Source organism: Nocardioides luteus (assembly GCF_014648595.1).
GTDB classification, from domain to species: Bacteria; Actinomycetota; Actinomycetes; order Propionibacteriales; family Nocardioidaceae; genus Nocardioides; species Nocardioides luteus.
Map to the genome: position 1 here is coordinate 1 of NZ_BMRK01000025.1, position 55,731 is coordinate 55,731.

At 70.4% G+C, this 55,731-nt stretch carries 54 protein-coding genes, 1 other RNA gene and 1 pseudogene (1 of these 56 only partly in view); 31 read left to right on the top strand and 25 right to left on the bottom strand.

The window, feature by feature from the left end; translation table 11 throughout:
* Positions 1-925: 925 nt before the first annotated feature.
* The 7 genes from IEY81_RS21430 to IEY81_RS21460 all read left to right on the top strand — a co-directional run bounded on the left by IEY81_RS21430 (position 926) and on the right by IEY81_RS21460 (position 6,681).
* Entirely contained in the window at positions 926-1,846 is a 921-nt protein-coding gene (locus tag IEY81_RS21430; RefSeq protein WP_189120530.1) for an AEC family transporter, read from the top strand.
* Between the two features lie 99 nt (positions 1,847-1,945).
* Positions 1,946-2,350, top strand: a complete 405-nt coding sequence (locus IEY81_RS21435; RefSeq protein ID WP_189120531.1) for a DUF1707 SHOCT-like domain-containing protein — start codon at positions 1,946-1,948, stop codon at positions 2,348-2,350.
* A gap of 188 nt (positions 2,351-2,538) precedes the next feature.
* Positions 2,539-3,516 carry an ABC transporter substrate-binding protein gene (locus tag IEY81_RS21440; protein ID WP_189120532.1) on the top strand — a complete coding sequence of 326 codons (978 nt, stop codon included), beginning with the start codon at positions 2,539-2,541 and terminating at the stop codon, positions 3,514-3,516.
* Entirely contained in the window at positions 3,513-4,334 is an 822-nt protein-coding gene (locus tag IEY81_RS21445) for an ABC transporter permease (RefSeq protein ID WP_189120533.1), read from the top strand. Before IEY81_RS21440 ends, IEY81_RS21445 begins: the two co-directional genes overlap by 4 nt.
* Positions 4,331-5,107, top strand: coding sequence for an ABC transporter permease (locus tag IEY81_RS21450; RefSeq protein WP_189120534.1), 777 nt, complete (start codon positions 4,331-4,333; stop codon positions 5,105-5,107). The genes IEY81_RS21445 and IEY81_RS21450 overlap by 4 nt, the downstream gene beginning before the upstream one ends.
* 15 nt (positions 5,108-5,122) lie before the next feature.
* Positions 5,123-5,911, top strand: a complete 789-nt coding sequence (locus tag IEY81_RS21455) for an ABC transporter ATP-binding protein (RefSeq protein WP_189120535.1) — start codon at positions 5,123-5,125, stop codon at positions 5,909-5,911.
* Positions 5,908-6,681 carry an NAD(P)-dependent oxidoreductase gene (locus IEY81_RS21460; RefSeq protein ID WP_189120536.1) on the top strand — a complete coding sequence of 258 codons (774 nt, stop codon included), beginning with the start codon at positions 5,908-5,910 and terminating at the stop codon, positions 6,679-6,681. Before IEY81_RS21455 ends, IEY81_RS21460 begins: the two co-directional genes overlap by 4 nt.
* On the opposite strand, the gene IEY81_RS21465 is transcribed toward IEY81_RS21460, so the two are convergent.
* Together IEY81_RS21465 and IEY81_RS21470 are read right to left on the bottom strand one after the other, a co-directional pair.
* Positions 6,678-7,331 (bottom strand): GntR family transcriptional regulator, encoded by a 654-nt coding sequence (locus IEY81_RS21465; RefSeq protein WP_229788066.1) that lies wholly within the window; start codon positions 7,329-7,331, stop codon positions 6,678-6,680. The genes IEY81_RS21460 and IEY81_RS21465 overlap by 4 nt on opposite strands.
* 64 nt (positions 7,332-7,395) lie before the next feature.
* Positions 7,396-9,000 carry a glycoside hydrolase family 13 protein gene (locus IEY81_RS21470; RefSeq protein ID WP_189120537.1) on the bottom strand — a complete coding sequence of 535 codons (1,605 nt, stop codon included), beginning with the start codon at positions 8,998-9,000 and terminating at the stop codon, positions 7,396-7,398.
* A gap of 299 nt (positions 9,001-9,299) precedes the next feature.
* On the opposite strand from IEY81_RS21470, the gene IEY81_RS21475 reads away from it, so the two are divergent.
* Complete coding sequence (locus tag IEY81_RS21475; protein ID WP_008357755.1) at positions 9,300-9,503, top strand: cold-shock protein; 204 nt, start codon at positions 9,300-9,302, stop codon at positions 9,501-9,503.
* Positions 9,504-9,573: 70 nt separating this feature from the next.
* On the opposite strand, the gene IEY81_RS21480 is transcribed toward IEY81_RS21475, so the two are convergent.
* Both IEY81_RS21480 and IEY81_RS21485 read right to left on the bottom strand, forming a co-directional pair.
* On the bottom strand, positions 9,574-10,056 hold the full coding sequence (locus tag IEY81_RS21480) for a YbaK/EbsC family protein (RefSeq protein ID WP_189120538.1): 483 nt from the start codon (positions 10,054-10,056) through the stop codon (positions 9,574-9,576).
* A gap of 10 nt (positions 10,057-10,066) precedes the next feature.
* Positions 10,067-10,765: a spermidine synthase gene (locus IEY81_RS21485; RefSeq protein ID WP_189120539.1), complete on the bottom strand. Its 699-nt coding sequence runs from the start codon at positions 10,763-10,765 to the stop codon at positions 10,067-10,069.
* A 187-nt stretch (positions 10,766-10,952) separates the two neighbouring features.
* Here IEY81_RS21485 and IEY81_RS21490 point away from each other — a divergent pair, with 187 nt between their 5' ends.
* A complete protein-coding gene (locus IEY81_RS21490) occupies positions 10,953-12,182 on the top strand; it encodes an MHYT domain-containing protein (RefSeq protein ID WP_189120540.1) in 1,230 nt (409 codons plus the stop codon).
* 53 nt (positions 12,183-12,235) lie between these two features.
* Here IEY81_RS21490 and IEY81_RS21495 read toward each other — a convergent pair whose 3' ends face one another.
* From IEY81_RS21495 to IEY81_RS21520, 6 genes are all read right to left on the bottom strand, one after another.
* The gene (locus IEY81_RS21495) at positions 12,236-15,208 is read right to left on the bottom strand and encodes a bifunctional [glutamine synthetase] adenylyltransferase/[glutamine synthetase]-adenylyl-L-tyrosine phosphorylase (RefSeq protein ID WP_189120541.1); all 2,973 of its coding nucleotides are present in this window, start codon (positions 15,206-15,208) and stop codon (positions 12,236-12,238) included.
* 30 nt (positions 15,209-15,238) lie between these two features.
* Positions 15,239-16,015, bottom strand: coding sequence for a type 1 glutamine amidotransferase (locus tag IEY81_RS21500; RefSeq protein ID WP_189120542.1), 777 nt, complete (start codon positions 16,013-16,015; stop codon positions 15,239-15,241).
* A gap of 113 nt (positions 16,016-16,128) precedes the next feature.
* The gene (gene glnA / locus IEY81_RS21505) at positions 16,129-17,466 is read right to left on the bottom strand and encodes a type I glutamate--ammonia ligase (RefSeq protein ID WP_189120543.1); all 1,338 of its coding nucleotides are present in this window, start codon (positions 17,464-17,466) and stop codon (positions 16,129-16,131) included.
* 49 nt (positions 17,467-17,515) lie between these two features.
* Entirely contained in the window at positions 17,516-17,707 is a 192-nt protein-coding gene (locus IEY81_RS21510) for a hypothetical protein (RefSeq protein ID WP_189120544.1), read from the bottom strand.
* 21 nt (positions 17,708-17,728) lie between these two features.
* Complete coding sequence (locus IEY81_RS21515) at positions 17,729-18,481, bottom strand: hypothetical protein (protein ID WP_189120545.1); 753 nt, start codon at positions 18,479-18,481, stop codon at positions 17,729-17,731.
* The gene (locus IEY81_RS21520; protein ID WP_189120546.1) at positions 18,478-19,113 is read right to left on the bottom strand and encodes a SatD family protein; all 636 of its coding nucleotides are present in this window, start codon (positions 19,111-19,113) and stop codon (positions 18,478-18,480) included. Before IEY81_RS21520 ends, IEY81_RS21515 begins: the two co-directional genes overlap by 4 nt.
* 152 nt (positions 19,114-19,265) lie before the next feature.
* On the opposite strand from IEY81_RS21520, the gene IEY81_RS21525 reads away from it, so the two are divergent.
* Positions 19,266-21,851 carry an alpha-glucuronidase family glycosyl hydrolase gene (locus IEY81_RS21525; protein WP_189120547.1) on the top strand — a complete coding sequence of 862 codons (2,586 nt, stop codon included), beginning with the start codon at positions 19,266-19,268 and terminating at the stop codon, positions 21,849-21,851.
* Positions 21,852-22,055: 204 nt separating this feature from the next.
* Here IEY81_RS21525 and IEY81_RS21530 read toward each other — a convergent pair whose 3' ends face one another.
* Together IEY81_RS21530 and IEY81_RS21535 are read right to left on the bottom strand one after the other, a co-directional pair.
* Entirely contained in the window at positions 22,056-24,098 is a 2,043-nt protein-coding gene (locus IEY81_RS21530; RefSeq protein ID WP_189120548.1) for an NAD(+) synthase, read from the bottom strand.
* A 49-nt stretch (positions 24,099-24,147) separates the two neighbouring features.
* The gene (locus IEY81_RS21535) at positions 24,148-25,185 is read right to left on the bottom strand and encodes a GNAT family N-acetyltransferase (protein ID WP_189120549.1); all 1,038 of its coding nucleotides are present in this window, start codon (positions 25,183-25,185) and stop codon (positions 24,148-24,150) included.
* Positions 25,186-25,238: 53 nt separating this feature from the next.
* Here IEY81_RS21535 and IEY81_RS21540 point away from each other — a divergent pair, with 53 nt between their 5' ends.
* Together IEY81_RS21540 and panB are read left to right on the top strand one after the other, a co-directional pair.
* On the top strand, positions 25,239-25,775 hold the full coding sequence (locus IEY81_RS21540; protein ID WP_189120550.1) for a GNAT family N-acetyltransferase: 537 nt from the start codon (positions 25,239-25,241) through the stop codon (positions 25,773-25,775).
* Between the two features lie 95 nt (positions 25,776-25,870).
* Positions 25,871-26,743, top strand: a complete 873-nt coding sequence (gene panB / locus IEY81_RS21545) for a 3-methyl-2-oxobutanoate hydroxymethyltransferase (RefSeq protein ID WP_189120551.1) — start codon at positions 25,871-25,873, stop codon at positions 26,741-26,743.
* Between the two features lie 147 nt (positions 26,744-26,890).
* Here panB and IEY81_RS21550 read toward each other — a convergent pair whose 3' ends face one another.
* Complete coding sequence (locus tag IEY81_RS21550) at positions 26,891-27,538, bottom strand: ion channel (RefSeq protein ID WP_189120552.1); 648 nt, start codon at positions 27,536-27,538, stop codon at positions 26,891-26,893.
* Between the two features lie 39 nt (positions 27,539-27,577).
* On the opposite strand from IEY81_RS21550, the gene IEY81_RS21555 reads away from it, so the two are divergent.
* Positions 27,578-28,792 (top strand): PQQ-dependent sugar dehydrogenase, encoded by a 1,215-nt coding sequence (locus IEY81_RS21555; RefSeq protein ID WP_189120553.1) that lies wholly within the window; start codon positions 27,578-27,580, stop codon positions 28,790-28,792.
* A gap of 20 nt (positions 28,793-28,812) precedes the next feature.
* On the opposite strand, the gene IEY81_RS21560 is transcribed toward IEY81_RS21555, so the two are convergent.
* Complete coding sequence (locus IEY81_RS21560) at positions 28,813-29,022, bottom strand: hypothetical protein (RefSeq protein ID WP_189120554.1); 210 nt, start codon at positions 29,020-29,022, stop codon at positions 28,813-28,815.
* Positions 29,023-29,097: 75 nt separating this feature from the next.
* Here IEY81_RS21560 and IEY81_RS21565 point away from each other — a divergent pair, with 75 nt between their 5' ends.
* The 3 genes from IEY81_RS21565 to IEY81_RS21575 are packed head-to-tail and all read left to right on the top strand — an operon-like array spanning position 29,098 to position 32,300.
* Complete coding sequence (locus tag IEY81_RS21565) at positions 29,098-30,612, top strand: circularly permuted type 2 ATP-grasp protein (protein WP_189120555.1); 1,515 nt, start codon at positions 29,098-29,100, stop codon at positions 30,610-30,612.
* A complete protein-coding gene (locus IEY81_RS21570; RefSeq protein ID WP_189120556.1) occupies positions 30,612-31,550 on the top strand; it encodes an alpha-E domain-containing protein in 939 nt (312 codons plus the stop codon). The genes IEY81_RS21565 and IEY81_RS21570 overlap by 1 nt, the downstream gene beginning before the upstream one ends.
* Positions 31,551-31,556: 6 nt before the next feature.
* Positions 31,557-32,300, top strand: a complete 744-nt coding sequence (locus IEY81_RS21575; protein WP_189120557.1) for a transglutaminase family protein — start codon at positions 31,557-31,559, stop codon at positions 32,298-32,300.
* 59 nt (positions 32,301-32,359) lie between these two features.
* On the opposite strand, the gene IEY81_RS21580 is transcribed toward IEY81_RS21575, so the two are convergent.
* Together IEY81_RS21580 and IEY81_RS21585 are read right to left on the bottom strand one after the other, a co-directional pair.
* Positions 32,360-32,680, bottom strand: coding sequence for a 4a-hydroxytetrahydrobiopterin dehydratase (locus tag IEY81_RS21580; RefSeq protein WP_189120558.1), 321 nt, complete (start codon positions 32,678-32,680; stop codon positions 32,360-32,362).
* Between the two features lie 53 nt (positions 32,681-32,733).
* A complete protein-coding gene (locus IEY81_RS21585) occupies positions 32,734-33,159 on the bottom strand; it encodes a tetratricopeptide repeat protein (protein WP_229788067.1) in 426 nt (141 codons plus the stop codon).
* Positions 33,160-33,247: 88 nt separating this feature from the next.
* On the opposite strand from IEY81_RS21585, the gene IEY81_RS21590 reads away from it, so the two are divergent.
* Entirely contained in the window at positions 33,248-33,439 is a 192-nt protein-coding gene (locus IEY81_RS21590; protein ID WP_189120560.1) for a DUF1918 domain-containing protein, read from the top strand.
* A 174-nt stretch (positions 33,440-33,613) separates the two neighbouring features.
* On the opposite strand, the gene IEY81_RS21595 is transcribed toward IEY81_RS21590, so the two are convergent.
* Complete coding sequence (locus IEY81_RS21595) at positions 33,614-34,969, bottom strand: SLC13 family permease (protein WP_189120561.1); 1,356 nt, start codon at positions 34,967-34,969, stop codon at positions 33,614-33,616.
* Between the two features lie 13 nt (positions 34,970-34,982).
* Positions 34,983-35,801, bottom strand: coding sequence for a maleate cis-trans isomerase family protein (locus tag IEY81_RS21600; RefSeq protein ID WP_229788068.1), 819 nt, complete (start codon positions 35,799-35,801; stop codon positions 34,983-34,985).
* A gap of 159 nt (positions 35,802-35,960) precedes the next feature.
* Here IEY81_RS21600 and IEY81_RS21605 point away from each other — a divergent pair, with 159 nt between their 5' ends.
* The 3 genes from IEY81_RS21605 to IEY81_RS21615 all read left to right on the top strand — a co-directional run bounded on the left by IEY81_RS21605 (position 35,961) and on the right by IEY81_RS21615 (position 38,049).
* Positions 35,961-36,752 carry an IclR family transcriptional regulator gene (locus IEY81_RS21605; protein WP_189120562.1) on the top strand — a complete coding sequence of 264 codons (792 nt, stop codon included), beginning with the start codon at positions 35,961-35,963 and terminating at the stop codon, positions 36,750-36,752.
* A 68-nt stretch (positions 36,753-36,820) separates the two neighbouring features.
* An RNA gene (rnpB, locus tag IEY81_RS21610) (RNase P RNA component class A) lies at positions 36,821-37,183 on the top strand.
* 608 nt (positions 37,184-37,791) lie between these two features.
* Positions 37,792-38,049: a hypothetical protein gene (locus tag IEY81_RS21615; protein ID WP_189120563.1), complete on the top strand. Its 258-nt coding sequence runs from the start codon at positions 37,792-37,794 to the stop codon at positions 38,047-38,049.
* Here IEY81_RS21615 and hrpB read toward each other — a convergent pair.
* Complete coding sequence (gene hrpB / locus IEY81_RS21620; protein WP_229788069.1) at positions 38,024-40,516, bottom strand: ATP-dependent helicase HrpB; 2,493 nt, start codon at positions 40,514-40,516, stop codon at positions 38,024-38,026. The two genes, IEY81_RS21615 and hrpB, sit on opposite strands and share 26 nt — an antisense overlap.
* Before the next feature lie 96 nt (positions 40,517-40,612).
* Here hrpB and IEY81_RS21625 point away from each other — a divergent pair, with 96 nt between their 5' ends.
* Complete coding sequence (locus IEY81_RS21625; RefSeq protein WP_189120564.1) at positions 40,613-40,921, top strand: hypothetical protein; 309 nt, start codon at positions 40,613-40,615, stop codon at positions 40,919-40,921.
* A 150-nt stretch (positions 40,922-41,071) separates the two neighbouring features.
* Here IEY81_RS21625 and IEY81_RS21630 read toward each other — a convergent pair whose 3' ends face one another.
* Complete coding sequence (locus IEY81_RS21630; RefSeq protein ID WP_189120565.1) at positions 41,072-41,689, bottom strand: TetR-like C-terminal domain-containing protein; 618 nt, start codon at positions 41,687-41,689, stop codon at positions 41,072-41,074.
* A gap of 58 nt (positions 41,690-41,747) precedes the next feature.
* On the opposite strand from IEY81_RS21630, the gene IEY81_RS21635 reads away from it, so the two are divergent.
* The 3 genes from IEY81_RS21635 to IEY81_RS21645 all read left to right on the top strand — a co-directional run bounded on the left by IEY81_RS21635 (position 41,748) and on the right by IEY81_RS21645 (position 43,473).
* Positions 41,748-42,233, top strand: a complete 486-nt coding sequence (locus IEY81_RS21635; protein ID WP_189120566.1) for an FBP domain-containing protein — start codon at positions 41,748-41,750, stop codon at positions 42,231-42,233.
* Positions 42,234-42,298: 65 nt separating this feature from the next.
* Entirely contained in the window at positions 42,299-43,117 is an 819-nt protein-coding gene (locus IEY81_RS21640; RefSeq protein WP_189120567.1) for a MerR family transcriptional regulator, read from the top strand.
* Positions 43,114-43,473 carry a VOC family protein gene (locus IEY81_RS21645; protein WP_189120568.1) on the top strand — a complete coding sequence of 120 codons (360 nt, stop codon included), beginning with the start codon at positions 43,114-43,116 and terminating at the stop codon, positions 43,471-43,473. The genes IEY81_RS21640 and IEY81_RS21645 overlap by 4 nt, the downstream gene beginning before the upstream one ends.
* 69 nt (positions 43,474-43,542) lie before the next feature.
* Here the strand turns inward: IEY81_RS21645 and IEY81_RS21650 are convergent, their stop codons facing one another.
* A complete protein-coding gene (locus IEY81_RS21650) occupies positions 43,543-44,223 on the bottom strand; it encodes a Crp/Fnr family transcriptional regulator (RefSeq protein ID WP_189120569.1) in 681 nt (226 codons plus the stop codon).
* A 166-nt stretch (positions 44,224-44,389) separates the two neighbouring features.
* Complete coding sequence (locus IEY81_RS21655) at positions 44,390-45,544, bottom strand: SGNH/GDSL hydrolase family protein (protein ID WP_189120583.1); 1,155 nt, start codon at positions 45,542-45,544, stop codon at positions 44,390-44,392.
* A gap of 93 nt (positions 45,545-45,637) precedes the next feature.
* Here IEY81_RS21655 and IEY81_RS21660 point away from each other — a divergent pair.
* Positions 45,638-46,525, top strand: a pseudogene (locus tag IEY81_RS21660) (LLM class flavin-dependent oxidoreductase); the annotation flags it as partial.
* 14 nt (positions 46,526-46,539) lie between these two features.
* On the opposite strand, the gene IEY81_RS21665 reads toward IEY81_RS21660, so the two are convergent.
* A complete protein-coding gene (locus IEY81_RS21665) occupies positions 46,540-47,385 on the bottom strand; it encodes an IclR family transcriptional regulator (RefSeq protein WP_189120570.1) in 846 nt (281 codons plus the stop codon).
* A 128-nt stretch (positions 47,386-47,513) separates the two neighbouring features.
* Between IEY81_RS21665 and IEY81_RS21670 the strand changes: the two genes are divergently transcribed.
* The 5 genes from IEY81_RS21670 to IEY81_RS21690 all read left to right on the top strand — a co-directional run bounded on the left by IEY81_RS21670 (position 47,514) and on the right by IEY81_RS21690 (position 52,110).
* Positions 47,514-48,278, top strand: a complete 765-nt coding sequence (locus IEY81_RS21670; protein ID WP_189120571.1) for a CoA transferase subunit A — start codon at positions 47,514-47,516, stop codon at positions 48,276-48,278.
* 1 nt (position 48,279) lies between these two features.
* Positions 48,280-48,909 carry a 3-oxoacid CoA-transferase subunit B gene (locus IEY81_RS21675; RefSeq protein WP_189120572.1) on the top strand — a complete coding sequence of 210 codons (630 nt, stop codon included), beginning with the start codon at positions 48,280-48,282 and terminating at the stop codon, positions 48,907-48,909.
* A gap of 198 nt (positions 48,910-49,107) precedes the next feature.
* Positions 49,108-49,605, top strand: coding sequence for a cell division protein FtsQ (locus IEY81_RS21680; RefSeq protein ID WP_229788070.1), 498 nt, complete (start codon positions 49,108-49,110; stop codon positions 49,603-49,605).
* Between the two features lie 73 nt (positions 49,606-49,678).
* The gene (locus tag IEY81_RS21685) at positions 49,679-50,386 is read left to right on the top strand and encodes a YcnI family copper-binding membrane protein (protein WP_189120574.1); all 708 of its coding nucleotides are present in this window, start codon (positions 49,679-49,681) and stop codon (positions 50,384-50,386) included.
* A complete protein-coding gene (locus IEY81_RS21690; RefSeq protein ID WP_189120575.1) occupies positions 50,383-52,110 on the top strand; it encodes a copper resistance CopC/CopD family protein in 1,728 nt (575 codons plus the stop codon). The genes IEY81_RS21685 and IEY81_RS21690 overlap by 4 nt, the downstream gene beginning before the upstream one ends.
* A gap of 31 nt (positions 52,111-52,141) precedes the next feature.
* On the opposite strand, the gene IEY81_RS21695 is transcribed toward IEY81_RS21690, so the two are convergent.
* Positions 52,142-52,969 carry a DUF8832 domain-containing protein gene (locus tag IEY81_RS21695; protein ID WP_189120576.1) on the bottom strand — a complete coding sequence of 276 codons (828 nt, stop codon included), beginning with the start codon at positions 52,967-52,969 and terminating at the stop codon, positions 52,142-52,144.
* Between the two features lie 234 nt (positions 52,970-53,203).
* On the opposite strand from IEY81_RS21695, the gene IEY81_RS21700 reads away from it, so the two are divergent.
* A complete protein-coding gene (locus IEY81_RS21700) occupies positions 53,204-54,130 on the top strand; it encodes a TerC family protein (RefSeq protein ID WP_189120577.1) in 927 nt (308 codons plus the stop codon).
* Between the two features lie 160 nt (positions 54,131-54,290).
* Here IEY81_RS21700 and IEY81_RS21705 read toward each other — a convergent pair whose 3' ends face one another.
* Positions 54,291-55,731, bottom strand: partial view of an ABC transporter permease gene (locus IEY81_RS21705; protein WP_189120578.1) — the 3' portion only. 944 nt of this gene lie beyond the right edge of the window; only the last 1,441 of its 2,385 coding nucleotides appear in the window; the start codon falls outside the window, past its right edge; its stop codon occupies positions 54,291-54,293.

Genomic DNA, 55,731 nt, shown 5'->3' on the forward strand with positions numbered 1-55,731 from the left:
ACGAAGAAAGAGTCGTTGGCCTATGTCCGCTCGGAGGGTGGTCTCGACAAGCTCGACCACCGGGGTGTCGGTGTGTCCGCGAGGGGGTCTCGACAAGCTCGACCTCCGGTGTCCGGGGCTCAGGGCGGTCGTCCGAGGCACGGACTGTGTTGGTCTCGACACGCCTCCGCCCAGGGGCTCCGGCGGCTCGACCAGCGGGGGCGAGGGGTTCCCCGCCCGAGCTCGGCGCCGGCTCTCGAAATCACATGAGCCCGCGCCACACCCCTCGCCGCCGCCCCGATATTGGCGGAGATCTTTTCTCGATCGGGTGCCGGGTCAAGGACCGCGAAGCGGCCGGCGAAGCCGGCGCCCGAAGGGTGTCCTTGACGCGGCGCGTGATCGAGAAACACTGAGGGATCGGGCCGGCGGCGAACCTGGGAACGAAAACACAGTCGCTGACCGATGTCCGCTCGGAGGGTGGTCTCGACAGGCTCGACCACCGGTGGGCTGGTGTGTCCGCGAAGGTGGGTCTCGACAAGCTCGACGTCCGGTATCCAGGGCTCGGAGCGATCGTCCGAGGCACTGACCGTGTTGGTCTCGACACGCCTCCGCCCAGGGGCTCCGGCGGCTCGACCAGCGGGGGCGAGCGGTCGCTGCCCCAATCAACGTCGGCTCTTTCGAAGCCTCATGAGTCCGCGCCACACCCCTCGCCGCTGCCCCGATATTGGCGGCGGCGAACCTTGGAACGAAACACAGTCGCTTGGCGATGTCCGCTCGAAGGGTGGTCTCGACAAGCTCGACCACCGGTGGCTCAGGTCTCGACAAGCTCGGCCACGGGACAGCCACGACGCGAGATCGAGCCCGGACACCGCTGAGCGGTACCTAGGATCACAATGATGATCCCGCCCGAAAGCCTCGCCGAGAGCCACACGAAGGCGGAGCTCTAGTGGCGGGGGTCTTCACCGGCTTCGCCACGATCAGCGTCCTCATCGCGCTCGGCGCGCTGCTCGCGCAGCTGCGGATCCTCGACGAGCGGGGGCAGCGGACGCTCTCGACGATCGCCTTCTACGTCGCCAGCCCGGCGCTGCTGATCACGGTCATGGACGACAGCGACCTCGGTTTCGTCCTCTCCGGCAACCTGATCGCGGTCGCTGCCGGCGTGCTCGTCTCCGCGACGCTGGTGGCCACCGTCGCGACGCTGCGCCGCCGGGGTTTGGGCAACACCGTGGTCGCGGTGCTGTGCGGCGCCTATGCCAACGCCGGCAACCTCGGCCTCCCGATCGCGGCGTACGTCCTGGGCGACCCGGTCCTGGTCGCCCCGACGCTGCTCCTGCAGATGCTGGTGCTCCAGCCTGTCGCGCTGGTCCTGCTCGACGCCGACGCGAGCACCACGAGGCTCTCGGTGCTCGAGGTGGTGCGACGGCCGCTGACCAACCCGATCACCGTCGCCTCGTTGATCGGGGTGACGCTCTCGGTGAGCGACTTCGACCTCCCCGAGCCCGTCTCGGCGCCGCTCGAGCTGGTCGCCGGGATGGCGGTGCCGTCGATGCTGATCGCCTACGGCGTCGCGCTGCGCCTCGGCCCCCTGCCCGGGCGCGGCGTGCCGGCAGTCGACCTGGCCTCGGTCGTGGCGACCAAGCAGGTGGTGCAGCCGGTGGCCGCGTACCTGGTCGGGAGGTTCCTGCTCGGTCTCGACGCCGAGGCGCTGCTGGCGGTGACCGTGCTCTCCGCGCTGCCGACCGCGCAGAACGTGTTCGTGGTCGCCCAGCGCTACGACCGTGCCACCCTGCTCGCCCGCGACGTCATCTTCGTGAGCACGCTGGCCACGGTGCCGGCGATCCTGCTCGTAGTCCTGCTGCTGACCTGAGCCGCGACGAAAGTCCCTTGCAGGCGCATCCTCTCCCGCGTACCCTCGCGATATATCGGGACACTACGCCGACAGTCGAAGAGGACAACAGGAGACGACATGAGCAACCTCGACAACCTGCGGGTGAGCGAGGCCGAGAGGGAGGAGGCGTCGGCGAGGCTCGCCGAGCACTACTCGACCGGCCGACTCTCCGACGACGACTACTACGAGCGCCTGGACGCGATCTGGTCCGCCCGGGTTCGGGGCGACCTGGAGATGCTCTTCACCGATCTACCGAGAAGCGCGCCCCAGCCGCCGCAGCTCGTCCACAACCCGCACCGGCGTCGCCCGCGAGCGTTCCCGCTGGTCGCCTGCTTCCTGCTGGTCGCGATCGGGCTGGTCGTGATGGGCGTGCCGTGGTGGATCTTCGCCGCGATCGCGCTCGGCGCGCTCGCCTTCCGCAACAGCCGACACCGGCATCACCACGGCCACCACCACAGCCACCTGCGTCATTCCGCGCACTGAATCGCAGATTCGATGGCCTCCCACCGGGCTCACCACTAGGTTGTGCCGCGGTCGCCGAGCGACCGCCCCACACAACCGACCCCGCCGGTAAAATTGCCGCCAAGATTGTTTACAATCTGTCGTGGCATGGATCACACTGGCGACCTGCCCGCGCCGAGCGGGCGGAACAGCCCCTGAGGAGTCCCCGAATGAACCGCTCCCCTGCCCGCACCGCGCGCCGCGGTCTGGCAACCGCACTCGTGCTCGCCTTGCCGCTCGCGCTCAGCGCCTGCGGTGGCGGTGACACCGACGAAGGTGCCGACGGCACCACCTCGATCACGGTCGGCGTGATCCCGATCGTCGACGTCGCCCCCATCTATCTCGGGGTGGAGAAGGGGTTCTTCAAGGAGGAGGGCCTCGACGTCGAGCTCGAGCTCGCCCAGGGTGGCGCAGCGATCGTCCCCGCTGTCGCCAGCGGCCAGTACCAGTTCGGCTTCTCCAACACGACCTCGCTGCTCCTCGCCCAGACCCAGGACGTACCGGTCAAGGTCGTCACCGCCGGCGTCAACGCCACCGAGGACCCGTCGGCCGACATGTCCGGCGTGCTCGTGAAGGCCGGCAGCGACATCAAGTCGCCCAAGGACCTCGAGGGCAAGAAGGTCGCGGTCAACACCCTGAAGAACATCAACACGACCACCACCAACGAGCTCGTCCGCCAGGACGGCGGCGACCCGACCAAGATCGAGTACGTCGAGCTCGCCTTCCCCGAGATCGGCCCCGCCGTCGAGAAGGGCGACGTCGACGCCGGCCAGGTCGTCGAGCCGTTCCTGACCATCGGCACGCAGGCCGGGATGACCGACCTCGGCTCCAACTTCGTCGCCGCCGACCCGGGCCTGGCGGTCGCGGAGTACTTCACCTCGACGAGCTTCGCCGAGTCCGACGCCGACACCGTCGAGGCGTTCACCACCGCGATGAACGAGTCGCTGGACTACGCCCAGGCGCACCCGGACGAGGTCAAGAAGATCCTGCCGACCTACACCGACATCGACGAATCAGTCGTCGCCGAGCTCAACATGCCGCAGTGGACCTCCGAGATCGACGCCGAGTCGATCGAGAAGCTGGCCGATCTCGCCGACCAGGACAAGCTGTTCGCCAAGGACCCGGACGTGGACGCCCTCCTTCCATGACCGTCGCCACCGTGCCCGTGGCCGGCACCCGCACCGAGCGGGTCGCCGGCCGTGGCCGGGACGCCACCCTCGGCGTCCTCGGCCTGCTCGTCGTGGTCGGCCTGGTCGAGGCGCTGCCGCGCCTCGGGATCGTCAACGACCGCTACCTCCCGCCGGCGAGCGCGATGTTCACCGAGCTCGCCGGCCAGCTCGGCGAGGCCGCGTTCTGGACCGCCCTCGGCGACACCCTGCGCGGCTGGGCGCTCGGCCTGGCCGTCGCGATGGCCGCCGGCATCGTGCTCGGCGTCCTCATCGGCTCGGTCGGCATCCTGCGTGATCTGACCGCGTCCACGATCGAGTTCCTGCGCCCGATCCCCTCGGTCGCCCTGATCCCGCTCGTGGTGCTCCTCTACGGCAGCCGGCCGACCTCGGCCCTGGTCCTGGTCGTGTACGCCGCGTTCTGGCAGATCCTCGTCCAGGTGCTCTACGGGGTCGCCGACGTCGATCCGGTCGTACGCGACACCGCGCGCTCCTACCGCTTCTCCCGCCTGGCGATCATCCGCACGGTCGTCTGGCCCACTGCACTCCCCTACGTGATGACCGGCTTCCGACTGGCGGCGTCGGTGGCGCTGATCCTGGAGATCACCGCCGAGCTGATCATCGGTGTCCCCGGCCTCGGCAAGTCCATCGGCGTCGCGCAGTCCTCCGGCGCGGTCGAGAAGACCTACGCCCTGGTCATCGTCGTCGGCATCATCGGCGTCGCCGTCAACCTCCTCGCCCGCGCCCTCGAGCGGCGCACCCTCCGCTGGCACGTCTCGGTCCGCAGGGAGGCCCGATGAGACTCCTCACGACCCTGGCGTACGCCCTCGCGCTACCGATCGTGCTGGTCGTGGTCTGGTGGTTCGCCTCGGCCGGGTCCGAGAGCGTCTTCTGGCCGCCGCTGTCCAAGATCGTCGGCGTCTTCGGCGAGACCTGGAACGCCGACCGGTGGACCGGCGACGTGCTCCCCAGCCTCGCCCGTCTTGCGGTCGGCTATCTCGTGGCGCTGGTCCTCGGCGTACTCCTCGGGGTGCTCATCGGCCTCCACCGTCCCGTCCGCGCCTTCTGCGAGCCGACGCTGGAGTTCTTCCGGGCGGTGCCGCCGCCGGTGCTGGTGCCGGTGATCGCGCTGTTCCTCGGCTACACCGGCGACACCTCCAAGGTCGTCACGATCGCGGTGGGCTGCGTGTGGCCGATCCTGCTCAACACCGTCGAGGGCGTACGCGGCCTCGACGAGGTCATGCTCGACACCGCCCGCTGCTACCGGCTGAGCGCGTGGACCCGGCTGCGCCAGGTCGTCCTGCGCGGCGCCTCGCCGCAGATCGCCGCCGGAGCCCGCCAGGCGCTCTCGATCGGCGTCATCCTGATGGTGATCAGCGAGCTCTTCGGCGCCAACCGCGGCCTGGGCGCCTCGATCGTGCAGTTCCAGCGCAGCTTCGCGATCCCGCAGATGTGGACCGGGATCATTCTTCTCGGGATCCTCGGCTTCCTGCTCTCGGTCCTGTTCCGTCTCGTCGAGCACTATGCGCTCGCCTGGTACCGCGGCCTGCGCCAGGCCGACCGCGGCGCCTGAACCAAGGAGAAACTCGTGCCCACTGCCCTCGACGTACGCGGCCTGAAGAAGACCTACACCACCGGCGGCACCTCGCTGGAGGCCATCGAGCAGCTCGACTTCTCGATCGGCAAGGGTGAGCTGGTCTGCATCGTCGGCCCCTCCGGCGCCGGCAAGACCACCTTGCTGCGCTGCATCAGCGGCCTGCTCGACGCCACCGCCGGCGTGGTCGAGCTCGACGGCACCGCCGTCACCGAGCCGCCCGCCGGGATGGCGGTGGTCTTCCAGGAGTACGGCCGCTCGCTCTTCCCCTGGCTGACCGTCCGGCAGAACGTCGAGCTGCCGCTGAAGGAGAAGAAGGTGCCGCGAGCACGCCGCACCGAGCTGGTCGACGAGGCGCTCGACGCGGTCGGTCTCTCCGACTCCGCCGCCTCCCACCCCTGGCAGCTCTCCGGCGGCATGCAGCAGCGGGTCGCGATCGCCCGTGCGATCGCCTACGAGCCCTCGGTGCTGCTGATGGACGAGCCGTTCGCCGCCGTCGACGCGCAGACCCGGGCCGACCTCGAGGACCTGGTCCGCGAGCTGTGGAAGCGGCTCGGCGTGACCGTCCTGTTCGTCACCCACGACATCGACGAGGCGGTCTACCTCGGCGAGCGGGTGCTCGTCCTCTCCAACCGGCCGACCGTCATCCTGGAGGACGTGGCCATCGACCTCCCCGACGAACGCGACCAGCTCACCACCCGCTCGGCGCCGCGCTTCGCGGAGCTGCGTGCCCACGTCTACGAGCTGATCCAGAAGGCGAAGAAGGGAGAGCGCCCGGCATGACGGTGATCGCGGTCCTCGGGCTCGGTGAGGCCGGATCGGCGTTCGTCGCCGACCTGCTCACGGCCGGAGTCACGGTGCGCGCCTACGACCCGGCGGTCGGTGCTCCGCCCGGCACCGTCGCGTGTGCCTCGGAGGCCGAGGCGGTCGCGGAGGCCGACCTCGTCCTCAGCGTCAACTCGGCCGACGACTCGGTCGAAGCCGCCCGCAACGCGCTCTCCCGGTTCCCGGCGACCGCCGTCTGGGCCGATGTGAACTCCTCCTCCCCCGAGCGCAAGCGCGAGGTCGCGGCCGCGCTCGACGGCCGTGGCCGCTTCGCCGACGTGGCACTGATGTCGACCGTCCCCGGCCAGGGCATCCGGGTGCCGATGGCGGCTGCCGGCCCGGGTGCCGCCGAGGCAGCGCGCCTGCTGGGAGCGGCCGGGGCGAGCGTCGAGCTGATCGAGGGCGAGGTCGGCGACGCCGCGGCCCGCAAGCTGCTCCGCTCGGTCTTCTACAAGGGCCTCGCCGCAGCCGTCCTGGAGAGCCTGGCCGCCGCCCGCGCCGCCGGTCTGGAGGAGGAGACCCGCGCCGAGATCAGACGCGAGCTCGACCGCGCCTCGGCCGCCACCCTGGACCGGCTGGTCGAGGGCAGCCACCGCCATGCCGTACGCCGCTCGCACGAGATGGCGGCCGCGGCCGAGATGCTCACCGACCTGGGTGTGCCACCGCGGGTGGCCGAGGCGAGCCGGGACTGGCTGACCGACCTCGCCGACCTCGCCGAGCAGGACTAGCGGGACGCAGCGACCTCGCGCACGGCCTCCCGAACACTGGCGAGGTGGTCCCGCACGGCCTTGTCGGCGGCAGCGGGGTCGCGCTGGGCGAGCGCGTCGATGATCGCGAGATGCTGCGGCAGCGAGACCTGGGAGCGGCCGGGCCGGTAGGCGAGCCGGTACTGGTGACGTACGCTCCGGCCCTGCAGGCGGGCGAGCGTCTCGGCTGCCACCTTCTGGCCGGAGATCGCCACGTAGCGCTCGTCGAGCCGGGTGTTGAGCCTCGAGTAGGTGCCGACGTCGCCGGAGGACACCGCGGCCGACATCGCCTCGCCGAGCTCGCGCAGCTCGGCGATCTCCGCGTCGGTGATCCGCTCGGCCGCCTTCGCCGCGCACAACGCCTCCACGGCCGCGCGCACCTCGATGATCTCGAGGGCCTCCTCGACGCTGACCACGCGCACCCGGGCGCCGCGGTTGGCGATCCGCTCGACGAGACCCTCGTGGGTCAGGTCGATCAGCGCGCCACGCACGGCACCGCGGCTGGCGCCCAGCGCCTCGGAGAGCTCGGCCTCGACCAGCCGCTGGCCGGCGACGAGCTCGCCCTCGAGGATGTCGCGACGGATCGCCTCAGCAACGTCGTTCTGGGTCACCTGGGTCGGCGAGACCGGCACGTGTCGTCCTCCTTGGTCGGGTCACCAGGAGCGTACCAAAATTGTTGACAATCTTGTGAGACGATCAGCCCTCGGCAGGCCGGAAGATCCACACCGCCGAGTCGGTGGGCAGATCGCCGACGACCGGGTCGCCGCTGTAGATCACGATCTCGCCCTCGGGCAGCGGCGTCGGCTCCATACCGCAGTTGAGCACCACGATGAGGTCGCCACCGGCCCCGCCACGCCGGAACGAGACGACACCCTCGGGCGCGTCCAGGATCTCGACGTCCTCCTCGGCACCGAGCGCGTAGGTGCGGCGCGCGGCGAGCGCCGCACGGTAGAACTCCAGCGTGGAGTCCTTGACACCGGTCTGGGCCGCGACCGTGAGGTCCACCCACTCGGCCGGCTGCGGGAGCCACGGCTGCACCGGCAGCTCCTGGTCGGGGACCTCGCTGAACCCGAAGGGCGGCTCGAAGCCGTTCCACGGCAGCGGCACCCGGCAGCCGTCGCGACCACCCTCGCCGGTCTCCGACCACGGGTCCTCCTGGTACTCCGGCGGCAGGTAGACCTGCGGCAGGCCGAGCTCCTCACCCTGGTAGAGGTAGGCCGAGCCGGGCAGCGCCAGCATCGTCAGCGTGGCTGCCCGTGCCCGGTGCAGCGCCTGCGACCCGTCGCCGTAGCGGGAGCGGTGGCGTACGACGTCGTGGTTGGAGAGCACCCAGGTCGGCGCCGCGCGCGACGGACCGAGCGCCTTCAGCGTCGACTCGATGACCTCGGTGAACGCCTCGGCCGACCACGGCGCCTGCAGCCAGGAGAAGTTGAAGGCCTGGTTGAACTCGTCGGCGCGTACGTAGCGGCGCAGCTCCGCCGGGCCAGGGGTCCAGGCCTCGGCCACCATCATCCGGTCGCCGTCGAAGGAGTCGATCAGCTTGCGCCAGGCGCGGTAGATCTCGTGGACGCCCGGGTTGTCCCACATCGGCGCGTCGGTGACGCCGCGCTGGTACATCACCGCGGCATCGGAGGTCAGCGCGAGCCCCTCGGGGACGACCTGGTCGCGCAGCTCCTTGAAGAGCCCGTGCGCGATGTCGACCCGGAAGCCGTCGACGCCGTGGTCGAGCCAGAAGGTGAGGATCTCGGTGAACTCGGCGACGACCTCGGGGTTGTGCCAGTTGAGGTCGGGCTGGTCGTCGTCGAAGAGGTGCAGGTACCACTGGCCGTCGTCGATGCGCGTCCATGCCGGACCACCGAAGACCGAGCGCCAGTTGGTCGGCGGCTCCTCGCCCGCCTCGCCGCGGCCGTCCCGGAAGATGTAGCGCTCGCGCGCCGGCGACCCCGGCTCGGAGGCCAGCGCCTCGACGAACCACGGGTGCTCGGAGGAGGTGTGGTTGGGCACCAGGTCGACGATCACCTTGAGGCCGAGCTCGTGAGCGCGGGCGATCATCCGCTCGGCGTCCTCGAGGTTGCCGAACAGCGGGTCGACGTCACGGTAGTCGGCGACGTCGTAGCCGTGGTCGTTCTGCGGCGAGGTGTAGAACGGGCAGATCCAGATGGCGTCGACACCGAGCGCGGCGAGGTAGTCCAGGCGGTCGGTGATCCCCGGCAGGTCGCCGACGCCGTCGCCGTTCGAGTCGGCGAACGAGCGCGGATAGATCTGATACGCGACTGCTTCGCGCCACCACGGCTGGTCCACAAATGCCTCTGCTCTCGTCGGTTGACCACCAGTACCCCGAACTTGACGACGGGACCCACGGCGTTGTCAAAACGGACGGACGGAACGAGGTCAGAAACGCCGAAAACCTGGGGATACCCGAAGTCGGCTCGTGACATGTAGGCTTACCAGCGTTGAAGGAGGCGCTCCACGCGCTTCGCGGTTGCTCTCGGTGACCGTTCGTGCAGCACTTGGTCTTCCGCAGAAGCAGAAATCAGGACTCGTGGATTCAACGCCCAAAGGGCGGCACGGAGTCGCCCTGTTACACAAGGATTAGATTCATGACTCAGGGAACCGTGAAGTGGTTCAACGGCGACAAGGGCTTCGGCTTCATCGCCCAGGACAACGGGGGCGACGACGTCTTCGTGCACTTCTCCGCGATCCAGACCCAGGGCTACAAGACCCTGGACGAGAACCAGCGCGTCGAGTTCGACGTCACCCAGGGCCCCAAGGGCCCGCAGGCCGAGAACGTCCGTCCGGTCTGACTCTGGCTTTCAATGCGGCCCCGCTCCTGCTTCGGCAGGGCGGGGCCGTCCCCCATTTCCCGCCGTCGTCTCAGGCGGTCTCGGGAAGCTTGGTCACGTCGACCCACCCGCGGGCGCCGCTGATGGTCTCCAGGTCACCGAGGGTGAGCGCGATGGTCGTGTTCGCACCACCGGCCGCGGGGTAGACCGTGTCGAAGCGCTTCAGGGAGGCGTCCAGCCAGACCTGCGCCGAGTCGGGGTTGCCGAACGGGCAGACCCCGCCGATCGCGTGACCGCTCATCGGCTCCACGTCCCCGGGCGCGAGCAACCGCGCCTTGGTGCCGAAGCGGGCCTTGAACTTCGGGTTGGCGATCTTGGCGTCACCGGACGCGACGACGAGGATCGCGGCGGTGCGGTCCTCGGTGTAGAGACTGATCGTCTTGGCGATCTCCCCGGGTGAGACGCCCAGGGCGGCTGCGGCCAGCTCGACGGTCGCCTTCGACTCCTCCGTCTCGATGATGTCCCCGCCGCGGCCGAAGCGGTCCAGGTGGGTGCGGGCGAGCTCGATCGACATGCTCGCCACCTTAACGGCGGGCGCCGCCGCCGAAGGAGTCGGCGACGGCGCGACCGGTGAACACGCGATACTCCATCGGGGGCGGCGAACCGAACGGCACCTCCGGCAGGGCGCCGCAGACGACGATCAGATTCCCGGAGCGCCGCCCCTTCAGCGTCGAGGGCTCCACGCCGACCGCGATGTCCCCGAGGTCACGGCTCACGGCGACGAAGTCGCGCACCTGCGGGAACGGCGGCCGGTCGACGAGGTTGGCGACGAAGACGCCCGAGGGAGTCAGCACGCGGCGTACGTCCTCGACGAAGGCGCCGGAGGTGAGCTCGTCGGGGACGCGGCCGCCGGCGAAGGCGTCGAGGATCACCATGTCGGCATAGCCGTCGCGGATGCCCGCGATGCCGCTCCTGCCGTCGACGGGGCGCACCTTGATACCGCTGCGTGGCGGGAGCGGGGCCTCGCTGCGTACCTGCTCGATGATCTCGACGGACGGCTCGAGCACGATCTGGGCCGAGCGAGGCCGGGTCGCGTGGACATAGCGCGGCAGGGTCATCGCGGCGCCACCGACATGCAACACCCGCAGTGGTCCCGGGGGCAGCCTGTCGATAACATCGCCCACACGCCTCATGTAGTCGAAGACGAGGTGCGTCGGGTCATCGAGGTCGACGGCGGACTGCTGCATGTCGTCGAGCTCGAGAACGTAAACATCGGGGGGCATAGCGCGCTCACCCTACCCCTGCATGGAATTAGGGGACCTGTTCCTCTATTGTGACCTGCACTACAGCGGAACCATAGCCCGTCATGGGTACGACCAGGATACCCTGGGGGGCATTTGCGTATGTTCCAGTACTACCTCGTCGATCCCCCACCAACCTCCGACGAGGAGCGAGAGGAAGACAAATCGCGTGACCACCATTGAAGAAGTCACCATCGGGGCGTTCAGCCAGCCCCTGGTCGGGATGTCCTTCATCATCTCCGTCCTCGGCTCCTGGGTCGGCCTGACGTGTGCCAACCGTGCTCGCCGTCTCGGCTCCGGCAGCTCGTCCTGGCTCTGGCTCTTCGGCGCCGCCACCTCCATCGGCGGCGGTGCGATCTGGTCGATGCACTTCATCGGCATGCTCGCCTTCGACAGCCACGTGGCGTACGCCCTCGACGTCGGCACCACCCTGATCTCGCTCGCGGTGGCGATCGTCGCGGCGATGGTCGGCATGCTGATCGCCACGGCCATGCGCGGCAACGCGGGCTACATCGTCGGTGGCCTGGTGACCGGTGCCGGCGTGGGCGCGATGCACTACACGGGCATGTACGCGATGCAGATGAGCGCCAAGATGGTGTGGAAGCCGACCGTGGTGGTCATCTCGATCATCATCGCGCTGGCCGCCTCTGCGCTCGCGCTCTTCTTCGCGTTCAACATCACCACGCGGCTGATGCGCGTGGGGGCCTCGATCATCATGGGCATCGGCGTGTGCGTCATGCACTACACCGGCATGCTCGCCCTCGAGATCCACAGCTCCGCCGAGGACAAGCTCGGCCATGTCAGCGGCGCCGACCCGGTCTACCTGGCGATGCCGATCTTCGCGATCTCCGCAGGCATGCTGATCGTGATCGGGTTCGCCACCATGTTCGCGGGCATCAACGACGACCTCGACGACCCGTGGACCCCCAGCCAGCGCGCGGCCGCGGACTCCGGTGCCCAGGAGCAGATGATGCCCCCGCGCCGCGGCATGCAGGGCCTGGGCCAGCTCGGCGGTGGCCGCCGGGACATCGGCCACCCGCCCATCACCGGCCAGCAGCCCGCCATCGGCGGCCAGCAGGGACCTCTGCAGCCGCTCCCGACGCGCCAGCCGGCCGCCTCCGGCAGCCCGCAGGCGGGTCAGCCCGGCGAGGGCATCGGTGGCATGTTCGCCCAGCGCCCCCAGCGGCCGACCCAGCTGCGCCCGCAGAACGGCCGCTGGACGCCGCGCCCCTACGCCCAGCAGGCCCCCAACGGCGCCCCGGAGCAGCGTCAGGACTTCTTCAACCCGCAGGGTGGGCAGCGCGACGAGGCCGGCCCCGAACAGCCCCAGCAGCCGGGCCAGCCGCCGCGGTCGCCGCGCAACCCCGGCTGGCTGCCGCCGCGCAACAACAACCTGTAGGCATCAACCTGTAGGCAGTGCCGCTGGTCGAGCCCGCGGCTCGACCAGCGGTGTCACTCCCAGAAGACCCGCTCGACGACGCCGTGGGCGAGCCGGGTCATCCGCAGGTAGTCGTTGACCAGCTCGTCGGTCGCACCCGCGGGATAGCCGAGGATCGTCGCCACCGCATGCAGCTCGACCGGCCCCGCCGGGAGCGAGTCGGCCGGGCGGCCGCGGGCGAGGGTCACCGCGTTGCGGACCCGGCTGACCATCCGCCAGGCATCGATGAGCGTCTCGGCGTCGTCCGCGTCGATCAGGGACGCCTCGCGGGCGGCCTCCAGCGCCTCGACGGTGCGCGGCGTACGCAGCCCGGGGACGTCGTGCGCGTGGCGCATCTGCAGCAGCTGGGCGGTCCACTCGATGTCGGCGAGCCCGCCGCGGCCGAGCTTGAGGTGGGTGTTGGGGTCGGCGCCGCGGGGCAGACGCTCGTGGTCGACGCGGCCCTTGATGCGGCGCACCTCGATGACGTCGTCCTCGCTGAGCCCGCCCTCGGGATAGCGCAGCGGGTCGATCATCTCGGTGAACGCCTTGCGCACCTCCGGGTCTCCGACGACCGCGTCGGCGCGCAGCAGGGCTTGCGACTCCCAGATGCCCGACCACTTCGCGTAGTAGGAGGCGTACGCGGGCAGGGTCCGCACCAGAGCGCCCTGGCGCCCCTCCGGGCGCAGGTCGGCGTCGAGCTCGAGCGCCGGGTCGGCGCCCGGCAGGGCGAGGAGCCGGCGCAGCTCGGAGATGACCTTGGACGCGAACTGGGTGGCCTCGTCCGAGTCGGCGCCCTCGACGGGCTGGTGGACGAAGAGCACATCGGCGTCGGAGGCGTAGGAGAGCTCGAATCCGCCGTAGCGGCCCATCGCGATGATGGCGATGCGGGTCGGGGCCTCCTCGATGCCGCGGCTGGAGATCTCCTCGGCGATGACCGTGCGCAGCGACGCCTCGAGGGTGGCGTCGGTCAGGCGGGACAGCGCGGCGCCGATCGTGTCGATGTCGGCCTCCCCCAGGAGCTCCGCGGCCGAGATGCGGAAGAGCTCGCGCCGCCGGATCGCGCGGATGTGGCGGATGGCCTCTTCCACGGTGGTCGTGGTGCGCCGACGCGCGGCGCGGGCGACCATCTCGTCGGTCAGCGCCTTGGCCGACAGCGGGGTCAGGTCCTGCCCCAGCAGACGCAGCGCCTCCGGCTCCCGCTCGAGCAGCGCGGTGGTGTAGCGCGAGGTGGACAGGATGTTGGCGAAGTGCTCGGCGACCGAGCCCTCGTCCCGCAGGGAGCGCAGATACCAGGGCGTGGCGCCCAGGGCGTCGGAGATCCGCCGGAACCCGAAGAGACCGGCGTCGGGGTCGGCGCCGTCGGAGAACCACTGGAGCATCACCGGCAGCAGCGCACGCTGCAGCGCGGCCCGTCGCGAGACGCCGGTGGTGAGCGCCTCCAGGTGACGCAGCGCGGCCTTCGGATCGGCGTACCCGAGCGCGGTCAGGCGCTCCTCGGCGGCCTTCGTGGAGAGGTGGACCTGGCCGGACGGGATCCGGGCGACGGCGTCGAGGAGCGGCCGGTAGAAGAGCTTCTCGTGGAGGCGGCGCACCTCGATCCGCTGGTGGGCCCACTCCTTCTCGAGGCGGGCCACCGGGTCGCGCAGGTAGCCGAGCGAGCGCGCCAGCCAGCGCAGCGACTCCTCGTCGTCGGGGACGACGTGGGTGCGCTGGAGCCGGTGGAGCTGGAGCCGGTGCTCCATCCGCCGCAAAAACGCGTACGCCTCGTGCATCGCCTCGCCGTCCTCGCGGCCGACGTAGCCGGAGCGGGTGAGCGCCGCCAGGGCCGAGAGCGTGGTGGGCTCGCGGATGGTGGTGTCGGCGCGGCCGTGGACCAGCTGCAGCAGCTGCACGGCGAACTCGACGTCGCGCAGCCCGCCCTTGCCGAGCTTGAGCTCGCGGTCGACCTCACGGGACGGGATGTGGGCGATCACGCGGCGCCGCATCGCCTGGGTGTCGGCGACGAAGCCGTCGCGCTCGGCGGCCTTCCACACGAACGGGTTGACCGCGTCGACGTAGGCCTTGCCGAGCTCGATGTCACCCGCCGCGGGCCGGGCCTTGAGCAGCGCCTGGAACTCCCAGGTGCTCGCCCAGCGCTCGTAGTAGCCGACGTGGCCGCTGATGGTGCGAGACAGCGCCCCGGCCTTGCCCTCCGGCCGCAGCGCGGCGTCGACCGGCCAGATGGCCCCCTCGCCGGTGTGGACGGAGCAGACCTGCATCATGTTGCTGGCCAGCTGGGTGGCGATCCGCAGGGCGACGTCGTCGCCGACACCGTCGGCGGCCTCGTGGACGAAGATAACGTCGACGTCGGAGACGTAGTTGAGCTCGTGGCCGCCGCACTTGCCCATCGCGACGACCGCCAGCCGCACCTTCTCCGCCTCCTCCCCCACCCGCGCACGCGCGACCGCGAGCGCGGCGTCGAGGGTGGCGCAGGCGAGGTCGGAGAGCTCGGCGGCGACGTCGTCCACCGGCAGATGGTGAGCGAGGTCGCGGGCCGCGAGGCGGAGCAGCCAGCGTCGGTACTCCACTCGCAGCGCGTCGACCGCGTCCCTGTCCGGGACCGTGGCGACCGGGCAGTCCTCGCCCGGGTCGGCACCGACCGCCTCCAGCAGCGAGGCCCGGAAGACGTACGCAGCGGGCCTGGTCGTGCCGAGCGTCGGGTCGACCAGCTCTCGCCAGTGACCGGGATGGCGGGTCAGGTGGTCGCTCAGCGCGGGGGACGCCCCGAGCACCGAGACCAGGCGCATCGCGGTGCCCTCGTCGCCGGCGAGCTCCTCGATGAAGCCGTCGCCCTGCGACTCGGCGAGCATCACCAGCCCGGACAGTGCGGAGTCGGGGTCGGCGGCCTGGCCGAGGATCGCCAGGAGCTCCTGGGCATCCTCGCCGAGGCCTGCCAGATCTGCCAGGGCCGTGTCCGGATCGTCGAAACCGAGTCGGAGGAGCACGCCCTTGCCTGGCAAAGTCATGCGCCCGATTCTGTCACCAGTGGGGCTGGCTCACGCGCTCCAGGGTCTGGGAGTCGGGATGCTCCCGTCGCGGCTGGCACCCGGAGCGACGGCTGCGGCGCGCTCACGCACCAGGCGCGCGAAGCCGAAGGCCAGCGGCTGCCAGGTCTTGATCAGCTCGTTCTCCGCGAAGGTGGCCGAGGCGGTCACGTCGTCGACGGTGCGGCCGATCTCCTCGAGCTCCTCGACGGAGGTCTCGGCCCAGCCCTTGACCACGGCGGCGTCGACCTCGGGGTGGAACTGGACGCCCCACACCGTCGGCGCGAACCGGGCGGCCTGGACCTGGCCGTCGATCGAGCTGGCCAGCTTGACGGCACCCTCGGGCAGCTCGCCGACGACGTCGCGGTGCCAGTGCATGGCGCGGTCGTCGCCCGCGAGCAGACGCATCAGCGGGTCGAAGAGGACCTCCGGCTCCCAGGTCACCTGGCGCACGCCCACGGCGAGCCCGAAGGGGCTGCGCTCCACGGTGCCGCCGAGGGCCACCGCGGCGAGCTGGTGGCCCAGGCAGATGCCGAGCGTCGGGATGCCGGCCTCGGCGGCCTGGACGATCCGCTCCCGGGCGGTCGGCAGCCAGGGGTGCTCCTCGTCGGAGTCGACGTCCATCGCGCCGCCCAGCACGAGCAGGCCCGAGTAGGACGTGTCGAGCGAGGAGAGCGGTGGGATCGGCTCGGCGTAGCCACGGAAGATGTCCACGCACATGCCCGCCTCAGCCAGCCAATGACCGAACAACGCCAGCGGCACCGACTCCGCGTGCTGGATGACAAGCACTCGGGGCAGACTCAACGACATCACTCCCACTCTCCCGTTAAATCCAGTGTGGCAGCACCGGATCGGAAGTGTGGAATCGGGCTGGAGTTGCCCTGACAACCACTTTTGCGACGTCAGATGACCGGAAGCATCCGCGCCCGCTCGAAGTCGGTCACCTGCTCACGGTAGGCAGCCCACTCCGCACGCTTGTTGCGCAGGAAGAAGTCGAAGACGTGCTCGCCGAGGGTCTCGGCGAGCAGCTCGGAGTCCTCGGCCATCCCGATCGCCTCGTCGAGGTTCTCCGGGAGCGGCTCGATGCCCAGGCTCTTGCGCTCGCGCTCGGTCAGCGCCCACACGTCGTCCTCGGCCTCGCGCGGCAGGTCGTAGCCCTCCTCGATCCCCTTCATGCCGGCTGCAAGGATCACGGCGAAGGCGAGGTAGGGGTTGCAGGCGGCGTCGAGGGTCCTGACCTCGATGCGGGTCGACTGGCCCTTGAGGGGCTTGTACATCGGCACCCGCACGAGCGCGGAGCGGTTGTTGTGGCCCCAGGCGACGTGGGCCGGGGCCTCTCCCCCGCCGATCAGCCGCTTGTAGGAGTTGACCCACTGGTTGGTCACCGCGGTGATCTCGCCGGCGTGGCGCAGGACGCCGCCTATGAAGCTGCGGCCGGTCTTGGAGAGCTGGTATTCGGCACCCGGCTCGTAGAAGGCGTTGGCGTCGCCCTCGAAGAGGCTCACGTGGGTGTGCATGCCGGAGCCGGGGTGCTCGGTGAACGGCTTGGGCATGAAGCTGGCCCAGATGCCCTGGCTCAGCGCCACCTCACGGATGACCGTACGGAACGTCATGATGTTGTCGGCGGTGCTGAGCGCGTCGGCGTAGCGCAGGTCGATCTCGTTCTGGCCGGGACCACCCTCGTGGTGGCTGTATTCCACCGAGATGCCCATCGCCTCGAGCATCGTGATCGCCTCACGCCGGAAGTCGGCGCCCATCGACTGCGCGGTGTGGTCGAAGTAGCCGCTGGAGTCGACCGGGACCGGCTCGCTGCCGTCGACCGGCTTGTCCTTGAAGAGGTAGAACTCGATCTCGGGGTGAGTGTAGAAGGTGAAGCCCTTCTCCGCGGCGTTGGACAGCGTGCGCTTGAGCACGTAGCGCGGGTCGGCGTAGGACGGCGAGCCGTCGGGCATCACGATGTCGCAGAACATCCGGCCCGTGGAGGGGCCGTCGCTGCGCCACGGCAGGATCTGGAAGGTGCTCGGATCCGGGAGCGCCAGCATGTCGGCCTCGGTGACCCGAGCGAACCCCTCGATCGCGCTGCCGTCGAACCCGATGCCCTCGGCGAAGGCGCTCTCGAGCTCGGCCGGCGCCACCGCGACCGACTTCAGATAGCCGAGCACATCGGTGAACCACAGCCGCACGAATCGTACGTCTCGCTCTTCGAGTGCCCGGAGCACGAAGTCCTGTTGCTTGCCCATGCGTGAACACTAACGGGCCGACGTTACGGCCGTGTTCTCCGCGCCGGGATCAGCGGCCGGGACCCCTGAAGATCGAGATCACCAGCGCGACCCCGAGGCCCGCCAGGGCGGCTCCGAGGACCGACCAGGCGGTGCTCGTGCCGCCTCCGCCGAGGTAGCCCATGCCGGTCAGCGCCAGCGCTCCGCCGGCCACGAGGAGCACGGCGGCCACCACGAGCGCGAGTGCCTTTCCCACAGTCATGGGAGGCAACTTAGCCTCCGGCTAGGTGATCACCAGAGCGAGGGTCACCAGCGCGGTCATCCAGGAGACGAAGCTGCCGACCAGGAAGTATTCGGTGACGTCGTTGATGCTCGGCCCGTCGCCGTCGCCGCCACGGAACGACTGCAGCTCCGGCCAGCGGATCAGACCCTTGGCCGCGACCACCAGGCCCGCCGCGGCCAGGCTTCCGGTGAGGCCGAGGCCGAAGATCGTCAGCCGCTCGAGCGGGCCGAGGAGCCGGCCACCCTTGAGCTTGTTGCCCTCGAGCCCGTCCAGCGGGTTGGCGACGTCGGTCGCGTCGAGGACGAGCTGCACCACGACGTTGCCGGTCGAGACCTGCACCAGCAGGCCGCCGAAGGCGAGCAGCACCGCCTCGGGGCGCGCCGCCTCGACCCAGACCCAGGGCGCCTGCTCGGCCCAGGCGGCGACCGGGCCGGCCACCTCGCCGGCCGCCGGGGCCAGCAGGATGCCGAGGAAGACGGCACCGCCGAGCAGGGCGAGCGGGATCCCGGGGTGAGGGTTGACGGCCTCCGGGCGCGCCGGGTGGGCCAGGAAGCCCCACAGCACCACGATCCCGGCGATCACGATCACCGCGGCCAGGTCGCCACCGAACAGGGCCGAGAGCAGCCCGAAGGCGACCACGACCACGGCCCCGATCGCCTCGGGGACCCAGCGGATGGGCTTGCGCGGGTCGAGGACCGCATGGGCGAAGTCGACCGTCCCGACCCCGATCAGCAGCAGCGCGATCCAGCTCATGCCACCTCTCCCAACAGCTCGTCGGCGCGCACGATCGTGGCGATGCCGTCGCGGCGGACGCGCTGGGAGACCGCGGAGGGCGTGATGTCGAGCTCGGCGGCGATGGCCTTCTGAGACATGGCGGAGAGCATGCCAGAAAGCACCGACACCGAGGCGTGGTCCAGGCGGGCGAAGAGCTCGTCGCGGGCGATCAGCGCCGCGTTCACCGCCGCCGGGCCGGGTCCGCCGGCTTCCTCGACGGGCTGATACCACGTCCGTACGCTGCGGGAGGCCGCCTTGCTCTCGGCCTCCTCCGCCGCCTCGATCGCCGCCCGCGCCGCCCACCAGGCCGGGCCGTCCTCGACCCGGGGGTCCTCGCGCAGCACCCGGGTCTCGCCCCAGCTGATGCCGTGACGTACGCCGACGACACGGTCGAGCGCGATCCGCAGCCGGAACGCCGCCTGGATCGCCGCACCCACCGTCTCGAAGGCACCCTGGTACTCGTCGCCGACCGTGATCCGCAGCGGCGTGACCGGCTGCCAGGTGTGGTTGATCTCCTCGATGGCCTCGGTGAACGCGGCGTGGACCTGCGCACGGTCAGGCTTGGCGCGCGAGCCCACGAGGTCGCCGATCACGGTCGCTACAGCGGTCATGTGTGAAGCGTATGCCTTCATTTCTTCGAAGTTAAGCCATCTGCTTTAGATATCGGTTTCGAAAGCCTGAAACTTAACCCTCTCCCGGGCGCCGGACTCGTATGATCTTTGCCACACTCGTCCGACAGGCCCCCAACCTCTACGGAGCGACGATGCACGCACTCCCCCTCCGACCGGCACGTCTGCTGACCCTCCTCACCGTCCTGGCCCTCTCTCTGACCATGCTCGCGGTCGCCTCACCGACCCCTGCCGAGGCCGCAGACCATCCCAGTCCGTATCCCGACGACTACGACGGGTCTCAGATGTGGCTCGGCTACCGGCCCGTCGAGGACGAGCGCCTGCTGGCGGCGTACCGCCGGCTGGCGAGCTCGATCGTCGTCGAGAACGCCACCGCCGACCCGGTCCACCGGCACACCGACGACCTGACGGTCGAGCCGGGCGGGAGCGAGAAGCTGGTCACCTCGAGCCTGGAGGCCGCTCGCGACGAGCTGGCCCGTGGGCTCGGCGCCATGCTCGACACCGACGTCCCCGTCGTCGACGAGGTCTCGCCCGGCGCGGTCGTGGTCGGCACCCCGGACTCCTCAGAAGTCGTACGCAGCGAGGTCCCGTCCCGCGACCTCGACCGTCTGGGCCCCGAGGGCTACCTGATCCGGTCGGTCCGCGGACACACCGTCGTCGCCGGCAACACCGAGGTCGCGGCGCTGTACGGGACCTACGGCTTCCTCCGCCTGCTCCAGACCAGCAAGCCGATCGAGCGGCTGAACGAGGTCGAGGCGCCCAAGGTGCAGGACCGCTGGATCGACAACTGGGACGTCGAGCGGCTCTACGCCGGCAACGCCGACACCGACAAGGGCCCGAACACCGGCGGGCTCGCGGGCGAGGACGGCTCGATCTTCGACTTCGCCGCGACCGGCGAGAGCGCCGACAAGAACCTGCCAGTGATCCTGGACCGCTACATCACCGTGGCGCGGGCGCTGGCCTCGGTCGGGATCAACGGCTTCAACATCAACAACGTCAACGCCAAGAACACCTACATCACCCCGGAGTACATCGAGCAGGAGGCCGCGCTGGCCGACGCGCTGCGCCCCTACGGGATCAAGCTCGCCCTCTCGATCCGCTACGACGCACCGACCGACCAGCGGTTCGCGCCGGACACGCTCACCGCCGAGCAACTCGACCCGACCAAGGCACCGTTCCGCGACTGGTGGACCCGCCGGGCCACCATGATCAAGGAGGCGATCCCGGACTTCGCGGGGTTCACCGTGAAGGCCAACTCCGAGGGCCAGCCCGGCCCGCAGGACTTCGGCTTCGACCACGGCGACGGCGCCAACGGCATGGCGGCCGCGGTCGAACCGCTCGGGATGCAGATCAAGTGGCGTACGTTCGTCTACAACGCCGACGTCGACGAGGACCGGCTCAAGCGCGCCTACCTCGAGTTCGGGCCGATCGACGACGAGGTGCAGCCGGACGGCTCCCGCGGGCGCATCGCCGACAACGTCTTCCTGCAGACCAAGAACGGGCCGCTGGACTTCCAGGCCCGCGAGCCGGTCAACCCGATGTTCGGCCGGATGGAGAACACCAACCAGGCCATCGAGCTGCAGATCACCCAGGAGTACACCGGCCAGTCGACGATGCTCGCCTACCTCGGCCCGATGTGGCAGGAGGTGTTCAACGCCGACACCGGGGCGACCGACGAGTCGGGCAGGCTGCTGCCGAAGCGGAAGGTCGGCCACATCATCGACGGCACCGCCCAGGGCCACGAGCGCACATCGATCGTCGGCGTCGGCAACCTCGGCAACGCCGACAACCTCACCGGCCACCACTTCTCCCAGTCCAACCTGTTCGCCTTCGGCCGGATGGCGTGGGACTGGACCCTGGACTCGCGCAAGATCGCGGACGACTGGACCCGGATGACCTGGAGCGGCGACAGCAGGACCGTCCACGAGATCGTCGCGATGATGATGGGCTCGTGGGAGTCGGTGGTCAGCTATCAGACGCCCCTCGGCATCGGCCACCAGTTCAACGCCGACATCCACTACGAGCCGGGTCCGGAGGAGACGCTGGCCCGCCCGGACTGGAGCCCGACCTACTACAACCAGGCGGACGCCGTCGGGCTCGGCTACGACCGGTCAGCCAGCGGCAGCGGCTTCTCGGCGCAGTACTTCCCGAGCCTGGCCGAGCGCTTCGACGACATCGAGACCACCCCGGAGAACCTGCTGATGTGGTTCCACCACGTCCCGTGGGGCCACGAGATGAACAGCGGCCGGCCGTTCTGGGACGAGCTGGTCTACCGCTATCAGATGGGCGTCCAGTACGTCACCTGGATGCGCCGCACCTGGGACTCGCTCGAGCCGTCTCTCGATGCCCGGCGGTTCGGCGAGGTGAGGGCCAAGCTCGCCCAGCACGAGGCCGACGCCGAGATGTGGCGCGACGAGTGCGTCGCCTACTGGCAGACCTTCTCCGGCCGCGAGATGCCCACCGACGACGGCCCCACCTCCATCGCGGTGGAGATCGCCGGGAAGACCTACGACGGCTTCGACCTGTCGCAGGACGAGTACACCCTCGACGTGCCCGACGAATCCTCGCCGAGGATCACGTCGGTGACCCCGGCCGACCGCCGGGCGACCTACGAAATCGTCGAGCAGGCCGACGCGATCCCCGGTCGGGCGGTCGTCGAGGTCGAGACGAAGAGCTTCTTCGGCCCGCTGCTGAAGAGGTACGTCCTCAACCTTGAGTGAGCCGGAGGTCGAGCTTGTCGAGACCCCCACACCCCGGAGGTCGAGCCTGTCGAGACCCCCACACACGGGAGGTCGAGCTTGTCGAGACCCCTCGCCGAGCAGCGCCGGGACGGTCTCGACAAGCTCGACCACCGGAACACCAGGTCTCGACAAGCTCGACCACCGGAACACCAGGTCTCGACAGGCCCGACCACCGGTGGGTCGCTACTCCACGGGGACGCGTGCCTCGATCTCCGCGAGCCACGCTGCCGGGGAGGCGTCGGAGGGCATCCGCCAGTCGCCGCGGGGCGACATGGTGCCGCCGTTGGAGACCTTGGGACCGTTGGGCAGCGCCGAGCGCTTGAACTGGTTGGCGAAGAACCGCTTCACGAACACCTCGAGCCAGGAGCGGATCTCCTTCATCTCGTAGGCCATCCGCTTCTCCTCCGGGAAGCCTGGAGGCCACTCGCCGGCGTCGATGTCGTGCCAGGCGTTCCAGGCCAGGTAGGCGATCTTCGAGGGCGTGAAGCCGTGGCGGACGGTGTGGTAGAGCGTGAAGTCCTGCAGGGCGTACGGGCCGATCTTCTGCTCCGTCGACTGCATCTCCTCCCCCGGCACGAGCTCGGGCGAGATCTCCTGGTCGAGGATCGCCTGGAGCACTGCGTCAATAGCGCCCTGGTCGCTCGGCCCCTCCTCGAACTGGGAGGTGGTGATCACCCAGCGGATCAGGTGCTGGATCAGCGTCTTCGGCACGCCGGCGTTGACGTTGTAGTGGGACATCTGGTCACCGACGCCGTAGGTGGCCCAGCCGAGCGCGAGCTCGGAGAGGTCGCCGGTGCCAAGGACGATGCCGCCACGCTGGTTGGCGATGCGGAAGAGGAAGTCGGTGCGCAGCCCCGCCTGGACGTTCTCGAAGGTCACGTCGTAGACCGGCTCGCCCTCGCCGGCCGGGTGGCCGATCTCCTTGAGCATCTGGGTGGCGGTGGGGCGGATGTCGAGGGTCTCGTAGGTGGTGCCGAGCGCCTCCATCAGCTTGGTCGCGTTGGACTTGGTGTCCTCGGAGGTGGCGAAGCCGGGCATCGTGAACGCCAGGATGTCGCTGGCCGGACGGCCCAGTCGCTCCATCGCCTTGGCGGCGACGATCAGCGCGTGGGTGGAGTCGAGGCCGCCCGAGACCCCGATGACGATCTTGGTGTCCGGGCCGATGGACTGCAGCCGCTTCTCCAGGCCGGAGACCTGGATGTTGTAGGCCTCGTAGCACTCCTGGGCGAGCTTGGCGGGGTCGTCGGGGACGAAGGGGAACCGGTCGACCTTGCGGCGCAGGCCGTTGCCGGTCATCGGTGGCGCGAGCTCGAACTCGATCTCGGAGTGGAAGACGCCCTCGGCACGGCGGTTGTCGTCGAAGGTGCCCTGCCGGATCCGCTCGGCGCGGATGCGCTCCAGGTCGACGTCGACCACGGTACGCCGCGGCCCGTCGGGGAACCGCTCGGTCTCGCCGAGCAGCTCGCCGAGCTCGTAGACCATCGTCTGGCCGTCCCAGGACAGGTCGGTGGTGGACTCACCTGGCCCGGCCGCGGTGAAGACGTACGCAGCCGAGCAGCGCGCGCTGGCCGACTGGACCAGGAGCCGACGGGCGTCGGCGCGCCCCACGGTGATCGGGCTGGCAGAGAGGTTGAGCAGCACGGTCGCACCCGACAGCGCGGCCTTGGCGCTCGGCGGCACCGGGACCCACATGTCCTCGCAGACCTCGACGTGGAGGACGAGGTCCTTGATGTCGGTGGACCGGAAGAGCAGCTGGGTGCTGAGCGGCACCTCCTCGCCGCCGAGCATGATGGTGCCGTCGATGCCCTCGCCCGAGCCGTACCAGCGGCGCTCGTAGAACTCGCGGTAGGTCGGCAGGTTGGTCTTCGGCACCACGCCGAGCACCTCGCCGCCGTGGATCACGACCGCGGTGTTGAGCACCCGGTCGCGGTGGCGCAGCGGGGCCCCGACGACGATCACCGGCAGCAGCTCCTCGGAGGCCACCACGATCGCACTGATCGCGGCGGTCACCGCGTCGAGGAGGGTCCGCTGCAGGACGAGATCCTCGATCGAGTAGCCCGAGAGACACAGCTCCGGGAACACCGCGACCGCGACCCCCTCCTCGCTGCACTCGCGCGCCTGCGCGATCACCTCGCGGGCGTTGGCAGCCGGGTCGCCGACCGAGATCGGGATCGTGCACGCCGCGACCCGCGCGAAGCCATGGGAATAGGCGGAGTAGAAGTCCACGTCGCCGAGTCTAGGTGTGACCGGTTGCCCTGTCGGGGAAGCCCGCCCCTCAGCCGCCCAGATGCTCCGAGCGCAGCCGGGACATCACGATCGCGTCGACGTACTCGCCGTCGTAGCGCAGCGCTTCGCGCTGGACGCCCTCGACGGTGAACCCGGCCTTCTCGTAGGTCCGCCTGGCTCGCGGGTTGAACGCGTAGACGCACAGCTCGATGCGGTTCAGCGCGGTGGTGCGGAAGGCGTGGTCGACGATCAGCCGCGTCGCCTCGGTGCCGAGCCCGCGACCACGGCCGTCGGGCCCGAGGAGGATGCGGAAGTTCGCGGACCGGTTGCTCGCGTCGAGCTCGTTGAGGACGATCTCGCCGACCAGCGCGCCGGAGGCCCGGTCGACGACGGCGAGATCGAGGCGGTCCGGCTGAGCATTGCGGGTCGCGTACCACTCCCGCAGACGCTGGTCGGGTACGCCGGTCTCGGCCTCGATCTCCGCGGTGCTGTTCACCGAGCCGGTCAGCCTCAGCACCTCGGGGTCGGCGAGGATCCGCGCCATCGTCTCGACGTCGCCCTCGGCGAAGGGCCGCAGCTCCACCTTCTCCCCGAGGAGCGTGGGTTTGGAGACGAACCACCCGGCCGGGCGCTCCATCACGATCTCCTCGGGGCCGCCGTCGATCGGGCTGGTCTCCATCCCGGTCTCGACGAAGCCGAGCCGCTCGTAGACCGCGTGGGCGCGGCCGTTGCCGACGAGATGGGTGAGGCGTACGGGGAGGTCGCCGGCGCGGGCGATCACCTCGGTCAGCAGCTCGCGGCCGGCACCGCTGCCCTGAGCCTCGGGGAGGACGTAGAGCTTCCAGAGCATCAGGTGGTCCTCGAACGGCGTGTAGGCGGCCATCGCGACGACCCGGTCGTCGGCCTCGGCGACCAGGACGCGGCGGTTCTGGATCCCGGGCAGCACCGCCTCGGGGGACCACCACTTGACGATGCCCTCCTCGACGTAGGCCTCGCCGGTGATGGGCGGGTACGTCGCCCGCCAGGTGGTCACACCGACATGGATCACCGCGTCGAGGTCATCGACCCGCGCCTCTCGCACTCGCATGGCGCGACGATAACCAGGCGCATCGCGCATGTCGTTCGGTTTAGCGTGGCGGAGTGCTGATCAGACGCGAACGCCCCGAGGACGTGGCAGACATCCGTGCGGTCACCGCCGCAGCCTTCTCAGGTGTGGAGCACTCCGCACCCCCGGTCGAGCCCGACGGGGCGCCCGGTGAGGCGACGCTGGTCGGTTGGCTGCGCGAGGACCCGGGCTGGGTCCCGGAGCTGTCGCTGGTCGCCGAGATCGGCGGCTCGATCGTCGGACATGTCGTGGCGACGCGCGGCGAGCTCGCCGGACGGTCCGCGCTCGGACTCGGGCCGGTCAGCGTCTCCCACGCCCACCAGGGCGCAGGCGTCGGCTCGGCGCTGATGCATGCGGTGCTCGGCGGCGCCGACGCGATGGGCGAGCCGCTCGTCGTGCTGCTCGGCTCCCCTGCCTACTACGCACGGTTCGGGTTCGTCCCCGCCTCCGGGCTCGGCGTCGAAGCACCCGATCCGGCGTGGGGCGACCACTTCCAGGCACGGCCGCTGGCTGCGTACGAACCGGGGCTTCGGGGCACCTTCCGCTACGCGGCTCCGTTCGACCGGCTGTGATCACCGCCACAGCGCCAACGGGTTCATCTGGACCTACGCTGGAGACAGTCCGTGGACTCCATCAGGGAGCTGCGAGATGACACCAGAAAGGCTCGATGATGAGCACGAACCCCTCTGCTGAGGAGACCGCGCCCTACGGCACCGGCCCCGCGGGCAACGCGCCGGCCAAGCCCGTACGCAAGGTGCGCACGCATCATCTTCGCGACATGAAGCAGCGTGGCGAGAAGATCACGATGCTCACCTCCTACGACATGTACTCCGCCCAGATCTTCGACGAGGCCGGCATCGACCTGCTGCTCGTCGGTGACTCGGCCTCCAACAACGTCCTCGGCAACGAGACGTCGCTGCCGGTGACCGTGGACGAGCTGCTGCCGCTGACCCGCGCGGTCTCGCGCAGCGTGAAGCGGGCGATGGTCGTCGGCGACCTGCCCTTCGGCTCCTACCAGGCCTCGCCCGAGCAGGGCTACCTCACCGCGGTGCGGTTCATGAAGGAGGCCGGCGCCCACTGCGTGAAGCTGGAGGGCGGCGCCGAGATGGCCCCGGTGATCAAGAAGCTGACCGAGGGCGGCATCCCCGTCATCGCCCACATCGGCTTCACCCCGCAGTCCGAGCACGTCCTCGGTGGCTACCGCGTCCAGGGCCGCGGCGACACCTCCGACCGCATCATCGACGACGCCAAGGCCGTCCAGGAGGCCGGCGCCTTCGCGGTGGTGATGGAGATGGTCCCCGGCGAGGTCGCCGACCAGATCACCAAGGAGCTCGACATCCCCACGATCGGCATCGGCGCCGGCCCCGACTGCGACGGTCAGGTCCTGGTCTGGCAGGACGCCTTCGGCATGCGCAGCGGCAAGATGGCCCGCTTCGTGAAGCAGTACGTCGACGTGAAGTCGGTGCTCACCGAGGGGGCCGAGGCCTACATCGCTGATGTCAAGGGCTCGACGTTCCCGGGGCCTGAACACACCTTCTGAGGTTGGTTCGAGTAAGCCGGTCTTAGTCCCAGGGATACCCGGTCGACCGGGTATCCCTGGACTTGACGGGCACTGAAACACCCTTCAAGTCCATGAAGTGCCCGTCCAGTCCTCCGCCGAGTCTCACACTTCGAGACCTGGCGTGGGTCAGCGCCGAGCCCGGGCGGCGGCGAGACCGACGAGGCGGGCGACGACGAGTGCGACGTAGAAGACGCCTGCGACCTCCTCGATCATCACGACCGAGCGGGCGTTCGGGAGCACCGGGCTGATGTCGGAGAGGCCGACCGAGGTCAGGGTCGTGAAGGAGAGGTAGAGCAGGTCGAACCACTGGTGGTGGTCGCCGAAGGAACCGGGCCAGATCACCTGGACGGCCGCGTACAGGTAGGCGAAGGCCCAGGCGACCACGGTGAAGGCGGCGCCGGTGGCGAAGAGCTCGTCACGGGTCACGACGTCGTCGTGGAACAGGTAGCGGATCAGCGCGTAGGAGACGAAGAAGTAGAACGGTACGTGGAAGAAGGCCGAGGTCAGCACGACCCAGCCCTCGTTCGGCGCGACCGACTCCCAGATCGCGAAGATCGTGGCAGGGCCGCCGAAGATGACCGCCGCCCAGGAGAAGGCCGGGGTGAGGCGTACGGCGGCCACCGCGGCCAGCAGGAGCAGCAGCTGGACCACGCCGAGGACGGCGCGGCCGGCGGTGGAGCTGTCGAGGAACGGGTAGGCGAGGATCGCCACGAGCTGTCCGAGCAGCAGGACCGCGGAAGGGTGGTTGCGCGCCGCTCGGATCAGGTTCGTCATAAGCGCACAGGGTATGGGGGACCGCTGTAGTTTCGAGGCATGCGCGCCGTTGCCGCCCTGGTCCTCACTCTCGGTCTCGGCTCCACCGCGGCGTGCGCGGGAGACTCCTCCCCGGCCACCACTCCCCCGCCGCTGAACCCTTCGGGCTCGACGAGCCCGTCACCCAGCGCCTCCTCGTCGGCGCCCCCGGCCGTGCTGCCGACCTCCGACCGGGTGCCGCGGCTCGACGTCGAGGTCGTCAACGACGAGCTCGACCATCCGTGGGACGTGGCCGACATCGGCGAGGACCGGTTCTTGATCACCGAGCGCGAACGGGCCGTGCTGGCGCTGGTCGAGAACGGCGAGCGGCGCGAGATCCCGCTGGTGGACAACGACATCTGGGTCTCCGGGGAGACCGGTCTGATGGGCCTGGAGATCGACCCGGACTTCGCCGAGAACCGGCGCATCTACACCTGCCAGGGGTGGAACGACGGCCAGGACGTACGCGTCATCTCCTGGACCCTCGACGCCGGCCTGACCGAGGCGACCCAGGAGCGCACCCTGATCGACGGGTTCCCGACCTCCTCGGGCCGCCACGGCGGCTGCCGGCTGCTGATCAGCTCCGACGGCGCGCTCTGGGTCGGCACCGGTGACGCCGCGAACGAGGAGAACCCGCGCAACCTCGACTCGCTCGGCGCGAAGACCCTGCGACTCGACCCGGAGACCGGGAAGCCCTGGCCGGGCAACCCGTGGGCCGGCGACGAGGGGGCACGACGGTTCATCACGAGCTTCGGCCACCGCAACGTGCAGGGGCTGGCTCAGCGCGCCGACGGCACGATCTGGTCGATCGAGCACGGCACCGACCGTGACGACGAGGTCAACGAGATCACCCTCGGCGGCGACTACGGCTACAACCCCGGGCCCGGCTACGACGAGTCGGTGCCGATGACCGACCAAGGGCTGCCCGGCAAGCAGATCGAGGCGGCCTGGACCTCGGGCAACCCGACCGTCGCCACCGGTGGCGGCACCTTCGTCCCGGTCCAGGAACGGTGGGGCGCCTTCGGCGGCGCGCTCGCGGTCGCCGTGCTCAAGGACCAGGAGCTGCTGATGCTCTCCTTCGACGAGGCCGGCGAGCTCACCGACGACCGTGCGCCGGCGGCGCTGAAGGACTACGGCCGGCTGCGTACGGTCTCGCTGGCCGCCGACGGTGACCTCCTCGTCACCACCGACAACGGCGGCGGCGAGGACGTGCTGCTCCGGGTCACCCCGCGTTGAGGGTCACCCGGAGCCGAGACTCATCGGTCCTCGTTGCCGGCGTCGCCCTCCCAGGCCTTGTCCTCCTTGTCCCAGCGCTCGTTGTTCTCCTGCACCTTCTCCAGCGCCATGGATGCCTCGGCGTGGGAGGCGTAGGGACCGAGGCGGTCCTTGGCCTTGCAGCCCTCGTAGGGCTCGACGGTCTTGTGCTTGAGGCAGTAGTAGTACTCACCTGCGTGCTCGTCGCTCATGTGGCCAACCTACCGTTGTGAAAGATGTTCGCGTGGGCAACAGCGCGGTCACACGGATTTCAGTAGGTTGCCTTCATGAGCCAGATGTTCGATGCCTACGAGACTCGGGATCCGGCCTACGACGAGATGTTCGCCGGCGGCGGGCTCCGGCCTGCCTACCAGCGGCTGGGTGACTCGCTGGGCAGACTCAGCGCCTCGGAGCTGAGCAGCCGGGTCGAGGCGATGCAGGCGAGCTATCTGGACCAAGGCGTGACCTTCGACATCGGCGGCGAGGAGCGTGCCTTCCCGCTCGACATCGTCCCTCGGGTCATCGAGCGCGACGCCTGGGCGACCATCGACAAGGGCGTCCAGCAGCGGGTGAAGGCGCTGGAGCTCTTCCTCGCCGACGTCTACGACGAGGGCAAGGTCTTCGAGGACGGTGTCATCCCGCGCGAGGTGATCACGACCTCCAGCCACTACCACCGTGCTGCCGCGGGCGTGCACCCGGCCAACGGCGTACGCATCCAGGTCTCGGGCATCGACCTGATCCGCGACAACGCGGGTGAGTTCCGGGTCCTGGAGGACAACGTGCGGGTCCCGTCCGGGGTCTCGTACGTGATGACCAACCGCCGTGCGATCTCGGCCGCGCTCCCCGAGACCATCGCCGAGCACCGGATCCGGCCGGTCGCCAACTACCCGCAGAAGCTGCTCGCCGCGCTGCGAGCGGCCGCACCTGCCGGTGTCGCCGACCCGACCGTGGTCGTGCTGACGCCGGGCATCTACAACGGCGCCTACTTCGAGCACGCGCTCCTGGCCCGCACGATGGGGGTCGAGCTCGTCGAGGGGCGCGACCTGGTCTGCCGCAACGGGCAGGTGCTGATGCGTACGACGAAGGGGCTCGCCCCGGTCCACGTGATCTACCGCCGCATCGATGACGACTTCCTCGATCCGGTGCACTTCCGGCCCGACTCGATGCTCGGCTGCGTGGGGCTGATCGACGCCGCCCGGATGGGCAACGTGACGCTGGCCAACGCGGTCGGCAACGGGGTCGCCGACGACAAGCTCGTCTACACCTACATGCCCGACATCATCCGCTACTACCTCGCCGAGGACCCGGTGATCCGCAACGTCGACACCTGGCGGATGGGCGAGGCCTCTTCCCGCGAGGAGGTGCTCGACCGGCTCGACGAGCTCGTGCTCAAGCCCGTCGACGGCTCGGGCGGCAAGGGCATCGTGATCGGGCCCGCAGCCTCCGCGCGCGAGCTCGACGTCCTGCGCGAGAAGATCATGGAGGCCCCGCGCTCCTGGATCGCGCAGCCGGTGGTGCAGCTCTCCACCGTGCCGACCTTCATCGACGGTCACCTCGGCGCTCGCCACGTCGACCTGCGGCCGTTCGCGGTCAACGACGGCGAGAAGGTCTGGGTCCTCCCCGGCGGGCTGACACGGGTCGCGCTCGCCGAGGGCGAGCTGATCGTGAACAGCTCTCGCGGCGGCGGCTCGAAGGACACCTGGGTGCTCGCCGGGCCGACCTCGTCGCGCCGGGTTAACCGGAACCAGTCGCAGTCCCAGTCGCAGTCGCAGTCGCAGTCGCAGAGCCAGGGGGTGGTCTGATGCTGAGCCGCATCGCCGAGTCGATGTTCTGGATCGGTCGCTACGTCGAGCGCGCCGAGGACACCGCACGCATCCTCGACGTGCAGACCCAGCGCATCCTCGAGGACGCCGCCACCGACGAGGAGACGGCCTGCCGCTCGCTGCTCGCGGTGATGGGCACCGACCTCTCCCCCAGTGAGAAGGCCGGCCTGTCGCAGCTGCTGGACAGGCTGGCGTACGACACGACCTCGCCGACCTCGATGGCGTTCGCGCTCGGCGCGGCCCGGGAGGCTGCCCGGGGTGCTCGCGAGACGCTCTCGGTGCCGCTGTGGGAGGCGCTCAACACCACCTACCGGGCGATCCCGGCCGGGCAGTTCAAGCACATGCGGGCGCCGTTCATCTTCGGCTGGGTGCGCGACCGCGTCGCCCAGATCAACGGCACCGCCGACGCCACGATGATGCGCGACGAGTCCTGGCAGTTCCTGATGCTCGGCCGCTACGTCGAGCGCGCCGACATGACCTCCCGGCTGGTCGCGACCACGTCGCTGACCTCGACCGGCGGCGCGTCGCAGTGGAACTCGACGCTGCGCGCGTGTGGTGCGTACGACGCGTTCCTGCGGGTCAACAAGGGGGTCGAGACCGAGCAGGCGGCTGCCGAGTTCCTGCTGCTGGACCGGATCTTCCCGCGCTCGGTGGTGCACGCGCTCCAGCGTGCAGAGGGAGCGCTGGACACGCTGGAGGGTACGACGCGGCGGGCCGGCTTCTCCGACGAGGCTCACCGGCTGATCGGGCGGATGCGCGCCTCGCTGGAGTACCGGCCTCTCCACGACCTCCTGGCCGACCTCCCCGCCGAGATGGAGCGCCTCCAGGTCACCTGCGCCGAGGCCACCGAGGCGGTCACCAAGCGCTACTTCGCGGGCGCCGAGGCGCTCGCCTGGCAGTCGGTCCGAGGAGCCTGAATCGAGATGAGCATGCAGTTCCGCATCGTGCACACCACGACCTTCACCTACGACGGAGCGGCGGTCGCCTCCTACAATCAGGCGCGGCTCTCGCCGCTGACCACGCTCGACCAGATCGTGGTCCACCACCGCATCGACGTCGCGCCGAAGCCGTGGACGTACGAGTACAAGGACTACTTCGGCAACGAGGTCACCGCGATCGAGGTGATCGAGCCCCACCAGGTGCTCAAGGTCTCCGCGACCAGCACCGTGCAGGTCGACCGGAAGCCGGGCGCTGCCCCGGTGCTCACCTGGGAGGAGACCGCCCAGCCGGGGGTCGCCGACCGGTTCGTCGAGTTCCTCGGCCTGCCCGAGCTGGTGGCGCCCGACGAGGAGCTCGCGGCCAGGGTGAAGGCCATCGCCGCCGCGGCAGCGGTCCCGGGCGAGGCGGCGGTCGAGATCGCCCGTGCCATCGCCGACACCGCCTCGCCCGACTCCGCCCACCGGCTGCTGGGGGCGCTGCGTACGGTCGGCATCCCGGCCCGCTACGTCTCCGGCTACGTCTACCCCGGCGGCGCCCACGCCTGGGTGGAGTGGTGGGACGACGGCTGGCACGGCATCGACCCGGCCACCGGCACCGAGCCGGACGACGCCTACGTCGGCGTGGCCACCGGCCGCGACCAGACCGATGTCAAGCCGCTCGGCGGGATCTACTCCGGCCCCGCCGAGCCCACCGTCGACGTCACCGTCGAGATGACCCGCCTAGCCTGACCCGGTGGTCGAGCCTGTCGAGACCCGACCCCCGGAGGTCGAGCTTGTCGAGACCACCCTCAGAGAGAACCCTCGGCCGAGAGCCCGTTGATCACCTTCGCCATCGCGACGTCCCGGCTGGTCACCCCACCGGCATCGTGACTGGTCAGCCGGATCTGGACATACGGGTAGCGCAGGTCGATGTCGGGGTGGTGGTTGGCCTCCTCGGCCTTCGTCCCGATCGCATTGACCAGCGCGAGCCCGGTGACGAAGTCACCGGTGTCCACGCGGGCGACGATGCTGTCGGCGTCGAGAGCGTCACCGGCCGGCTCGAACGTCCAGCCGGTGAGCTGCTCCTCGGCGACCTGCTCGGCGGTGAGGGTCGTGGTGTCAGGTTCCATGCCCCCACCCTGCCACCGCCGTGGGCGGCGCGTCACGCGTGACACCGCCGACCTCACCCCTCGCGCTGCGCGAGCCGGTTGCGTACGCGGTAGACGGCTGCGTGATGGTCGTAGTCGTCGCTCATCACGGCCGCCAGGCGCAGCGGCCCGAGCGCGTCCTCGAGCCGGTCCTGACGCTCCAGGACGCGACCGAGGGAGTGCTGGCTCCAGGCGTCGCTCGGGTCGCGCTCGACCAGCCAGCGCAGCTCGGTCTCGGCCTTCGCCAGCTGCGCGCGCAGCATGTAGGCCCAGGCCCGCATGCTCCGCAGCCCGATGTTGTCGGGGTCGTCGGCCAGCGCCGGCTCCAGGATCTCCAGCGCCTCCACCGGGAAGCGCCGCGAGAGCAGGTCGTGGGCCGTCCGGAAGGCCTCCTCGTGCGCCTGCTGGCCCGGGAAGACCACCGCCGGGGCCACGTACTCGAACTCCTCGTTCTCCGTCATCACACCCTCCGAACGTGATACCCCCAGGCAGTATTCCATCGACCACCGTCCCGGGAGCACCATTGTGACGGTTAGGAGGTGAACGCGCATGCACGCATCAGTCGGCGACCACCTCGTCGTCCTGGGCCAGCACGTGGGCGACCACATGCGAGAGGCCGAGATCATCGAGGTCAGCCACCCCGACGGCAGCCCGCCCTACCTCGTACGCTGGAGCGACAGCGACCACGAATCGCTGGTGTTCCCGGGTCCGGATGCCCATATCGAGCCCGCCGCCCACTAGTCCTGGGACTGCTCCCGTGGAGCCGCGTGAGCTCGACCCTTCTCGTCCGGCTCGACGAGCACGAAGGCGTCTCGGACCCAGCCTGCTGACACAGCACAGGCGGAGAGCCCAGATCCTGGGTCCCCGCCTGCCCCATGTGCATCCCGGCCGACGGATGGCGCCGGCTGGAGGCGCCTACCCGATGCCCAGCTTCACGAAGGCCAGCCAGGCGAGGAGCGGGATCACGCCGATCATGCCGATCGCCCACAGCAGGAGCGACCTGAAGAACAGCCGTTCCTCCTCGGGCTTCGCGCTGGCCATGAGCAGCGCGCCGCTCGTGGACATCGGGCTCGTGTCGACGACCGAGGAGCTGATGGAGATCGCGGTGACGACACCGAGAGCGGAGAGGGTGGGGTCCGCGGCGATCGGCACGACGACCGGGCTGATCACGCCCAGCGTGCCCGTCGTGGAGGCGAAGGCGGAGATGAGGCCGACCACGTAGCTCGTGATGAGCGCAGCGATGGAACCGCTGCCCAGGCTCTCGATGCCTCCCTGGAGGTGCTCGAGCGCGCCCACCGACTCGAGCATCCCGACATAGGTGACGATGCCGGTCACCAGAAGGATCGCCGACCACGGCATGGTGTCGATGGTCCGCTGCTGCACATCAGGGTTCACCACGATGAGAACGACAGCGAGAGCGATCGACGCCACGCCGACATCGAGGCCGAAGACCGTGGTGAGGACGAGGAGGGCCCCGAGACTCACCAGGCTGAGGAGACGCATGGGCGTGACATCCACCTTCTGGGGCAGCGTCTCGGTCCGGGCCGGCTCGGTGAGGACACCGCCCGCTGCCCCGCCGCCGACCCCACCCTGGGGCGCCCCGGACGCCGGCAGGTCGCTCCGGCTCTCGGACCGGCTCTCGGACCGTCCCCCGGCCTGCGTCGCGCGACGGCGGACGAGGGCCTGGACCCCGACGTAGGCGATGACCGCCAGGACGGCGTTGAAGAGGAAGCAGTACACGTACAGCTTCAGGGTGCCGTCCGAAGCCCCCGCCTTGTCCAGCATGACGTTGGCCAGGGCGCCGAACGGGTTGACCGGGGAGAACGCCCCAGCGTTGGCACCTTGGATCACGACGAGGCCCATCGCGAGCGTGCTGATCCCGAACCGGGCGCCGAGCGCCAGCGCGACTGGCGCGACGATGGCGATGGCGGCCGGGGTGAACGCGCCCGCCGAGGCGAGGAGCGCGGTGAGGAGGAACATCAGCACGGCCACGAGGATCCGGTGACCGTTGGCCAGCCGTTCTGCCCAGTAGGCGAGCAGGTCGATCGTGCCTGTCTGCTTGACGATCCCGAAGAGCAGGGTCGCGCCCACGAGGATCAGCAGGAGCTCGGTCGGGAAACCGGCCATCACGTCGTCGAGCGACAGCCCGCCGATGAGGGTGCCGACGCCGAAGGCCGCCACGAGCGCCAGCAGCCCGGCATTGATGCGGGTGAAGCAGCCGATGGCGAAGGCGGCGATCAGGACGAGGAATGCAACCAGGGAGACGGTCATCTCGGCACTCGCCTCACCTGGTGGGGGCGTGCGCGACGAGAGAACCCTGGAGCAAACGCCCGGCGTTGCTGATGGCCGGCTGGTGACCCAGGGCTTGAAGGACCTCGAACGTCGTCGCCGTCGCTGCGGTGATGACCGGCAGACCCAACTCGTCCTCCACCGCCTGCACGGCGTTGAGCGACGGCATCTGGACGCATGCGGACAGGATGATGGCGTCGGCCTCCGAATGACGGAGATCGCGGGCGATCGCCGGCAGGTTGCCCGGGTCGAGACAGCCCACGGCGAGGTTGTCCGAGACCTCGAGGCTGGTCGAGTCGACCACAGTGAACCCGGCACCTTCGATGTACTCGCTCACCATCCTCGTCAGCGGCTTCATGTAAGGCGCCACCATCGCGACGTTGCGGGCGCCGATCGCCTCGAGCGTCCGGACGAGCGCGCCGGCGCTGCTCGTGACGGCCGCCGGCATCCCGTTGCCGGCCGCCGCCTCCCTGATGATCTCCTCCGAGCCGACGTGGGCGCCGGGCCCCTGGGCCATCACGGCGACCAGGCAGGCGTACGCGATGACGTCGACGTCCGCGTCCGAAACGGCGACGGCGCAGTCGGCCGCCTTATCGACCATCGCCAGCAGCTCCTCCTTCGTGACGCTCTTCAGCGTCGCCCGCGCCGAGTGGAAGGTGTAGCGGTGCCCGGTGGCGGCCGACTGGCGACGGAACAGCTCGGGGAGCTCGGTCTCCATGGTGATGTTCGAGCTCGGGACGATCAGTCCGATCCGGGAACTGTCGGCAGCCGCCTGCGGCTTCTGCGCAGCTGAGTCCACGACTCCAGTCGTCATCGGTCAACTCCAAACGTTGTAGGGATGAGAACCCACATTCTGGGTTCTGCGCCCACAATGCAGGTTGGATACATGTGATGTCAACCACTTGCACCCAGATCGTGGGCACGTGCCCTACGATGTGGGCTGTCGATCCACCCTCCAAGAACGGGACGTGGCATGCCCTCAGACGAACGTGACCGAAAGTCCTCCACACTGGTGCTCGGGAAGATCGTCCGGATCCTCGACTGCTTCTCGGTAGATGAGCCCGAGCCCACGTTCCAGGAGATCCTGCGCAAGACCGGACTTCCGTCGAGCACCTGCCAGCGCCTGGTGCAGGACCTGACCAACGAGGGATTCCTCGACCGTGACGGCGACCGGTACCGCGTCGGTATCGCCCTGGTCCGCTGGGCCGCGCCGGGCACGCTCGGCCTCGACGTGGTGCGCGTCATCCAACCGATCCTCACGCGACTTCGGGACGAGACCGGCGAGACCGCGTGCCTCTATGTCAGAGACGGGGTCCACCGGACCGTCGTCGCCGTGGCACAGACGCGCCACGTCGTCATCCGGCCCTTCATGGTCGGCATGGTCATGCCGATCCACGCGGGAGCTCCGGGCAAGATCTTCCTCGCCTTCGACCCCGAGGCGCGCGAGGACCTGGAGATGAGCGGCGAGCTGGCGACGTTCACGTCCAGCACCCCTGACAGCATGAAGCTGCTCGACGAGCAGATCGCCACCGCACGCGAGCAGGGCTACTACGCCGCGTTCGGAGAACGACACCCCGACGTCGCCTCGATCAGCGCCCCGGTCTTCGACCACGCTCGAAACCTCGCCGCCGTCATCGGCCTCGGCTTCCCGACGCAGCGCGTGACGCCCGAGGCTGTGGACGAGCTCGCCGGCCCCGTGATCCAGGCAGCACGCGACGCCAGCGCGCAGCTCGGTTTCGACGACGGTCCGCTCCCCCAGAGGTAGACGACACCTCGGGAAACGGATCCGGATGCCCGGGTCGGGCCCGCCGCACACTAGACTTTTGGATCGGACGGGCTGGCCGGGCGATCGCGTCGTCTCCTCGCTTCGCGGGGTGGCGTCGAGGAAAGTCCGGGCTCCACAGGACAGGGTGGTGGCTAACGGCCACCCGGGGTGACCCGCGGGACAGTGCCACAGAGAACAGACCGCCGCTGCCTTCCAGGTAGCGGTAAGGGTGAAACGGTGGGGTAAGAGCCCACCAGTCCTCGTGGTGACACGAGGAGCTAGGTAAACCCCACCCGGAGCAAGGCCAGACAGCATGCGCCCGAGGGCTGTCCGCCCGAGCATGCGGGTAGGTTGCTAGAGACCATCGGCAACGATGGCCCGAGATGGATGATCGCCGATCACAGAACCCGGCTTACAGGCCAGCCCGTCCGCCTTCTCTCCACGGCCTGAGTGCCGTCCCCATTCCGGGGGAACTGACCAGCACACGCCTGCACACCTGGACGTCAGCAAGGAGACTCGGCTCGCGACCGCCCGCGTTCACGGGAGCATGGGCGGCCCCATGCGAAGAGCCTGCAGAAAGGAGCAGCGTCGTGGTCAGGCCTCCTCCGTCGACTCGGCTCCCCCATGTCTCGATCGAGGGCGAGCCGACGCCGGCGGCGAGGTCGTCGAGTGTCCGGGCAGCGTGAGGGCGGGGCCGCCGGCGGAGCGAGCGCGTGGATCGACCTCTACTGGCTCCCGCTCGGCGCCGGGGATCGCCTCGTGCGCGGCAACGGGCGGGCGTACGAGTGGTGGACGGCGCTACGCGAACGCCGAGCGGCGCTGGGGCTGTACCACTGCGCACTCATGGTGCACCACGACGGCGTCGGCTACGCGGTCGAGATGGGGCCGGCGTGGAACGCGCCGCCGGGCCGCAGCGGCGTCGTGTGCGAGGGTTCGGTCGGGACCGGCTGGCTCGGACGGTTCGCGCTGTTCCGCTACGAGGTGCGCTGCTGGCCCGGCGGCACCGTCGCCGATGTCGCCGAGGCGGTGGGAGAGCCCGGTGCGGGCCACCGAGGACCCGCTGCAGGTCGCAGAAGTGCTTCGTGTGGTCCCCGAGGTCCCGGCGCTGACCTGGGGACGGGACGAGATCGGCGCGGGCGACATGTGGAACTCCAACTCGCTGGTCTCCTGGGCGCTGGCCCGAGGGGGCCTCGACATGGAGACGATCAGGCCACCGGCGAACGGCCGGCTTCCTGGCTGGGCAGCAGGTCTCACCCTGGCCCGGCGCCAGGTCAGCGGCGTCTCGTCCGGGCAGTAGCCGGTGCGCTGCGCGGGTCCTCGGGCCAGGAGTGCTTGGGATAGCGCCCGCGCAGGTCGGCGCGTACGCCCGGGTAGCCGTTGTCCCAGAAGGACTCCAGGTCCGCGGTGACCGCGGCGGGGCGCTGAGCCGGAGAGAGCAGGTGGAGCAGGAGCGGGACCCGGCCGTCCGCCAGCGTCGGCACGTCGGTCCACCCGAAGACCTCCTGCAGCCGGACGGCGAGCACGGGCTGCTCCTGCGAGTAGTCGATGCGTACGGTCGACCCGCTGGGGACCTGCACGCGCTCGGGCGCCAGCTCGTCGAGCCGGCCCGCCTGGGGCCACGGCAGCAGCCCGCGGAGCGCGGCGGCGACGTCGATGCGGCGCAGGTCCTGCGCCGACCGGACCCGCGCGAGCTGCGGCCCCAGCCACGAGTGGAGGTCCTCGGTCAGTGCTTCGTCGCTGACGTCCGGCCAGGGATCACCGAGCGCGCGGTGGAGGAAGTCGAGGCGGTCGCGGAGCGCGGTGGCCGCTGTCGTCCAGGTGAGCAGCGCGATCCCCTCGCTCTCGATCGCCTGCCGGATCGCCTCTGCCACCGCCTCGGCGGGCGGGTCCTCGAGCGGGACCGAGGAGAGCTCGATCGCGCCCAGGAGCGTACGTCGCCGGGCCACCACCCGCCCCGAGGACCAGGTGACCTCGTCGGCCTCGGTCCACATCGACCCCGCCGCCTCCAGCGCCAGGTCCTCGGTGATCGGGGCCGCCGCCCGGATCCGGGCGTCGCGCTGGCCCGGCCGCCGCTCGGCGTCGCCCACCGCGAGCCACTCCAGGCCGGCCAGCGGCCCCGGGTCGCGAGGAACGAACGACGCGCCCGTGCCGGACGCCATCAGATAGCTGGAGCCGCCGGAGCGCTTGCGCGCGATGCGGTCCGGGTGCGCCAGCGCCACCACCAGTCCGACCACCACGTCGTCGGTGAGCGAGCCGGCGTCGTCGGCGGCCTCCTCGACGATGGCCTTCAGCCGGGCCACCTGGCTGCGCCACAGGCCCGCCTGCCGGCCGCCGCGCAGCGACCGGAGCGCGGCGACCAGGTCGCCACCCGGAGCGCGGACGTCCTCGCTCAGCATCGCGACCACCTCCGCGGCGCGCCTCGCTCCGACGAGCCCGGCGCCGTCGATGAGCGCCCGCGCCAGCCGGGGGTCGGCCGGGACGCCGGCGATCACCCGGCCTCGCGGGGTGGCCCGCCCGTCCTCGGTCATCGCACCCAGCTCGACGAGCACCTCCCTGGCGGCCCGCAACGCGTGCACAGGAGGCTGGTCGAGCAGCGCGAGCTCACCCACGTCGCCACTCCCCCAGCAGGCCACCTCGAGGGCGAAGGCGGACAGGTCGGCGGTGGCGATCTCGGGCTCCGGGTGGGCGGCCAGGTGCGCATGCTCCGCCTCCGACCAGCACCGCAGCACGGCACCTGGCCCCAGACGCCCGGCTCGCCCTGCCCGCTGCTCGGCCGCCGCCCGGCTGACCGCGACGGTGACCAGGGAGCCCAGGCCCCGACGGTGGTCGGTCCGCGGCTCGCGGGAGAACCCGGCGTCCACCACGACGCGTACGCCGGGCACGGTCAGCGATGACTCGGCCACCGCGGTGGAGATAATCACCCGCCGTCGCGGGCCCTCGCTGAGCGCGCGGTCCTGCTCCGCGCCGGGCAGGCGGCCGTGCAGCGGGTGCACGGCCGCGTCGACACCGGCGAGGCGTCGTACGGTCGCCTCGACCTCGGCCACGCCCGGCACGAAGACCAGGACGTCACCCTCGTGCTCGGCGAGCGCGCGGCGTACGGTCGCGGCGACGTGGTCGTGGAAGGCCGGGGTGATCCCGCGGTCGTCGGTGCGTCGCCTGCCGGGCGGCAGCGGGCACCAGACCGTCTCGACCGGGTGCAGGGCTCCCGGGACCGTGATCACGGGGGCGTCGCCCAGCAGCTGGGCCGTCTTCTCGGCCTCGATCGTGGCCGACATCGCGACGAGGGCCAGGTCGTCGCGCAGGTTGGCCCGGATGTCGACGAGCAGCGCCAGGGTCAGGTCGGCGTCGAGGTGACGCTCGTGCACCTCGTCGAGCACGACGGCTCCGACTCCGGCCAGCTCGGGATCGCGCTGGATACGCCGGAGCAGCAGGCCGGTCGTGACCACCTCGACTCGGGTGCGACGGCTGCTGCGCCGGTCGCCGCGTACGGAATAGCCGACTGTCTCCCCCACGGGCTCGCCCAGGAGGTGGGCCAGCCGGCGGGCGGCGGCACGGGCTGCGATGCGGCTGGGCTGGGTGACGACGACCCGGCCGTCGACGGCGTCGGCCACCGCGGGCGGGACCAGCGTCGTCTTGCCGGTGCCGGGCGGCGCATGGACCACCGCGACCGCGCGCGTGCGGAGCGCCTCGCCGAGCTCGGCCAGCCCCGCGGTGACCGGGAGGTCGGGCGGTGCGGAGAGCAGGGTACGCAGCGGGTCGGACACCCCTGCAGTGTGCCTGACTCACGCAACCGCCTTTGGAAGACAAAGACACCATCCAGAACACGTACGCAACCCTCAGAAGTCGTTTAATCTTGAACCGTGGCGTACACACGAAAACTGTCTCACGGCGAAAAGCGCATGAACTTCTTCACGTCCGAGAAAGGGCGTGACCGTGCCAACGCACTCAGAGCGATCGAGGGCCTTCAGCAGGGCGACCAGTCTCTAGCGCATCTCTCCTACCAGTCGGGTCTCATGCTCGAACAGACGAACCTTCTCCGCTACATGGCCGACCGACTGTTCGCTATCGAGCGGGAACTGCACGCCCTGAAGCAGGCAACGAGCACCCCAAGTGCATCTAGCGACGTCACCCCAACGGCATCCACTCCCCCACCGCCGCCGCCCGTCTGACCGACTACTCGACTTGCCTACCTGGTCCGCCGCATCGCCCACTCGCGCACGCGATCCGTACGTTCGCCGAATCCGTGCCGACAGTTCTCCCTGCCTTAACGCCCAAGCCTAAGGATGAACCGGACGCCGCTTCGAAGCTCTTCGGGTCATCTATGTCTTCGGTTGGCCAGTAACGTTCGCCAGCCGCGCCAGTGCAACGTCCAGGTCAGCCAGAACGTTGGGCCAGGTCGATTCAGCCGACGGGTCGCGGTGGGCGAAGCTGCCGGCGAGCTCGAGGCTGATGTAGCCGTGGATGAGGCTGGACATCAGGCGGACGGCGTACGTCTCGTCGGCCTCGGCCACTCCGTAGCTGCGGGTGACAGCGAGGGCCAGGTCGGCGTTGCGGCGGCCGGCGGCGATGGCGTCGGCCAGGGACGGAGGGGCATCGGCGCCCGCGACAGCGGGGACGCGTTGGCGGGTCGTGGCGTCGTAGCGGCCCGGCGAGCGGCGGGCGAAGTCGCGGGTGGCGTCGGCATAGGCAACGAGGAGGTCGCGGCCGGAGCGGTCGGCCATGGCTGCGGTGGTGGCGTCGGCGAGCTCGTGGAGGACGTACGCGGTGACGTCGGTGCGGAGGTCGGTGAGGCTCGAGATGTGGGAGTAGAGGGTCGGCGACCTGACGCCGAGATGCCGGGCGAGGACCGAGACGGTGACGGCGTCGAAGCCCAGCTCGTCGGCCAGGTCGGCGGCAGCGGCGATCACGTCGCGACGGTTCAGTCCTGGACGGCCCATCGATGTCCTCCCGAATAACGAGTTGCCTACAAGATGTAGGAAACCTAGCATCAACGACATGAAGCCGCTGACCGAGATCGACGTACGCTCCTCATTCGTCAACCTCACCAAGGGCGCCACCAAGCGCCTCAATCTCCCCGCTGACCTGGCCGAACGGCCGTGGGAGGAGCTCGACTACCTCGGCTGGCAGGACCCGAAGGCGCCACAGAACCACTACCTCGTCACCGAGCACGACGGCCGGCTCTGCGGGGTCGCCCTGCGTGCTTCCCGCGAGACGCGGGGGCCGCGGAAGACGATGTGCGCACTGTGCACCACCGTCGGCGACGTCGCACTCCTGGTCGCCAACCGCGCCGGCCGCGCCGGGCAGGACGGCAACTCGGTCGGCACCTACATCTGCGCCGACCTCGACTGCTCGCTCAAGGTCCGCGGCAAGCGCAAGCTCGACTCCGCGGTCGTCCACGAGACCCTCAGCGTCGAGCAGAAGGTCGACCGGCTGGTCGGCAACCTCGACTCGTTCGTCGCGCGCGTGCTCCGGCCCGCCTGACGCCTCCCGAGGGACGCCTCGAATCTGCTTGCCTCTCCCCCAGGGGGAGAGTCGAGGATGTGCGCATGAGCGACGCACTGCTGTCCATCGGCACCTTCTCGCGCGCGTCGTCGCTGTCCGTCAAGACCCTGCGCGCCTACCACGCGCAGGGTCTGCTCGTGCCGGCGGCGATCGACCCGGAGACGGGCTTTCGACGGTACGCCGCGGGGCAGCTCGCCGACGCGGCGATCATCCGCCGGCTGCGCGGTCTGGAGGTTCCGCTCGCCGACATCGCCACGATCGTGGCGGCTCGTGACCCCGAGGTCACGGCATCGACGCTCGCCGGCCATGCCGCGCGGATGCGCGAGCGCGCGCAGCGGGTCGAGCAGATCGTCCAGGACCTGCACTCGGCGCCGCCGGCCTCGTGGACGCCGCCGCGGCTGACCGACATCCCCGCGATGACCGCGGTCGGGGTCACCGGCACCGTGATCGACGGTGACTACACCGGCTTCCTGGAGCCTGCGTACGCCCGACTCGAGGAGGCCTGCCGTAGCGAGCGGATCGATGTGGCGGGGCCGGCCTCGGCGCTGTACGACGCGGAGTTCATCGACGAGGCGGAGCAGGAGGTCACGGCGTACTTTCCGGTGCTTACCGGCGTCGCTCCTGCAGGCACCATCCTGCTTCACCTCCCGCCGGTCACCGCCGCCGTGATCACGCACATCGGCGACCTCTCGACGCTGGAGGAGACCTACGACCTCCTCGGCGCCTGGGTCGCCCACCACGGGACCCCGACCGGGCAGCCGGTCCGCGAGATCTACGTCGCCCACGACTCCGACGGCGCTCCGCCGTCGGCCCACCAGACCGACCTGGTCTGGCCACTCACCCCTCGAAAGGAAAGCCGATGACCCTGACGCTCGGCGCCATCAGCTTCGACTGCTCCGACGCGCTGCGTACCGCCACCTTCTGGTCCCACGTGCTCGAGCGCCCGCTCGACGAGGGCAGCACCGAGGAGTTCAGCTCCATCGGGCTCAAGCAGCCCACGCCGGGTGCGGAGGCCTGGCTGTTCGCGCGGGTGCCTGAGGCGCGGCAGGTGAAGAACCGCGCCCACCCCGACCTCGTCGCCGATGATCGTGACGCTGAGGTCGCTCGGCTGGTCGGGCTGGGTGCGACTGCTCTGGACGAGCATGACGAGATCGGGATCCGGTGGACCGTCTTGCGGGATGTCGAGGGGAACGAGTTCTGCGTGTCTGCTGATCACTGAGGGGTCTCGACAAGCTCGACCTCCGGTGGGGCGGGCGGGTCTCGACAGGCTCGACCTCCGGAGGATCAGTCAGCCGGCTCGGCGGACGATGCGCTCCATGTCGGTGATGATCACGCCGCGGGACTCGAGCTTGACCCAGCCCTTGGCGGCGAAGTCGGCGAGGGCCTTGTTGACGGTCTCTCGCGCGGCGCCGACGAGCTGGGCGAGCTCTTCCTGCGTCAGGTCGTGGCGTACGCGGAGGCCTTCGTCGGTCTCCTGGCCGAACCGCTCCGCGAGGTCGAGGAGCGCCTTCGCCACTCGGCGGGGAGCGTCGGCGAAGACGAGGTCGCCGATCACGTCGTTGGCCTTGCGCAGGCGGCCGGAGAGCAGCGCGAGCAGGCCGCGGGTCACGCTCGGGCGGCCGTCGAGCCAGGTCAGCAGGTCGTCGTGGCTGAGCGAGGCGAGCTCCACCTGGTCGGTGACGGCGGTGACCGTCGAGGAGCGGAGGCCCGGGTCGAAGAGCGAGAGCTCACCGAAGACCTGGCCCGGGCCGAGGATGGCCAGCACGCTGTCCTGACCGGTGGACGAGGCGCGGCTCAGCTTCACCTTGCCCGAGGTCACGGCGTAGAGCCGGTCGGCGGCGTCTCCCTCGTGGAACAGCACCTGGCCACGCTTGATGGTGTCCTGGCGCATCATCGCGAGCACGGCCGACATCGACTCGTCGTCCAGCTCGCTGAAAAGCGGTGCGTGCCGGAGCACGTCTTGATCCATTGTTCAGCCGCTCCTGTCGTCGTTTGGCCGAACTCCCAGCGTACTGAGTCGGAGGGGCTGGGCTGGCTTGTAGGAGTGCGTTGTTCGCCACAGTCGGTGTTCCGGTGAGGGTGGTCTCGACAAGCTCGACCACCGGAGACCAGCTCGACCACCGGTGATCCCCGGACTAGGCGAAGGGGTTGGTCTCTCCGAAGGCCAGGCGGGCGAAGCGGGTGGCGATCAGGTCGTGGGTGGCGGCGTCGGGGTGGAGGTTGTCGGGCAGGGGGCGGGCGGTGGCGTCGGCGGGGCCGTAGAGGTCCAGGCCGTCCAGGTGGTGGAGGTGGGGATCGGTTGGCTGGCGGGTGGCGACGATCGAGGCGAGCTGGTCGCGGATCACCTTCAGGCTGAGCTTGCCGCCGGCGACCTCGGCGGGGTCACCGGTGGCGATGAAGCGGACCTCGCCGGCCGCGAGGGCCTCCGGGTCGAAGGCGCCGGGGCCGGGGGTGTCCTCATGGATCGCGCAGTGGATCGGGCCGACGACGAGGAGCGGCTTGTCGGGGTGGCCGTCGCGGATCGTGTCGAGGAACCCGTGGACCGCGTGGCCGAAGGCGCGCTGGCGCATCAGGTCGGCGTTGACGATGTTGATGCCGATCTTGACGCTGAGGATGTCGGCGTCGGTGTCGCGCATCGCGCGGGCGACGTACGGGTCGAGCAGGGCGCTGCCGGAGAAGCCGAGGTTGACCAGCTCGACGTCACCCTTCGCCGCGGCCAGCGCGGTCCAGGTGGTGCTGGGGCTGGCGGCGTTGGAGCCCTGGCTGATCGAGCTGCCGTGGTGGAGCCACACCCGCCGCTCTCCCATCGCGACCGGCTCGATCGGCCCGTCGGTGCGCAGCGCGACCAGCTCGACGCGCTCGTAGTGCGGCAGCCACAGCTCGACGCGCTTGTCGCGGGCGGGCAGGTCGGCGAAGCGTACGGTGCCGACCGGACCGGGCTCGAGCTCGCTCTGCCCGGTGGCGAGGTCGGCGCGCAGCACGTCGCCGCCGGTGGTGGCCGCCTGGCCGACGAGCTCGCCGTCGACCAGCAGGTCCACCATCCCGTCGGGCCGGTCGGGCACCCCGACGATGACGCTGCGGGTGCGGATCAGGTCGAGCTCGACCACTGTCGCGGGCGTGCGGAAGACCAGGCGTACGCCCGAGGGCTGTGCCTCGACGGAGAGCAGCTGCGGGTCGGTGCACTGTGCGCGAGCCGCCGGAGCCAGCCGGTGCGGGAGCCAGCCCCGCTCCGTGGGCGCCACCTCGGCGGCACCGTGGATGAGCCCCGGGTCGAGCCGATGGTCCCACATCACATTCGCACCTCTCTCTCGGCAAAGACATGCAAGCACGACACTGGGAAGGATCGGCGCCCCGGGATCGTTGAACCCGTCGTGAAGCTCTCGATGCTGGACCGGTCCCGGACCCGGGTGGGGTACGCGGAGGGCGCTGCGCTGACCCACACGATCGAGCGGGCGGTGGCCGCCGAGCGGCTCGGCTACCACCGGTTCTGGGTCGCCGAGCACCATGCCGTGCCGGGGATCGCCTCGGGCGCACCGCCTGTGCTGATCGGCGCGCTCGGCGCCCACACCTCCACCATCCGGCTCGGCTCGGGCGGCGTGATGCTGCCCCACCACCAGCCGCTGGTCGTGGCCGAGCAGTTCCTCATGCTCGACGCGCTCTACCCCGGCCGCATCGACCTCGGCCTGGGCCGCACCCTCGGCTTCACAGCGCCCGTACGCCGCGCGCTGCGCCAGGACGTCGACGACCCGGACACCTTCGCCGAGGACATCGTCGAGCTCCGCGCCTACCTCGACCGCACCGCGCCCGTCACCGCCCGCCCGGCGGCCACGGGGACAATTCCCATGTTCGTGCTCGCGACCGGACGCGGCGTCGCGCTGGCCGCCGAGCTCGGGCTGCCGGTCGTCGTCGGCGGTCCGGTGCTGGACAGCCCGCGGCTGGACGAGGTGCTCGGGGCGTACCGTCAGGACTTCCGACCGTCGACCCGAGCCGAAGCACCCTCGGTCGCGATCTCGGCCGACATCCTCGTCGCGGACACCGACGCCGAGGCCGCCGACCTCGCGCTCCCCGAAGCCTGGGCGATGGCCCGGTCTCGGCAGACCGGCGAGTTCGGCCCGCTGGAGCCGGTCGCCGCCATCCGCGACCAGACCTGGACCAACCAGCTCCGTGAGCGGGTCGAGGCGCACCTCGCGCGCACCACCGCCGGCTCCCCCCAGACGGTGCGGCGCCGCCTCGACGAGCTGGCCGAACGCACTGGCGCCGACGAGCTCATCGCCTTCACCTCGACCTACGACCGCGACGCCCAGCTCGCCTCCGACGCGGCGCTGGCCGAGATCATGACCGGGGTTTCCGACCCGGAGCTAGTGGTCAGCGTGTGGGCCGCGTCCAGCAGCAGGCGGCCGAGCTCCTGCTGGCGCGGGGGCGCGAGTCGGGCCTCGATGCCGGTGAGGCTGAGCGCTCCGTAGGGCTGGCCGTGGGCGTCGAAGACCGCGGCGCCGAGACCCCAGCTGCCGACGACGATCAGCCCCGGGTTGACCGCGAAGCCGAGCTCGCGGGTGGCGGCGACGCGCTCGCGCAGAGCATCAGCGGAGTGGTCCGAACCGTAGGCGGGGACCAGGTCGGTGCGGGCCAGGTAGGCCTCGCGGCGCGACTCCGGCAGGAACGCCAGGATCGCCAGGCCGGCCGAGGCGACGCCGAGCGGGAACCGGATGCCCTCGTGGAGCACGTGCGAGCGGATCGGGAAGGAGCCGTCCTCGCGCAGCACGCAGACGGTCTCGTCTCCGCGGCGGATCGAGAAGAAGGCGCTCTCCCCCGTCTCCCGGGCCAGACGCAGCACCGCCGAGCGAGCGGCCGGGGTGATGTCGTGGCGGGTCGTGGCGGCGGCGCCGAGCAGGAAGCACTCCGGGCCCAGGTGCCAGGCGCCGGTGGTGTTGTCGCGCTCGACCAGCCCCTCCTCCTGGAGCGTGCTGAGCAGCCGGTGGGCGGTGGGCCGCGGGATGGACGCGGTCGTGGCGAGGTGGGTGGTGGTGGCGCCCTCCGGCTCGCGTGCGGCGAGCAGCCGCAGCAGGTGGGCGCTGCGGCGGATCACGCTGGGCTGACCAGTGGGCTGGTGCGCCTCGGGAGCAGATGCCATGAGACGTACGATATGCGACGTCCGCTGAGTGGACGCCGATGTCTCAGCGAGGTCGATCAACGAAAGATCCAGCGTGAACTCGCGCTCATCTATTGACCGATCGACCGTCCGATCCTTGACTAGAGCCCATGGACAAGGTCATCTCCTCAGCCGCCGAGGCGGTCGCGGACATCCCGAACGGAGCGACCCTCACGGTCGGCGGCTTCGGGCTGTGCGGCATCCCTTCGGTGCTCATCAATGCTCTGCTCGAGGCCGGTACGACCGACCTCGAGGTGGTCTCCAACAACGCCGGTGTCGACGACTGGGGCCTGGGCCTGCTGCTCGGCGCCGGCCGCCTGCGCCGGGTCGTCGCCTCGTACGTCGGTGAGAACAAGGAGTTCGCGCGGCAGTACCTCTCCGGTGACCTCGAGGTCGAGCTGAACCCGCAGGGCACGCTCGCCGAGCGGATGCGCGCGGGCGGCTCCGGCATCGCCGCGTTCTACACCCGCACCGGCGTCGGCACGCAGGTCGCGCAGGGCGGGCTGCCGTGGAAGTACGACGACGCCGGCAACGTCATCAAGACTTCCCCCGAGAAGCCGGTGATGACCTTCGAGACGCCGGAGGGTGAGCGCGAGTTCGTGCTCGAGGAGGCCATCGTCTCCGACTTCGGCATCGTCCGCGCGTGGAAGGGCGACCGCCACGGCAACCTCGTCTTCAAGGACTCCGCGCGCAACTTCAACCCGCTCGCCGCGATGGCCGGCCGGATCACGGTCGCCGAGGTCGAGGAGCTCGTCGAGCCCGGCGAGCTCGAGCCCAACGACATCCACCTTCCGGGCGTCTACGTGCACCGGGTGGTGCCGTTGACCCCGGAGCAGGCCGCCGAGAAGCGGATCGAGAAGAGGACGGTGCGCTGACATGCCGTGGACACGTGAAGAGATGGCCGCCCGCGCCGCAGCGGAGCTGCACGACGGCGACTACGTCAACCTCGGCATCGGGCTCCCGACGCTGGTACCCAACTACGTCCCCGACGACGTCGAGCTGGTGCTGCAGAGCGAGAACGGCATCCTCGGCACCGGCGCCTACCCCACCGAGGACGCGGTCGACCCCGACCTGATCAACGCGGGCAAGGAGACGGTGACCGTACGCAAGGGCGCGAGCTTCTTCGACTCCGCGATGAGCTTCGGGATGATCCGCTCCGGCAAGATCGATGCCGCGATCCTGGGCGCCATGCAGGTCTCCGCCGCCGGCGACCTGGCCAACTGGATGATCCCCGGCAAGATGGTCAAGGGCATGGGCGGCGCGATGGACCTCGTCCACGGCGCGAAGAAGGTCGTCGTGCTGATGGAGCACGTCGCCCGCGACGGCTCCTACAAGATCGTGGAGGAGTGCTCGCTGCCCTACACCGGCCTCGGCGTGGTGCAGCGCATCATCACCGACCTGTGCGTCCTCGACGTCACCCCCGAGGGCCTGCGCCTGGTCGAGCTCGCGCCGGGCGTCACCGAGGCTGAGGTCGCGGAGAAGACCGAGCCGAGGGTGATCACCTGACCCACCACCGACACGTCGATCTTTGACCGCGAGAGGTCGATCTTTGACGTCGAGGCGTCACGTACGCCGTCCGAGTGGTCACTTCGGTGGCGCCTCGGACGGCGTGAGTGACGTCTCGGCGTCGATTTCTGACGTCTCGGCGTCAGGTTCTGACTTCTCGGCGGGTCTGCTTGAATGTGCGGTGTGGATTTGAGGGTGGTGCGGCCGACACGTGGGAGCGTGTGGCTGGCCCTGCTCGCGGCGGTGGAGATCACCACCGGCGCCAGCCTCGCCCACCTCGCCGGCGGCGGAATGCTGCCGGACGCGTTGTGGCTGGTCACGACCGGATTCGCGGCCTTCGGTGCCGGCGTCGTGGTCCTGCAGCGACGGGTCGGGATCGGCCTGGGCGCGGCCCTCGCCGGAGCGGCACAGCTGGGGATGCACGAGGCCTTCGAGGCGTACGCAGCACCGGCCGCCCACGCCCACGGCAGCAGCGGCGGCGACTCCTCGATGCTCGTCGCGCACGCGGCCGCCGCGGTGCTCACCGTCGCGGTCTGGCTGCTGCACCGCCGTGCCTGGCAGGTCATCTCGCGCACGCTGCCCACGCCGCGGATCGCGATCGCCCTGCGGCTCCTCGTCAACGCTCAGCCGGTGGTGCCGCACACCGGCCTGTGGACCTACGTCGCTGCCGGCCGGGGGCCGCCGGTCCTCGCCTGAGGACCCGACCCCGACAACCGGGCAGCGCTCGAGCGTTGCCCGCCAGCAGACAACTCCACAGAAAGCATCGACCATGTCTCGACGTACTCTCGCGCGCATCGGCGCGCCCGCCGCCGCTGCCGCGGCGGTCACCCTCCTCGTCGCCGCCCCCGCCTCCGCACACGTCACGGTCACCCCGACCGAGACGGCCGCGGGTGCGTACTCCGTGCTGACCTTCAGCGTCGGTCACGGCTGCGAGGGCTCCCCGACGAAGAAGGTCACCATCCAGGTGCCGGAGGGGATCAACACGGTCACCCCGACGCGCCAGCCGTTCTACGACGTCGAGGTCACCAAGGAGAAGCTCGACGAGCCGATCAAGGACGCCCACGGCAACGAGCTGACCGAGCGCGACGCCACCGTCGTCTACACCGCGAAGACCCCGCTGCCCGACGGCCAGCGCGACGCCTTCGAGGTCTCCCTGCAGCTGCCGGAGGAGGAGGGCACCCTCGCCTTCCCGACCATCCAGACCTGCGAGAAGGGCGAGACCGCCTGGATCGAGGAGACCCCCGAGGGTGCCAGCGAGGAGCCGGAGAGCCCTGCTCCGGCCTTCGAGGTCACGGCCGCCGAGGGTGGTGACGGGCACGGCGCTTCGGCAAGCTCCGACGAGAAGGCCGAGCCCGCCGCCGCGCAGAGCGAGAAGAGCGACGGCGACAACCTGTGGGGCGGCGTCGGTGCCGGCGCCGGGATCCTCGGTCTGATCGCGGGCTCCACCGCTCTCGCGCTGGGGCGTCGCAAGGCGTGAGTGTCTCCCTGACGCGCCGGCCCTGTCTCTTCGGTCTCGACAGGCTCGACCTCCGGTGGGGCGGGGGGCCGGGCCGGCGCGCCCTGGGGCGGCTGCTGGTGGTGCTCGCCGCCGCTGCGTACGCCGTCCTGCTCAGCGTCTCCCCCGCGCAGGCGCACGCCTCGCTGATCGGCACGAACCCCGAGGAGGGGGCGGTGCTGGACGCGGCGCCGGAGACGATCACCTTCACCTTCGACGAGGCCGTGACCCTGCCGCCGGCGGGCGTGACGGTCTACGACGCCAAGGGCGAGGAGGTGACTTCGGAGGCGACCGCGAGCGGCACCGAGATGAAGGTCGAGCTCGCCGAGGCGAGCAGCCTCGGCGACGGCACCTACGTCGTCGCCTGGCGCGCCGTCTCCGCCGACGGCCACCCGATCTCCGGCTCGCTGACCTTCGCGGTCGGCGCGCCGAGCCTCAGCGTCGCCCCGCCACCCTCCGCCGAGCCGTCGAAGGCGACGGCGGCGATCCACGGGGTGCTGCAGTTCATCCAGTACGCAGCGCTGCTGCTGGTCGTGGGCCTGGTCTGGTTCCGCGCGCTGATCGTCGGTGAGCACCGGGTGCCCGACCGTGCCACCACGCGGGTCCAGAAGCTCCAGATCCTCGCGGGCATGGTCGCGGTGCTCGCGCTGGTGTTCCTGGCCCCGGCCAGCGGCGCGCTGCAGAGCGAGAGCGGGCCCGGCGCGATCTTCACCTACGACGCCTGGTCGCCGGCCTCGGTCGGCAAGGAGTGGCTCAGCGCACTGGTGGGCATCATCGGCATCGCGGCCGCGCTCGCGCTGCGCGAACGGCCCCGACTGGCCGCGCTCGCGGCGCTGGTGGCGATCGTCTCCCCGGCGCTGGTCGGCCACTCCCGCGCGGTCGTGCCGGCCTGGCTGGTCACGGCCACCGACATCATCCACCTCGTCGCCGGCGCACTCTGGCTCGGCGGCCTGGTCGGGCTCGCTCTGACCCTGCCGCTGATCACCCGGCGGGGCACGGTCGCAGCCGAGATCGTCACCCGCTTCTCCACGCTCGCCGCCGCCTCGCTGGCCGCTCTCGCGCTCTCCGGCGTGCTCATGGGCTGGCGGATCCTCGAGTCGTGGACCAACCTGCTCAACAGCACGTACGGGACCCTGCTGATGACCAAGGTGGCGCTGGTCGTCGCGGTCTCGGTGATGGCAGCCGGCAACCGGCTGCTGGTCCTCCCCCGCGTCCGGCAGGCGGCCGGCCACGACGACACCGTCGCGGCCGGCTCGATGCTGCGCCGGGCGGTGCTGATGGAGATCGGCGTGCTGGTCGTGGTCCTCGGCGTCACGGGCTTCCTGGTCGACCGACCGCCGCAGGCAGAGGTCCCCTCCGCCGGGGGCGGCACCGCTGCGGTGGCGCAGACCGGCACCCAGGCCGCCGAACTGGGCGACGACCACCGGGTCTACGCGACCCTGACGCCAGGGACGCCCGGGCCGAACGTGCTGCGGCTGCAGATCCAGGACGCCACCGGTGAGCCGGTCGAGGCCGCCGCGCTGCCGACCGCCAAGCTCCGCTCGGGTGACGTCGACCTCGGCAGCCTGCGGCTGACCTCTGTCGGCGCCGGCACCTGGGAGAGCGACGTCGTCCTGCCGACGGGCGGCACCTGGGAGGCGACCGTCGGGCTGCGGCTGGGCGAGTTCGAGAGCCCGCTGGGGGTGCTGAAGTTCTCCGTTCGGTGAGGCTCAGACGGTGAGGCTCAGACGGTGAGGCTCAGACGGTGACGGGGAGCCGCAGCGTGTGGATCATCCCGTCGACGCGTACCTGCACGAAGAAGACGTAGTCACCCGCCTTCGGCGGCTTCACGTGGATGCCGAGGCGGGTGCCGTCGGGTCCGTTCTCGGGGCCGCCGAGGGGGTGCAGGTGGATGACCTCGCCGGTCTCGCGGCTGAAGGCGGTCACGTGCGCGTACGTGCCGAGGTAGGTGCCGAGGTTGACCGGCTTGCCGGCCGGGTCGGAGACGAGCACGCCGACCTCCTGGTCCTTCCCGGGCTTCGGGGTCTCCTCCAGTGCGGCGACCACCGTGCCGTCGTCGGAGCCGGGCACCTCCACCTCGGTCGGCCCCGCGACCGCCGCGCTCGCGCCGAGCATCGCCTGCTCACCCTTGCCGTCGGGGGTCTTCGCCGCGAACTCGACGACGACCCGGTAGGTGCCGCCGGCCGGGAGCGTCACCTCACCGGACCAGGCACCGGCATCGCCCTGCGACGGGTGCAGGTGGCGGAAGACCTCGAGGTCGTCGCGTACGACGTAGAGGTGGAGGTCCTTGGTCTGCTCCTCGATGTAGTCGCCGACCGGCTCGCCGTCCTTGGTGATCGTGAAGCTCACCGTGCCCGGCTCACCCGCCTTCGCGGGCAGGCGTACGTCGCCGATCTCGTAGCCGCCTGCTGTCGCGGAGGTGCCGTTCGCCCCCTTGATCGCGGTCACCACCGTCGCCGCGCTCGGCGCGGAGGAGGGGTCGGCTGCCTCGGGCTCGCCACCGCAGGCGATCAGGGTGACCGCAAGGCCGAGGGACATCACGACGGCAACGATTCCGGCACGCACGGGGTAAAGGGTGACACATGCGTGGGTCTCGACAAGCTCGACCTCCTCGACCGGGGCGTTCGTGAGACAGGGGATTGCGGTCGGCTTCGGTGCGACCGATACCCTTCTTCTCGAGGGGAGTACCTCGCCAAGCTCGTTCCGGTCAGTACGTCGGTGCCGACACCGTCCCGGGACGACGCCCCGATCAGGGGTGAGGGAGACCTCAGACGTCATCGACACGCCTGAGGACCCTGCATGCTGCATACCATCGCCACGCCCACCCTGTGGGCGGTCACCATCGCTGCCGTCGTGGTGCTGATCGCGCTCGACTTCCTGCTCACCCGACGCCCGCACGAAGTCTCCATGAAGGAGGCGCTGGGCTGGTCGGCCTTCTACATCGCGCTGCCGCTCGCCTTCGGTGTGTGGGTCTGGAGCGCCCACGGCAGCCAGACCGGCTTCGAGTACTACACCGGCTACATCGTCGAGAAGTCGCTCAGTGTCGACAACCTGTTCGTCTTCATGCTGCTGCTCGCCGCCTTCGCGGTGCCGCGCCACCTGCAGCAGAAGGTGCTGCTCTTCGGCATCGTCGGAGCGCTGGTGCTGCGCGGCATCTTCATCGCGCTCGGCGCCGCCGCGCTGTCCCGGTGGGACGTCGTCTTCCTGATCTTCGGAGCGATCCTGCTGGCCACCGCCGTGAAGCTCTTCGTCGAGGCGCTGCAGGGCCACGACCAGGAGGTCGACCCCGAGGAGATGCTGGCCGTACGTCTCGGCCGCAAGATCGGCCTCAAGCCGATGGCCATCGTGGTGCTCGCCATCTTCGCCACCGACATCATCTTCGCCGTCGACTCGGTGCCCGCGGTCTACGGCATCACCGGCGACCCCTATCTCGTCTTCGCCACCAACGCCTTCGCGCTGCTCGGCCTGCGCGCCCTCTACTTCGTGCTCGAGGGCGCCCTGTCCAAGCTGGTCCACCTCTCCTACGGTCTGGCCGCGATCCTCGCCTTCATCGGCGTCAAGCTCGGCCTCCACTGGGCCCACGGCCACTGGGCCGGCGTCCCCGTCGTGCCCACCTGGCTCTCGCTGGTGATCATCGTCGGCATCCTCGCCGTCACCGTCACCACCAGCCTGATCGCCTCGTCGCGGTCGGAGCGCGAGGAGGTCCTGGAGAGCTCGGACGCCTAGACGGCTGTGTTGGTCTCGAGCCGGGCTCGCTCGTCCCTCACGAGCCCGGCTCGACCGACGGGGCTCCTCCCCGTCGGTCGAGCCGCGGGCCCCACGTCGCTCGAGCCGCCGGAGCCGCTAGGCGGAGGCGTGTCGAGACCAACACATCGGCCTTCCCGCGTCAGTCCAGCGCAAGCCCCTCCGCAGGACTCACCTTGACCGCCCGCTTGGACGGCGCCACGCAAGAGATGAGCCCGGCCAGGCCTGCCACGAGGACCACCGCGACCAGCTGGAGCACCGGCATGTCGAACCGCGCGTCGTCTCCGGCGACGACGCCGTCGAGCAGGACCTCGCTGCCTCGCCAGGCGATGAAGACACCCAGGACGGTGCCGACCACGGCGGCCACCGCGGAGAGCAGCACGGCCTCGGCGGCGAGCGTGCGCCGCAGCTGACGGCGAGTCAGACCGAGCGCCCTCAGCAGCGCGTGCTCGCGACCACGCTCGAGCACCGAGAGGCCGAGGGTGTTGGCGATGCCAGCCAGCGCGATCAGCACCGAGATGGCCAGCAGACCCACGACCGCCCAGGTCATCACGTCGAGCTGGAGCTCCACCCACGCGCGGTCGGCCTTGCCGTTGGCGAGGTCGGCGTCCGGGAGAATCGCGCTCAGCGAGCCGCCCAGCTCCTCGGCATCGGCACTGCGCGCGGCACGGACCCAGATGGCGTACGTCTTGGGGTTCTGGGTCAGCTCGGCCAGCGTCTCCGCCGAGACCCGAGCCGCCCCGTCGATGGCGTCGACCTTCACCTCGAGCGTCGTGGTCCGACCGTCGAGCGCGAGCTTCACCTGGTCGCCGTCGAAGAGCTCGTCGGCGGCCTCGTAGGGCAGCACGATCGTGCCCTCGTCGACGCTGATCTCCTTCAGCGGTACGTCGCTGACCGGCGGGGCGACCACCGGCAGCGGCAGCGGGGCGCTCTCTCCCTTGCCGACGGGCTCGATCGTCGCGACCGCACCCGGCACCTCGACCGCGTCGTCGACCCCGCCGACCTTCTCGACCCGGCCGAGAGCGTCGGCGGCTATCGGCTCCGTGCCCGACTGCAGGACCATGTCGATCGGGTGCTGAGCGGCCATCTCGTCCGAGAGCGCACCACGGATGGTGTTCATCCCGGTGAGCACACCGGTCGTCAGCGTGACGCCGACGAGCAGAGATGCCGCGGTCGCCGCGGTGCGCTTCGGGTTGCGACCGGCGTTGGCCGAGGCCAGCTTGGCCGGCGTGCCGGAGACCACAGCGAGCGCGTGACCGGCCAGGTGGACCAGCGCCGGCACCAGCACGGGCCCGAGCAGCATCACTCCGACGAAGGCGACGGAACCGCCCAGCAGCACGGTCATCAGGCCGGCGAACGGGTCGTTCACGGACACCGCGAAGAACATCATCGCGACACCGGCCAGCACGATTCCCAGGCCGAGGGCGATCCGGAGCCTGCCGGCCCCACGGACCTCGAAACCCTCCTGCGGGCGGAGCGCGGCGAGCGGGCTCAGTCGCATCAGGCGACGGGTGGGTAGCCAGGAGGCGACCAGGGTGGTCAGCACACCCATCGCGCCTGCACCGACGAGCCACGGCCATTCG

Coding starts and splice junctions, on each gene's coding strand:
- glnA (WP_189120543.1), bottom strand. CDS start 17,466: ATGGGCAAGCAACAGGACTTCGTGCTCCGGGCACTCGAAGAGCGAGAC.
- IEY81_RS21670 (WP_189120571.1), top strand. CDS start 47,514: ATGGACAAGGTCATCTCCTCAGCCGCCGAGGCGGTCGCGGACATCCCG.
- IEY81_RS21685 (WP_189120574.1), top strand. CDS start 49,679: ATGTCTCGACGTACTCTCGCGCGCATCGGCGCGCCCGCCGCCGCTGCC.
- IEY81_RS21560 (WP_189120554.1), bottom strand. CDS start 29,022: ATGAGCGACGAGCACGCAGGTGAGTACTACTACTGCCTCAAGCACAAG.
- IEY81_RS21700 (WP_189120577.1), top strand. CDS start 53,204: ATGCTGCATACCATCGCCACGCCCACCCTGTGGGCGGTCACCATCGCT.
- IEY81_RS21640 (WP_189120567.1), top strand. CDS start 42,299: ATGAGCGACGCACTGCTGTCCATCGGCACCTTCTCGCGCGCGTCGTCG.
- IEY81_RS21480 (WP_189120538.1), bottom strand. CDS start 10,056: ATGTCGATCGAGCTCGCCCGCACCCACCTGGACCGCTTCGGCCGCGGC.
- IEY81_RS21520 (WP_189120546.1), bottom strand. CDS start 19,113: ATGACCGCTGTAGCGACCGTGATCGGCGACCTCGTGGGCTCGCGCGCC.
- IEY81_RS21595 (WP_189120561.1), bottom strand. CDS start 34,969: ATGACCGTCTCCCTGGTTGCATTCCTCGTCCTGATCGCCGCCTTCGCC.
- IEY81_RS21450 (WP_189120534.1), top strand. CDS start 4,331: ATGAGACTCCTCACGACCCTGGCGTACGCCCTCGCGCTACCGATCGTG.
- IEY81_RS21570 (WP_189120556.1), top strand. CDS start 30,612: ATGCTGAGCCGCATCGCCGAGTCGATGTTCTGGATCGGTCGCTACGTC.
- IEY81_RS21675 (WP_189120572.1), top strand. CDS start 48,280: ATGCCGTGGACACGTGAAGAGATGGCCGCCCGCGCCGCAGCGGAGCTG.
- IEY81_RS21645 (WP_189120568.1), top strand. CDS start 43,114: ATGACCCTGACGCTCGGCGCCATCAGCTTCGACTGCTCCGACGCGCTG.
- IEY81_RS21575 (WP_189120557.1), top strand. CDS start 31,557: ATGAGCATGCAGTTCCGCATCGTGCACACCACGACCTTCACCTACGAC.
- IEY81_RS21535 (WP_189120549.1), bottom strand. CDS start 25,185: ATGCGAGTGCGAGAGGCGCGGGTCGATGACCTCGACGCGGTGATCCAT.
- IEY81_RS21515 (WP_189120545.1), bottom strand. CDS start 18,481: ATGAGCTGGATCGCGCTGCTGCTGATCGGGGTCGGGACGGTCGACTTC.
- IEY81_RS21555 (WP_189120553.1), top strand. CDS start 27,578: ATGCGCGCCGTTGCCGCCCTGGTCCTCACTCTCGGTCTCGGCTCCACC.
- panB (WP_189120551.1), top strand. CDS start 25,871: ATGATGAGCACGAACCCCTCTGCTGAGGAGACCGCGCCCTACGGCACC.
- IEY81_RS21665 (WP_189120570.1), bottom strand. CDS start 47,385: ATGGCATCTGCTCCCGAGGCGCACCAGCCCACTGGTCAGCCCAGCGTG.
- IEY81_RS21650 (WP_189120569.1), bottom strand. CDS start 44,223: ATGGATCAAGACGTGCTCCGGCACGCACCGCTTTTCAGCGAGCTGGAC.
- IEY81_RS21630 (WP_189120565.1), bottom strand. CDS start 41,689: ATGGGCCGTCCAGGACTGAACCGTCGCGACGTGATCGCCGCTGCCGCC.
- IEY81_RS21585 (WP_229788067.1), bottom strand. CDS start 33,159: ATGACGGAGAACGAGGAGTTCGAGTACGTGGCCCCGGCGGTGGTCTTC.
- IEY81_RS21635 (WP_189120566.1), top strand. CDS start 41,748: ATGAAGCCGCTGACCGAGATCGACGTACGCTCCTCATTCGTCAACCTC.
- IEY81_RS21605 (WP_189120562.1), top strand. CDS start 35,961: ATGCCCTCAGACGAACGTGACCGAAAGTCCTCCACACTGGTGCTCGGG.
- IEY81_RS21435 (WP_189120531.1), top strand. CDS start 1,946: ATGAGCAACCTCGACAACCTGCGGGTGAGCGAGGCCGAGAGGGAGGAG.
- IEY81_RS21445 (WP_189120533.1), top strand. CDS start 3,513: ATGACCGTCGCCACCGTGCCCGTGGCCGGCACCCGCACCGAGCGGGTC.
- IEY81_RS21460 (WP_189120536.1), top strand. CDS start 5,908: ATGACGGTGATCGCGGTCCTCGGGCTCGGTGAGGCCGGATCGGCGTTC.
- IEY81_RS21495 (WP_189120541.1), bottom strand. CDS start 15,208: ATGACTTTGCCAGGCAAGGGCGTGCTCCTCCGACTCGGTTTCGACGAT.
- IEY81_RS21510 (WP_189120544.1), bottom strand. CDS start 17,707: ATGACTGTGGGAAAGGCACTCGCGCTCGTGGTGGCCGCCGTGCTCCTC.
- IEY81_RS21565 (WP_189120555.1), top strand. CDS start 29,098: ATGAGCCAGATGTTCGATGCCTACGAGACTCGGGATCCGGCCTACGAC.
- IEY81_RS21590 (WP_189120560.1), top strand. CDS start 33,248: ATGCACGCATCAGTCGGCGACCACCTCGTCGTCCTGGGCCAGCACGTG.
- IEY81_RS21485 (WP_189120539.1), bottom strand. CDS start 10,765: ATGCCCCCCGATGTTTACGTTCTCGAGCTCGACGACATGCAGCAGTCC.
- IEY81_RS21600 (WP_229788068.1), bottom strand. CDS start 35,801: ATGACGACTGGAGTCGTGGACTCAGCTGCGCAGAAGCCGCAGGCGGCT.
- IEY81_RS21475 (WP_008357755.1), top strand. CDS start 9,300: ATGACTCAGGGAACCGTGAAGTGGTTCAACGGCGACAAGGGCTTCGGC.
- IEY81_RS21525 (WP_189120547.1), top strand. CDS start 19,266: ATGCACGCACTCCCCCTCCGACCGGCACGTCTGCTGACCCTCCTCACC.
- IEY81_RS21440 (WP_189120532.1), top strand. CDS start 2,539: ATGAACCGCTCCCCTGCCCGCACCGCGCGCCGCGGTCTGGCAACCGCA.
- IEY81_RS21580 (WP_189120558.1), bottom strand. CDS start 32,680: ATGGAACCTGACACCACGACCCTCACCGCCGAGCAGGTCGCCGAGGAG.
- IEY81_RS21550 (WP_189120552.1), bottom strand. CDS start 27,538: ATGACGAACCTGATCCGAGCGGCGCGCAACCACCCTTCCGCGGTCCTG.
- IEY81_RS21655 (WP_189120583.1), bottom strand. CDS start 45,544: ATGTGGGACCATCGGCTCGACCCGGGGCTCATCCACGGTGCCGCCGAG.